We start from the raw sequence: 57025 nt of genomic DNA, 5'->3' as shown, positions 1-57025 counted from the left end.
TGCTACGGGTTCTACTCCCTTGGCTCTTTATGCTCGTATTCGCGATGCTCACGCAGCGGGGACGTTCTCTCTAACGGATTTCAAGGCGTTCGCGCTTGACGAGTATGTCGGCATCGCCGAGGACCATCCAGAGGGCTACCGTAAGGTACTGTCCCGCGAGCTCGTCGGTGATGACAAGACCGGCCTGACCGAAGAAAACCTCAATGTTCCCAACGGTTTCGCCGACGATCTTGAGGCTGCAGCGAAAGACTATGACGAGGCAATCAAGGCTGCTGGTGGCGTGACCCTGCAGATCCTCGGCATCGGTTCAGATGGTCATATCGGCTTCAATGAACCGGGTGGTTCGCTGGTGTCGCGCACGCACGTTGATGCGTTGACCAAGCAGACTCGCGAAGATAACTCTCGTTTCTTCGACGGCGACGTGAGCCAGGTTCCGACTCGTTGCATGACGCAGGGCCTGGGCACGATCATGGATGCGAAGCACCTGCTGATGATCGTCACCGGAGAAGGCAAAGCTGACGCGGTTGCAGCGATGATCGAGGGTGGCGTTTCGGCTCTCTGGCCGGCGTCCATCATCCAGAGGCACCCCAGCGTCACGGTTCTGCTCGACGAAGCGGCTGCCTCAAAGCTCGCCCACAAGGAGGTGTACACGAACGCGTGGGAGATCCTGCGATGAGCGCCGCGGGTGCACTCCCAGTCAACGGACTGGTCGACGAGGACTCTGTCGTCACTCTAACCGGGCAGGTACTGGACGCTGACGGTCACACGCGTGGTTCCGGCCTGGTTGTGAAGGATGGTCGCGTTGTCGAGGTTCTGCCGTATGACGAGTCCGTGAAGGGCTGGATTACTCCGGGTTTCATTGACATTCACTGCCACGGTGGCGGGGGATGCTCGTTCCCGGATGAGCCGACGTTTGAAAAGATCATGACGGTGATCAACGCTCACCGTCAGATGGGGACGACGGCAATGCTGGCGTCAACGGTGTCGTTGGTGGACCCATTGCCGGCGATCCGCGAACTCGTCGTAGCCTGCGAGTCCGGTGATCTGATTGGCATCCACATGGAGGGCCCGTACATTTCGCCTCACAAGTGTGGTGCGCAGAATCCGGAAGCGGTACGTAACCCCGACATTGATGAGCTACGCACGTGGCTTGAAGCGGGCAAGGGTTACATTCGTTCGATGACGATCGCTCCCGAAGTGGAAGGTGCTACCGAGGCTGCGAAGCTCCTGTTGGACTACGGCGCAATCCCGTCGTGGGGGCACACGGTGTCGTCGGGGTCTCGTACTCGCGAGGTCATCGCCGAGACGACCGCCTACGCGAAGCAGATCGGATTCAATACTCTGCCACAGACTGCGACGCATCTGTTCAACGCAATGCCTGGGATCACGCACCGTGCTCCCGGTCCTGTCCGGGAACTGCTCGCTGCTGCTCGTGCGGGTGAGGTCGCTGTTGAACTGGTTGCTGACACGATCCACGTGGACGCTGACTTGGTGTCTGACGTCGTCCGCTTCGTCGAGCCTGAAAACCCACACGGCGTTGTCTTCGTGACCGACGCGATGGCGGGCGCTGGTATGCCCGACGGTCATTACCAGCTAGGTGGCTTGGACGTGGACATCACTGACGGTGTTGCTGTTCTTGCAGGAACGGACACGATTGCCGGTGGCACGGCTCGTATCGCCGAGGAACTGCAACGCTTGGTGCGAGGCGGATTCTTGAGCATTGAACAGGTTGTTCGCGCAGGCGTTGGTGCGCCCGCCGCGGTGCTCGGAATCGAGGGACGCGCTGGCGTGACCCTTACTTTCGAGCCTGGTGTCGTCCTGAATGCCGTTGTCTTTACCGAGGGCTTTGAGGTTGCTGAGGTCTACAGGGAAGGCCAGCGTCTGAAGTAGGCCAATCTGGTTGCTGTTTTCACGCATTGAGCGCACGGTGTCCCCGCTGATGAGCAAGTCGGCGGGGACACCGTGGCGTATAGGGCATACGTGTGCTGTGTTGGAATGCCTCCGCGGGCTACGGCGCTTTTATGAGTCGTGACTTCTACGCGCCCTTCTAAGCCGTAGCTCCCTCAAGATACTCGCGTAGAAGAAGCGTCTAGAAAGACGTGCCCGCTGTCGGGGAAACCAGGTAGCGGGCACGCCCTATCAGGGGGTAGTGCTCTGATAGTCTCGTCAGATTGTGGGGGCGCGGCGAGCCCTCACTGTGGCTTTACGGCGCGTGCCGCTGCGCGCGCCGCTATGGGAGCCGCCGCGGCAATTGCTTCAAACTCCCGTTCGCCATGCGAGGCTGACACGAACCACGCTTCGAAGAGCGACGGTGGCAAGGAAACGCCGGCATCAAGGAAAGCGTGGAAGAACGCCGGGTGACGCCACGTGTCCTGAGCCTGCATTTGGGCGTAGTTGATCAGTGGAGCCTGCGCGGCCTCGTCCCCAAATGCGATGGAGAACAGTGAACCGGCGCGCTGAATGCCGAAGGGGACACCCTCGGCGACAAGGGCGGACGACACGATGTCGATGACCGTCTGCGCGGCTGAGTCAACATGGTCGTACACGCCCTGATTGGCAAGCTTCAGGGTGGCAATACCGGCTGCGGTCGCCAGCGGATTGCCGGACAGGGTTCCTGCCTGATAGACGGGACCGAGCGGAGCCAGCAGGTTCATCACATCTGCGCGTCCGCCGACCGCCGCCAGTGGCATACCGCCACCGACAACCTTCCCGAACGCGAAAAGATCGGGTGCCCAACCACCTTCGGATGCTGAACGCAAGCCCCACATTCCGCCGGCGGAAACGCGGAAGCCGGTCAATACCTCGTCCAAGATCATCAGCGCACCGTACTTTTCAGTGACGCGACGAATCGCTAGGTTGAACGATCCGGGATCAACGACGCCCATATTGGCCGGCGCACCTTCGCAGATGACGGCGGCAATTTCTTGACCGCGGGTGGCAAAGCATTCTTCGAGGGCCACCTCATCGTGGTAGGGCAACACGATCGTCTGAGCGGTGACCGCAGTCGGCACGCCCGCGGATCCGGGCAAACCTCCGGTAGCAACACCCGATCCGGCGGCCGCAAGCAAGGCGTCAGAATGCCCGTGGTAGCAGCCGGCAAACTTCACGATCAGGTCGCGACCGGTCGCTCCGCGTGCCAGACGCATGGCGGTCATGGTGGCTTCAGTGCCGGTGGAGACGAAACGGACGCGCTCGGCGGCGCTCACCCTGGAACGGATCAGTTCGGCGAGTTCAACTTCCGCCTCGGTCGGCGCACCAAACGACAAGCCTTTCGCTGCCGCCTTCTGAACGGCTTCGATGACTGCTGGGTGCGAGTGTCCCAGCAGGGCGGGTCCCCACGAACACACCAGGTCCACGTATGTGCGCCCAGTCGCGTCCTTCACATATGCGCCCTTCGCGGATGTGATGAACGGCGGGACGCCGCCGACGGATCCGTACGCGCGCACGGGAGAATCAACTCCGCCGGGAATCACGCCTAAAGCACGGGTGAATAGTTCTTCGTTGGTGGTCATCGGGTTCTCCGTATATTCATGAGTCTAACGTCGTATAGAAATTGACGAGGCTGGTCAGTTTCGCGCTGTTTTGCGCAGTTGCCGGGTGTCGCTGGGTGGTGCGCGGGTTTACTTTCGAAAGCGCTTGGCAACTTCAAGCGCCCAATAGGTGAGCACCATGTCAGCGCCTGCGCGCACGATCGCGGTGATGGATTCGTCGATGATGGCATCGCGGTTGATCCACCCGTTTGCGGCGGCTGCTTCGACCATGGCGTATTCGCCGGACACCTGGTAGGCGGCGACTGGGACGCTCGACAGTGAAGCGACTTCAGCCAAAACATCAAGGTAGGCAAGCGCGGGCTTGACCATGACGATGTCAGCCCCTTCCTCGATGTCGAGCAGAACCTCGCGCACGCCTTCGCGCTTGTTCGCGGGATCCTGCTGGTAGGTGCGACGGTCGCCTTTCAGGGTCGAGTCGACGGCTTCGCGGAATGGGCCGTAGAACGCGGACGCGTACTTTGCCGAGTAGGCAAGGATGGCAACGTCTGCGTGCCCATTATCGTCAAGCGCTTCGCGGATTGCGCGCACCTGGCCGTCCATCATCCCCGATGGGGACACCATGTGGGCGCCGGATTCAGCCTGAGACAGAGCCATCTTGACGTACAGGTCTAAGGTTGGATCGTTGTCAACGCGGCCCTGTTCGTCGAGGACACCGCAGTGCCCATGGTCAGTGAATTCGTCGAGGCAGGTGTCGGCACAGATGACGAGTGCGTCGCCCACTTCTTCGGCAATGGCAGTGATGCCACGGTTCAGAATCCCGTCTTCTGCCCACGCCTGCGAACCGGTCGGATCACGCATCTCGGGGACACCAAACAGGTCAATCCCGCCGATGCCAGCTTCGGCACACTCGGCTGCGTAGCGACGCAACGAATCAATGTCGAACTGGAACTGGCCGGGCATTGAAGTGATCGGCACGGGAGAGTCGATGCCTTCGCGGACGAACACGGGTGCGATCAGTTGCTGGGCGCTCACTCGAGTTTCGCGGACGAGGCCACGCATCGCAGCGGACTGTCGAACTCGGCGGGGGCGGAAGAATGGAGCGGGAGAAGTCATGGAAAGTCAGATCCCTTTCTGTGGTGAATGACCAGCATGTGTTTCAAGAATGTGCTTGATACAGTCGGCAACCGCGTCAGGAGTGGGATGGTCGGCGACAATGACCTGAGCTTCGGGAGCGATCTCTGCCATTGTTGTGGCGCTCGCCTGTCCCAACACAATGACGGGGATATGGGGGAATAAGTAGGGTGCAACGTCTTTCAAAGCTCGCGCTGATGAGGGGGCGGTGATGACCGTTGCGGTCACGTAGGTGGACGAGCACATTCTGGCAAGCTCGAGAGAATAACGTGGAGCGATCGTGACCGTTGTGTAGACCGGGTAATGACGGACAGGATAGCTGGCCTCGCTCAGTATCTGGCGAAGCTGAACCCTGGCGATTGCCGACTGTGGAAGTAGTACTTCGCGAGTCTGGACACTGCGCTCGCGATCGAAAGCGACAACAGCGTTCGCCAAGTCCTCCCCGGACCCTTCGGACTGCAGATCAACGTCGATGCCGAGCGCTTTCAATGCTTTCGCTGTGGCGGGGCCAACCACGCCGATGCGCGCGCCTCGTTCGTGCACGCACTTCATATAATCGACAAAATTCTCGATGCGATGTGCGCATACGCGAATTGTGCGCGCTGAAGTAAACAGAATCCATCCGCACGAACCCGTTGACGCGTACGTCATGAGATCATCTGCGAAACGCTTGCACTCTTCGTCACTCACTGTGGTGCGAGTGAGTTCCAAAGATTCAGCGTGAACGTGCACGTTCGGAGTCGAGAGGGCTTCGATCGCCTGCCCAAACGGGTCGGGGCGCTCCTTAGAATGTGGGCGCGTGATGAAGACGTGTGCGTCGGTGCTCATTTCGTCTGATTCTTCGTGGCGTGTATGTCAGCGATTTCTTCGGCTCCCGCCCCAAGCAGGGTCTGCGCAAGCGCGCGTCCCAGTAAGATTGCGGCCTCGTGCGTCTTGGTGGAGATCGCGGACGTGGAATCGTGGACCTGGGGAATGGGGCACGAGGCCACACGTTCAAGCACCTGGCTGCCGTCGGTCGCGATCACGCGTCCGTGCAGGGTCAATACTCCGTCGTCGATTGTGCCAAGCGCTCCAAGTGGTGCAGCGCATCCGGCACCCAATGCGTTCATGAGCGAGCGTTCTGCAGTTACGCCGATGTGTGTTGCCTGGTCATCCAACGACGCAACAAGAGCGATCAACGCGGGATCCCAGTCGGATCGCACTTCAATAGCCAGTGCCCCTTGGGCGGCGGCAGGAAGCATCTGATTGGTCGGAAGGTACTGTGCAATCGCCTCTGACATGCCTAAACGGTTGAGCCCTGCGGTTGCTAATATGACGGCGTCCAGATCTTCGTTGATGCGTGCGAGGCGCGTCGGAACATTGCCACGAATATCGACGATCTGAATGTCGGGGCGGGTAGCCAGAATCTGCGCACTACGCCTGGGAGAACCCGTGCCAACCTTTGCGCCTTCTGGAAGCTCTGCCAACGGCGTGCCACCTCGCGAACAGAGAGCGTCGCGAACATCCTCGCGCGGTGGCATCGCGACGAGGGTCAAACCGTCAATATCGTCGGTCGGCAGATCCTTACACGAATGCACGGCAATATCGCATTCGCCAGCCAGTAGAGATTCGCGCAGGTGGGCAACGAATACCCCGGCTCCCCCCAGCTTCGACAGAGGAGTTGGGTCAACGTCGCCGTGAGTCGTGATATGAACAAGCTCCACGCGGACGGGGGTGCCCGCATGTGTGCCAGCTTCTTCGATCGCGTTCGCCACCATCTGCGATTGGGTGAGGGCAAGCTTTGAAGCTCGCGTGCCCAGCTTGAGGACGGGGGTATCGGAAGCGGGGATGGGGGAGTTCATGGTCACCATTGCAGATTAGACGAGATGAGGGTAATTCGATAATTGATAGTGACAAAAGTCGGTTCTCTTCACGTAATTCTTCGGATTCAATTATTTTATGACAGAGTGAATTAAAAACTATCTGGTGAGTCGGAATTTATGTGACAGATATTCGGCAATAGGTAATGACGTAATTCGCATTTCGGGATTAAATGAATTCTTTTCACCTGCCGAAAAGGAATGAGCGCCTCTCACCCCGTACGCGCTGACGTGCATCTGCCACCACGCCGGCGATTCCGGAACCTGATACCCACGCCCCACAAATCAGCAAGCCGGGCAATGATTCCGCCTTCTGGCGCAGGGCACTGATTCGACGAGCCAAGTCGGGTGTCGCCTGCGCCAAAGTACCATTCCAGTGAATCACCCTGTGATTGATCACGTTCTCGGCTCCAAGATCCGTACCGGTCAGCACGCTAGCGTCATGCAGAAGCTCGCCCAGTGATGGCGTTCGATCTTCATCCCCTGGTCGACCGTGAGACAGGCGAAGAAGATGAACGTGCTCCCCGTGAGCCTCGCGCAATTCGTCGGCAATCCATGCCCACTTCACATCCAGCTGAGAAAGTGCTTTCGCGCCTACAGGGCACTCGACAACGCTAGAAATATCGGGCGAAACCAGCAATCCAGGACCAACCGGAGCGCTATCCAGTGCCTCTGCTCGAACAGCGAGGAAAGACCGCACAATCGGCGCGCCCGGCGCAAACGCGCATTCTTGGGCTTCCGGGAACAAAGGGGTGAGCACACGCAGAGCGGGTGCGTGCGAACACGCCAGAATGACGCGACTAGCTGTGAGCAGACGTCCGACCGACGTTCGACGAGGTTCTGCGGAAGGAGCTCCAGCCGGGGTCGTATCGCGAATATCCACCTGCCATTGGACGGTGCTCGAGTCGCTGGCGCTGACCGACGCGCAACAGATCGCTTCCGCGCCGCAACGCGTCGCAATCGCGGAACCCTTTGCCAGAATCTCAGCTGTAAGGGCGTCGATCAGAACCTGCATTCCACCCTCGATGCTGACGTCGCCACGTGACCCGCTCGACTTTTCCAGTCGTGTGCCAACAGCCTTCGCAAGACTCCCGTGATGGAGTAGGTCGGCGCGCATCCCGGGTAGTACGCGGTCGACATCCAGCTTCTCGGGATCCTGCGAGTGAATGCCAGCAACCAGCGGGCGGACCAAGCGATCAAGCACGACTCGCCCCATGCGGGCTTCAATAAACGAGGCCACGTCGGCGCATTCGGCGCCGACGTGGGGAGGCAAAGTCAGGTCTTCGCATGCGCGCATCGCCCCTTGATCCCCAAGAATTGCCCGGACTTCTGCCGATGCCGGATCAGAGGGGATACCCATCATCGAGTCCGATGGGAACCGGTGAAGACCCCATGTGGTGTGGAGAGAATGAGGAACGGGCGGCAGGAAATAATGCGAGCGCCCTCCACTGGGTGCTGTGATTTTCAGCCCCAGCTCTTCAGCCATGGAGGTCATCGCGGTGCCTCGTAGAGCAAAACTCTCCGCACCGATGTCGACGTGGGCACCACCCACCATCATTGATGCGACCTGCCCGCCCACATAGCCTCGCGACTCAACAAGCAGGGTCGTCTGGCCTGCTTTGACGGATTCCCAGGCGGAAACAAGTCCAGCAATTCCGCCACCGATCACGATCGTGTCCCAGTGATAGCGGGACAATTCGTTTGTCGATGAGATCGTGCGATTTTCGGCGTTCATAGCGAATGCACCAACTCGACCAGACGTGTCAGAACGCGTGGATCTGTGTCCTTTGGAACGCCGTGAGCAAGGTTGAAAATATGGGACGGTGCGGCCTTCCCCTGACGAATAATCTGACGCACCTTTGCTTCAAGAATGTCGAATGGAACGGTCAGGTAGGCGGGATCCAGATTGCCCTGCAGGGGAACAGTATTGTCAAAAAGCGCGGATGCTGAGTCCAAAGAAATGCGCTGGTCAACGCCGATGATATCGCCACCTGCATCATGCATCGCGGTCAGCAACTGCGGTGTGCCCGTGCCGAAATGGATCATCGGGGCGCGCGTTCCAGTTGTTGAACTCAGGGCGCGACCGGCAACCTCGATCGCACGCGCTGAATAGGGGGACACGTGGCGCCGATAATCGTCTTCGCCCAGCACGCCAACCCACGAATCGAACAGCTGAGTGGCTGATGCGCCAGCCGATACCTGCTCGGCGATAAAGGCTCCGGTGACATCTGCACACCACGTCATCAGCCGATCCCATGACTCCGGATCCGAATACATGAACGCTCGAGCTTCGCAATGGTCGCGCGAAGGTTGGCCGGCAACCAGGTAGCAGGCGAGGGTAAAAGGTGCGCCACCAAAACCGATCAGGGGAGTGGACCCAAGCTGGGCAACTGTCATGTGTACGGCTTGGCGGATCTGCTCAATTCCGGGCGCGATTGAAAGCGACGCTCCGCGCTCTGTCAGACGATTAACGTCATCCGCGCAACGAATCGGAGACGCGATGACAGGGCCAATGCCCCCCACTATCTCCACATCCACCCCCGCAAGTCGCAGGGGAACCATGATGTCCGAATAGAACACCGCTGCGTCAACCCCGTGGCGACGAACCGGCTGTAGTGTCGCCTCACTTGCCAATTCGGGAGTCAGGCACGCGTCCAACATTGATGCCTGCGAGCGTGCGCGCAGCTCGCGGTACTCGGGCAAAGAACGTCCAGCCTGGCGCATAAACCAGACGGGGGTCGTGGCTGGTCGACGGCCCGACACTGCTTGCATGAACGAAGACTCGGCCACGGGTGACGTGGTGGCCTTCGTCGCCACGGGCGCGTTGTCCGAAAGGGTCACGGTTTTCCTTACATGGTGGGGGCAGATCCAACAAATTGTTTTTATGTCAAAGTGTCATTTATTTTATCTGTCAAAGTGTCATTTATTTTATCTGTCAAATTGTCGTTAAATGATTTTCCAAAATGATTCACATAAATTGTGAATCATACGTTTAATTATGGTTTGATTGCGACGAAATGGGAATTCATATTTTATCCGTCAGCCATTCCGACCAGGGCCTTGATGCCGTGGCCGAGGCTAGTCGCACCACCCCGTCGATTGTCGATGAATTTCTCAAAGCCGGAGTGATCGACGGTGCGGTCACGATATCGACCTGTAACCGCGTCGATATTGTTGTCGACTCCGCTGAATTCCCGGTGGCGCTGAGTGAACGACTCGACGCGGTGACATCGCGCTCTGGTCGCGACGCTGTCGCCTACCTGTTTCGCGTTGCCTCGGGCTTGGACTCCATGGTCATCGGAGAACGCGAAATTGTCGGTCAAGTCCGTCGCGCAGCTGAAGTGGCCACGCAGCGGGGGACGATCACTCCCGCTCTTTCGCGCCTCTTCCAATCCTCGTCCGCGGTGTCACGCAAAGTAGCTGCGAAAACAAGTCTTGCTGGCCATGGACGCTCCATTGTTCACGTCGCCCTTGACCTAGCGGAGGAAATACGAGGCGACCTCGGCGACCAACGCGCCATCCTCTTTGGAACCGGGTCCTACGCGGGTGCAACTGTCAGTGCCCTGCGCGACCATGGCGTCCGCGAGATCGGAGTCCACTCAGCGTCGGGGCGCGCCGAAGCGTTTTGTGAAGGTCACGGTGCCCGCCCAATTGTCCCCGACACCATTGATGACGAGCTTGCCCACGTGGACCTCATTGTTTCGTGCAGAGGCAGTGGTCAGCCGGTCTTGACCGCAGATCAGATCCGCGCGGCCGTATCCACCCGAGGCGCCGACAGCCCACTGATCATTGTCGATCTTGCGTTGGTTCCCGATATTGAAATCGACGATTTCGAAGCAGACCAGGTGGTTCGCATCGGCTTGGACAACGTCTCTGATCGCCTGCCCGCGGTCCAACGTGAAGACATCGACATCGCCGAAGCCATCATCGCCGACGCTGTCACAACCTTCGTCAACGTCGCCCATGGGGCGGATGTTGACCGTGCGATTGTGAACCTCAGAAACGCAGTTGACGCGATCGTCGAAGAAGAATGTGCCACTCTTTCTCACCTTGATGAGGACGAGGCCGCGCGCACTGCTCGAGCCCTCCACCACTTGGCGGCGCGTTTGGTGAACGCGCCCTGCCGTACTGCCAGGGCAGCAGTAGCAGACGGAAATGCACATGAATACCTCGAAGCGCTTGAACGAGTCCTTGGAATTGGAGCAGAAAATGTCTGATCTGACCGCACCCTACGATGCGCTTCTCGTGGTTTCCTACGGTGGCCCGAACGGCCCCGACGATGTGCTCCCTTTCATGCGTAACGCCACGAAAGGCAAGGGGATCCCGGACGAGCGCCTGCTGGAAGTCTCTGGTCACTACGGACGTTTCGGGGGAGTCAGTCCCATCAACGCCTGCAACGAGGCCTTGCTAGAAGCTCTGCGCGAGGAATTGCACTCACGAGGCGCGGACATCACTATTGGCCTCGGAAACCGAAACTGGCACCCCTTCATGTCGGAAACAATCGCGGAACTTGTCCAGGGTGGTGCCCGCAGAATCCTGATGATGCAGACCTCTGCCTACGCCTCCTACTCCGGATGCCGGCAGTACCGCGAAGATGTCGCGGACGCACTCGCCCTGCTCCCCGATGGTGGTAAGGACATGACCGTCGATAAGGTTCGCTCGTACCACGATTCCCCCGGCTTTCTTACCGCCCAGATCGACGTTGTCAGCGAATCAGTGAAGACGCTACTCGATCGAGGAACTGTAATTGACGATTTGCACCTCGTCTTCGTCACCCACTCCATCCCCACCCCGATGCAGGGCGGATCCGGTAATTCCGACAAGACCGGCTCAGACTACGTGGCTCAGCATCTCGCGCTCATGGAACTGATCGTCCCCGCAGTCGAAGAAAAGCTTGGACTCAAAGTAGGAACGCTGAAAACCGACTTGGCTTTCTGCTCGCGTTCGGGCAACCCGAACGCATCTTGGCTGGAACCCGACATCAATGATCGGCTCGAAGAACTCAAAGCCGAAGGCGTCAAAGCCGTCTCATGCGCACCCATCGGCTTTATTTCCGACCACATGGAAGTCGTCTTTGACCTCGACACCGAAGCCAAGCAAACCGCTACCGACCTGGAACTCGACTACGACCGCGCGCGCACCGTCGACACACACCCCGCATTCATCGCATCCCTTGCCGACCTCATCCTTGAACGCGCAGCCCGCGCTCGCGGAGAAAACCCAGAACAACCCTCGACCCTTCCGCTGGGCGCGTGGCCGGACGAATGCGCAAGCCACTGCTGTCGCATGATCGAAGGTCTCGACACGGGAAAGACAGTCGTTGCAGGGCCAACCGCCGCGAAGAACGGCGAACTACCCACGCACACTCACCCGCGCGACGCACACCACCCGGCCGAACCCGCCCAGAAAAGTCACGCGAATAAGCGCGATGGGCGGCCTCGTCAATCGGAGAAAACTGCCCGCTGAACATTCGCGCCAACTGAAACAAACAAGCAAATAGCTTCACACAAAGCTCACATCAAAGGAGAACCAATGAGCCAAACCGGAAAGACCTACTCGCACAAGGATCCGCGCGACGCCACCGACGTCGATATCGACGCCATCAACAACGGCTTCCACTACGGCCTGACCTCGGTCTTCGCGACCGGTGCACCGCTACCGACTGATGAAGTAGAACGCAAGGTCCTGGTTGAGGAAACCCTGGCAGCCATCACCCCCGAGGGCGTGGAACTGCGTGGCACCTACGACCTTGCTGGTCTGCGCGCCGACGCTGACCTGCTGGTGTGGTGGCTCGCCGACGATCCGTTCGCGTTGCAGAAGGCCTACCGCGGTCTGCTCGCGTCGCCCCTGGGTGCCTACCTGATCCCCGTCTGGTCCGTCATGGGCCAGCACACTCCCGCAGAATTCAACACCCGCCACGTGCCCGCATGCTTCGCAGGCGTCGCACCGCGCGACTGGATCACCGTCTACCCGTTCGTCCGCTCTTACGACTGGTACCTGATGGAGCCCGAAGAGCGTAGCGCCATCATGGCCGAGCACGGCAAGAATGGCTTCAGCCAGTACCCGGATGTCAAGGGTTCGACCCTGTCCGCATTCGGTATGTCCGACTACGAGTGGATTCTCGCATTCGAGGCTGACACGCTCGATCGCCTGGAGGGCGTGCTTCACGCTCAGCGCTACACCCGGGCTCGCCTGCACGTGCGCGAGGATCGTCCGTTCTACACCGGTCACCGCGTCTCGCTTGGCGAATGGGCTGACGTTCAGCCACAGGCGTGATACTCGCGATGGGGTGAAGCCCCTGACTACATAAACTGACTACATAATCTTTCGGGCTCGTGCCACTACCGTGGTGCGAGCCCGATTGTTGTGACACGCGCGGCCAGGATTCGACGAGTTGGCGAGCTAGGGACTGGCGAACACACTCTGAAGGCGTGGAGCAGAGCTGTTTGGCTCGAATCTCGGCAAGCTTCCATAGTGCGTCGGGAACGTGAATCGTCCGAGGGGTCATTGCTTGGGTTGTGTATTCCCATGCCCGTGGAACCCTCGGTTCGAGGGAGCTGTGAGGGAATCCAGAGTCAATTTCGTCTTTCCAGCGTTCGATGTCTCCGTCGTGCGGTTGCGTTTATGGGCTAGTGGCGAGTCGGAAAAGCGAAGGGGGAGCACCGAAATCTGATTATTCTCACGTTCGTTGAATAAACGGGATCTGAACACCGACTTTTCCTTGCTATTGAGGCGATAATGACGGTGAATATGGGGGAGTGGTTCTTCCCATTTTTCTGCCATGCAAACGCATTTCTACATGGGTACACGTAGGGTTGGACTGTGACCACAGCTCTGTATCGTCGTTATCGTCCAGACACATTCGCTTCCGTCATCGGTCAAGACCATGTGACGGGGCCACTTCGTGCTGCTCTGCGTGCAAACAAAGTGACCCACGCATACCTGTTCTCGGGTCCGCGCGGGTGTGGAAAGACCACGTCAGCGCGTATTCTGGCCCGCTGTCTGAACTGTGAGCAAGGACCGACTGATACTCCGTGTGGAACCTGCCCGTCGTGCGTGGAACTGGCCACCGGTGGTTCGGGGTCGCTCGACGTTGTCGAAATCGACGCAGCCAGCCACGGTGGCGTTGATGATGCGCGTGACCTGCGTGAGCGCGCCACCTTCGCGCCCGTGCGTGATCGCTACAAGATCTTCATCATTGACGAAGCCCACATGGTCACAAATCAGGGCTTTAACGCGCTGCTGAAGCTGGTGGAAGAACCCCCAGAGCACGTGAAGTTTGTCTTCGCAACGACAGAACCAGAGCGCGTGATCGGAACGATTCGTTCTCGTACCCATCACTACCCGTTCCGTCTGGTTCCGCCAGATGTGTTGGAACCCTACCTGCAGCAGTTGGCGGACGAAGAACACGTCAACATTGGCTCCGGTGTTCTGCCACTGGTCATGCGCGCCGGTGGCGGTTCAGTGCGTGACACTCTTTCCGTTCTTGATCAGTTGATGGCAGGCTCCATCGACTCGGCTGTCACGTATGAAACCGCTGTTTCGCTGCTGGGATACACGGACTCTGCTCTTCTTGACGAGATCGTTGATGGCCTCGCTGGTGGCGACGGTGCGGCGGCTTACCGCGTTATTGAACGCATGGTGGATTCTGGTCATGATCCGCGTCGCTTCGTTGAAGACTTCCTTCAAACACTGCGTGACCTGCTGATTATCGCGGTCGCAGGTGACGGCGCAGGCGATGTCCTGACATCCATCCCTGCTGAGCGCCTCGATCGTATGCGCCATCAGGCAGTGAATTGGGGTCCGCGTCCGCTGTCTCGCGCAGCTGATCTGACCGATGAGGCACTTCGTTCCATGACCGGTGCAACATCACCGCGCCTCCAGCTTGAGCTTCTTATTGGGCGCATTCTTGTGCCGACACCTTCTGGCCAGGCCGTTGTAGATATGCCACTTCCCGGCACGGTTGGCATGCCCGGTGGGGGTGCTCCAAGGGAACATCACGGTGCTGATTATGCTGGAAATAAGCCGATTGGTGCCGCCCCTTCAGCTTCTGGCCCCCAGGCGGCTCGCGCTGCGTTGGCGCAGACAGCCCAACGCGCTTCGCGCCCTGATTCGAACCAGCAGAACCAGCCGGCGGATCTGACACCACGTGCCCAAGCTCCTTCGTCTCCACATCGTGATGGGGAATCGGTTCCCGATGCTCCTACCCCAATGCCTCAGCAGGGGTCCTCGTGGCCCGATGTGGCTGTGACCCCTTCATCCTCGTGGGATGACTCGCCGGTCGCCCAGTCCCAGAACAGTGCTCCCGCTGTTGAAACTGAAGAGCCCGCGCCTGCGCCAAAGGCGGAGCCCCGTTCGGTGGACGCGGCCTCGTCAACTGAAGCACCAGCTCGCCAGACACCACGTCAGAACGGCGGGAAGCAGGCGGACATCGTTCGAGCTCGATGGAATGAAGTGCTTGACCGTCTGGCCTCGATGAGCCGCGTCGCATGGTCGCTGATCAACACGAACGCGCAGTTGGGTGCGATCGATGGGTCGAACCTTGTGCTGGTGTTCCCCTCCGAAGGAATCATGGCGAACTTTGAACGCGGTGGCAGGCATCAGATCGTCTCCGACGCGATCTACGAGGTCACTGGTCTGCGCTATGAACTCAGCGCACAGGTGGGACAAGCATCGGGAGGGCCGGCAGTAACGGCACCTTCGGCACCTGCATCACACCATGCATATTCCGATCCGGCTCACGCCGATCACTCCTATTCAGGTCAGACACCGAACATCCCACTCAACAACAACGCGAACCGAGATGGACGGCCCGATGCTGGATGGGTTTCGGAGCCGCCCCCTTTTGAGCACCGCGTTGTCCAGGCTCCTGACGTCGGTTCACAGGCCCTGGGCGATCCAGCGCCACGTGTTGCCCCCGATTCAGCCCCACACGTCGGCTCTGATCCGGTAGCGTCGGATGACCCGTGGGGTGAAGTAGTTATTCGCACTCCGCACGAAGACGTTGAAGAGCCAGCCCAAGCGCGTGAACCTGAACCGCAGGACGGTCTGAGCGAATCACAACAGGTGCACAACGGCCCGCAACCTCGCCGTGATGACGCTTGGTCAGCTGGGGCTGACTCTGCTTCAACGTGCGTGGATGCGGATCCCGCTTGGCCGCTTGCGGATTCCAGCCCGGGTTTTAAGGTTCACTCGGATTCGTCGGCAGTATCCGATGATCGCCCCTCCGATAGCCACGGCGACGAGCAGGCAGATTCTGAGTCTTTAGCTCAGGCAGAACCGGTGCCTACCGGGGGGCCGGTACGCCGTGCCATGAGCGTCTTCACCTACGACGATTTTGACCCGCAAAATACGAGCGATAATCAGCAGACAACGCCCGGTGGCTGGGCGGATGCTCCCGTTGCTCAGACGAACTCGGTGAGCTTTGAAGACTCAGATGATACGGCTCAATCTGCAGGTGACGCCTGGGCTAACGGTGACAACAACGCTGGTAGCGATGCCCATAATGATGGGCCTATCGATGACGATCAGGATTCCGCTCCGCTCGACATGGGTGAAGACCTGCCCTCAATGGATGACGAAGATATTGAAACCACAACCATGGTTGGCCTCCCCGTTGTCCTCGACGTCCTCGGTGGCAAGATCATTGAAACAATCCCGAACGGAAGTGAACGTTGACCATGTACGAAGGTGCTCTTCAAGATTTGATTGATGAGTTCGGTCAGCTTCCCGGAATCGGACCGAAGTCTGCACAACGCATGGCCATGCACATATTGGATGCGGAACCAGATGACGTTGCTCGACTCGTCGATGCTATTCAGGCGGTGCGGAAAAAGGTTCACCACTGCTCGGTGTGCGCGAACCTGACAGAAGAAGAAACCTGTTCTATCTGCAGAGACGTCCGGCGTGACCCCACAATGATCTGCGTCGTCGAAGAACCGAAAGACATCCAAGCGATCGAAGCGTCACGGGTATTCCGCGGACGCTACCACGTGCTCGGCGGGGTCATCGACCCGATCCGTGGCATCGGCCCCGAGCAACTCCGCATCCGTCAACTGCTGTCGCGTCTTGAAGACGATCAGATTACCGAGGTCATTATCGCGACCAACCCGAATGTCGAAGGCGACGCAACCGCTGCGTTCATCGTCAGAATGTTGAAGAGCATCGGCGTTTCAACATCGCGTCTTGCCATGGGCTTGCCAATGGGTGGCGACCTTGAATACGCCGACTCGAAGACTCTGGGTCGGGCCCTTGAAGGACGAACCGCCCTGGGTTGACAGTGCCATCCCAGAGCGGTGCGGTGTGTTCGGACTGCAAGTCCGACACAGACGAAGAAACTTAGTCGGTGAGCTCAATGCCGTTGCCGTCGCGGTGCCACTCGCTACCCGGAGCGGACACCAGAATGAGGATGCCTTCAATGAAGCCCCACAGCGAAGCAACACCGAAGGTGAAGATCGTCAGAACCAGCTGAATGACAGCGCGGGTGGTGCGACCAAGGTAAAAGTTGTGGATGCCAAAACCTCCAAGGAAGATGCCCAGGATACCAGCGATAATCTTCGACTTCTGCTGGTAGCCCGCCGGGCCGGAGGGTGCGAATGTAGGCTGGCCGTAAGGCTGTCCCTGCTGGGCGTAAGCTTGCTCTTGGTTGGTGTACTGCGGGTCTGATTGGCCGTTGAACTGCGGAGTCGGCGTTGTCATCGTATGAACTCGTTTCATTGTGAGAACGTTTACGCCACTAAGGTACTGAATACTTACTACGGACACAAGGAAATGTCACGACCTAGACCATGTGTGCAGTGAATGATCACAGGGAACCCACAGCAGGCGAGCGGGACAGATAGTGAGCTAGCGAAACAATCTGGGCATGAGTCCAGCATCTGAATCGTCATGTGTTCGCTCTGATGGCACGCTCGCTCGCATCCTTGGCGTGGATGAAGAGTCTTCGCTTGCCGTCTGCCGTTGTCGCCTAGTGGTTTAACCGTGAAAAGCAGTGTTGGGGGAGTACATCATTGACGTGCTCCCCCAACACTGTTGGTAACGCTTCAGTGCGTCACCGGGTGCTAGGCCAAGAGAGTGCGGTCAGAGAGTCCCTCTCCATCTTTGCCTCGCAGCTTATCGAACTCCGCAAGAAGGGAATCGACAGTTGCATTCTTCTTTTCTTCACCCGCCAACTCGAACATGATGCGACCTTCGTGCATCATGATCAGGCGGTTGCCCATGGAGAGTGCCTGCTCCATGTTGTGCGTGACCATCAGCGTCGTCAGATTCTTCGACGCGACAGCATCTCGGGTCAGCTCGGTAATCAGAGCAGCACGCTTCGGGTCAAGAGCGGCGGTGTGTTCATCAAGAAGCAGGACGCGCGGGTTAGAGAAGGTCGCCATCGTCAGTGACAGAGCCTGACGTTGGCCACCGGACAGCAGACCAACCTTGGCAGTCAGACGATTCTCGAGGCCCTGTTCGAGAGGTGCCAGAATGTCTCGGAATATGGCGCGCTTCTTCGCTGTCAGAGCAGGCCCCAGGGTTCGGCGGTTGCCTCGTGACCATGCGAGCGCAAGATTCTCTTCGATCGAAAGGTGGGGCGCGGTGCCAGCCATCGGATCCTGGAAGACACGCGAAACGTAGCGCGCAACCGCATAATCCGGAAGCTTCGTGATGTCCGTATCATCGATTGTCACGCGTCCCACGTCAGCCTGGTAACGGCCAGAAATAACATTCAGCAGTGTCGACTTGCCGGCGCCGTTTGAGCCGATGATCGTGACGAAGTCACCCTCGTCAAGGTGGAGTGAAATATCGCGAAGTGCCACGCGCTCGTTGACGGTACCGCGGAAGAATGTCTTAGTGACGGCTTCGATATCAAGCATCAGAGCACCACCTTTTCGTTGTCGCGCTCTTCAGGCGTGTGCGTAATGTCAGGTTCGGGAACCAGTGTGTGGGCGCGACGGCGCTCGCGGATCTTCGAGAAGAAACCGACGCGAGGAATCATCAGGGCGAGGAACACGATGATTGCGCTGATCAGCTTCATGTCATTCGCTTCAAGGAACTCGATGCCGAGGGCAAGCTGGATGATGACGCGGTAGACGATCGAGCCGATCACGACGAACAGCGAGGTCATCCACATGCCACGCGACCCGATCAGTGCGGTACCGATAATGACCGATGCCAGGCCGGCAACAATCAAACCGATGCCCATCGAAATGTCGGCGTAGCCCTGGTACTGAGCGACAAGAGCGCCAGAGGCGGCAACGAGGCCATTTGAAAGGGCAAGGCCGATAATCTTCATCGTTCCTGTGGGAACACCCTGGGCGCGAGCCATACCTTCGTTGTCACCGGTCGAGCGCATGCCAAGACCGATCTGGGTGGACAAGAACCAGTTGAAGGCGGTGGTGACGACGCCGATCAAGACGGCGAAGATAACGACGGATGCCCACGATCCGTTCAGGCCCGCCTCGCGCAGGGGAGTGAGGACAGTTTCTACACCACGAAGAAGCGGAACATTTGCTTTGCCGAGAATACGCAGATTGATCGAGTACAGGCCGATCTGCGTCAAAATTCCGGCAAGCAGGGGGTGGATGCCTGCTTTGACGTGAAGGAAACCGGTAATTGAGCCCGCAATACAACCGGCAAAGAAGCCGGCGATCGAGGCAAGCCACGGGTTCTGGCCGGCGGTGATCATGATTGCTGCAACCGCTGCGCCCGTTGTAAAGGATGAGTCGACGGTGAGGTCAGCGATATCGAGTACTCGGAATGTCAGGTACACGCCGAGTGCCATGAGGCCGTAGATCAGGCCAAGGTCGAGAGCTGTAAGCACTGGTTTTCCTTTTCAGGGTTTGTTTTCACGCGCAGGTGCTCAGGAACATTGGTTGTTCACTGAGCACCTGCGCGTGGGTTGCGCGTCAGCGCGTTGAGTTATTCTCCGACCAGGACGGCGGTGTCCTTGAGAGCATCCGGAAGAGTCAAACCGATTGCTTCAAGTGTCGTCTTATTGACGGTCAGTTCGTATTCGGTCTGGGATTCGACAGGCATGGTGGCAGGATCGGCGCCTTCGGTGAGGATCTTGATTGCCATCTGGCCGGTCTGGTAGCCGAGTGCGTTGTAGTCGATGCCGTATGTGGCAAGCGCGCCCTTAGCAACGGAATCAGCTTCGCCTGCGATCAACGGAATCTTTGCGTCTTCAGCTGCCTGGAGGACAGAAGCGAATGCAGAGACGACGGTGTTATCGGTCGGGACGTAGATAGCGTCGACCGTGCCTGCCAGATCCTGGGCTGCCTGCTGAACTTCGGCGGAGTTCGTGATGGTCGTTTCCTTCACGGAAAGGCCTTCGGATTCGGCTATCGTCTTGGCAAGCTTCACCTGGACTTCGGAGTTCACTTCACCGGACGAGTAGATGATGCCGATGCTCTTCGCTCCGGGTGTGAACTGCTTGACCAGCTTGATCTGCTCTTCGACCGGGTTCATGTCGGTGGTGCCCGTTAGGTTCGAGCCAGGGGCGTCGAGCGAGTCTACGAGCTGAGCAGAAACCGGGTCGGTGACGGATGTGAACAGGACGGGAGTGTCAACGATGGATTGCGCAATTGCCTGAGCTGAAGGGGTTGCGATAGCCAGGATCAGGTCGTGATCTGCTTCTGCGAACTTCGCTGCGATCGAAGTTGCGGTTGCCTGATCACCCTGGGCGTTCTGTTCGTCGAACTTCACGTTCAAGCCAGCGTCGGTAAACGCCTGCTTAAAGCCTTCACGTGCAGCATCGAGCGAGGTGTGAGTGGTGATCTGGCTGATGCCGATTGAGTATTCCTCAGACGCACCGGCTGTTCCCGATTCGGATCTGGTCGATGCTGAGCCGGAGCATCCAGCAAGGACAAGGGCGAGCGCTGCGCCAGTGACGGCACTGATCTGCGCGGTGCGTTTCATGATGAACTCCACGTGTTGACGTTTACGGTTGGAGGGTCAGCCGGGCTGACCTTCTTCCATGACGCTAACGAGTGAAGTGGTTTTCAGGGAGTGGGTGTTCAGTGGGTGAACATAGAGCGGTCGAAAATATCTCAGAATATGAAACCGGCTGCTCTGTTTTCAGCATGCTGATTCTTAGTCGAAACAAAAACGGCTAAAAATCAGGCAAAAACGGTGCTCAATGAAAGAACTCACTCAATTCCAAGAGCTTGGCGCGCGCGATAGCGCCCATCGCCACCATCGAAGGCGCCGACAAGCGCATCGGCGGCTGCGCGACACTGCTCAAGAGAAACCTGACCAAGCTGGGCGCCCACACCGGAAATCGCACTTGATGCCATCGACAGCGATGTCACACCCATGCCCACAAGCACGCACGCAAGAAGCGGATCGGCGGCTGCTTCACCACACACGCCAACGGGCTTGCCCAACCGCAGGCCAGCTTTGACGACCTTACGGATCAGCGCAAGCGGTGCGGGCTGCCACGGATCGGAGTACTCCGCCAGGTTTGCTGACAGACGGTCAGCGGCCATCGTGTACTGGGTCAAGTCATTCGTACCGATAGAAACAAAGTCCACGTACTCCATGATCTGGTCGATCAGGATCGCGGTCGCGGGAACCTCGACCATCACGCCAGCCTTCAAAGACACGCCAAAAACGTCGTTGCGTTCATTAATCAACCCGGCAAACCAGCGTGCTTCAGCGGCAGTAGCGATCATCGGTGCCATCACCCACACGTCGGTGTCGGGGGCAGTCATGGCTGCGACGGCAATCGCGTCCAGCTGATTAGCCAGAACATTCGGGTGAATGCCGTTAATCCGGATACCGCGAACACCCAGCGCAGGGTTCGGCTCATCACGTAGCGTCGCGTAGGCAACGGGCTTGTCAGATCCTGCATCCAGAGTGCGAACCACAACCTTCGAGCCGCTCCATGCCAGCAGTGCCTGAGAATAGGAGCGCGCTTGCTCTTCGACGCTGGGCTCAGTCGGGTGGTCAAGGAATGCCAGCTCGGTGCGCATCAAACCGACGCCCTCAGCGAAGCCGGACTCGTGAGCCGAAGTAGCGCTGGGCCCGTCCTGAACGTTCGCCAACAGTTGGACATGCACCCCATCCGAGGTCTGCGCGGGACCCGTCCATGAACGAATCAGTTCCAGTCGCGCTGCATCAGCCCGGACCTTTTCGAGTGCCACGGCCTCGTCGATTCCGGTTGTGATCGCACCCGTCCCACCGTCGACCAAGACGGGCACCTCCGAAGCGATCTGGTCCACCTGGCGTGCTGCCACGATGCACGGAATCGCCAGCTGACGCGAAATGATCGACGTGTGCGAGGTCGGACCACCTAACTGAGTCACGATCGCGACGCACACATTCGTGTCCAAGCTTGCGGTGTCAGCGGGCGACAGATCATCCGCCAACAGGACAAACGGGCAATCGCAGTCCGGAATACCCGGTTCAGGCACGCCCTGAAGGTGCGCGATCACGCGGTCACGAACGTCGCGCAAGTCGGTCGTGCGCTCCGCCATCACACCGCCGGCAGTCTCGAACATGACGACGAACCGCTCGGTCGCCTTCATCACCGCCTGAATCGCGGGGATGCCGTCGCGGATGCGCTTCGACACGTCCTTCGTCCACGCGCGGTCAGTGGCCAGCGACGAGGTCACGATCAGAACGTCAGCCGCTTGTCCGGTGGTTTTCGAAGCACGATTCATGAGCGAGTCAGCCACGGCATTTGCACAATCAAGGAAGCGACTTACTTCGGCTTCGCGGACATCCTCCGGCAAAGCAGGAGCCGACTCAGGCGGAAGTTCAGGCCTGCGCACCCAGAGTGCCGGGGCGTAGGCAACACCTTGAACAACAGGAGTTCCATAGATTGTGATCGGGTCAGCCATGCGAGCCTCCTTGCTCAACGGGTCACGTGCTGTGACCAGCATAAAAGCTGACTTGGACTCAAGCGATTGTCAACCCTGAGCCTGCACAAGTGACCTAGAAGAGCCCTGATTGATGTTTCGTTTGTCCGCCTATTGTGTTTCCTTTGCCCGTATGGCGGTCGCACTCGAGCTAGATAGGGCGCATCTCTAGGATGAAAGGACGCACGAAGGTGCGTAGTAAAAGAAGAAATGGGGAATCGTGGCACTCATCGTGCAGAAGTACGGTGGCTCATCCGTCGCAGATGTTGAAGCGATGAAACGAGTCGCCCGCCGAGTCGTCGAAACTCACCAGGCAGGACACCAAGTCGTTGTCGTCGTATCCGCAATGGGCGACACTACCGACGACCTGCTCGACACAGCCGCGCAAATCACCCAGCACGCTCCCGAACGCGAGATGGACATTCTGCTGTCCGCCGGCGAGCGCATCTCCATGTCCCTGCTGTCCATGGCAGTCAACGAACTCGGCGTTCAAGCCCAGGCGTTCACCGGCGCTCAGGCCGGCATTAAAACGACTTCACACTATGGGCGTGCCCAGATCGTCGGTCTGGTAACCGAACGCATTGCCCGCACCGTCAAAGACGGCCACGTTGCCATCGTCGCAGGGTTCCAAGGAATCTCCGAAGATGACGACGTCACCACGCTGGGCCGTGGCGGATCGGATACGACCGCAGTCGCGCTCGCGGCAGCCCTGCACGCTGATGTCTGCGAAATTTACACCGACGTCGACGGCCTGTTCTCTGCAGATCCTCGTATTGTCCCCAAGGCGCACCGTCTGCGTCGCGTCACCCAGGAAGAAACCCTCGAACTCGCTGCGCACGGAGCAAAGATTCTGCACCTGCGCGCCGTCGAATTCGCGCGCCGCTACAAGGTGCCGCTCCACGTCCGCTCATCGTTCTCAGAAAAGAACGGCACCTGGATCTTCGACGGTCCAGCAAACCCAGAACTTAAGGGACTCGTTCCCTCAGCCGCACTTGTCGATCCGCAGGAGGACCCCATGGAACAGCCAATCATCTCCGGTATCGCCCACGACCGCTCCCAGGACAAGATCACCGTCACCAACCTGCCGAACACCCCCGGTATGGCAGCGCGCGTCTTCTCCATTTGCGCCGAGGTCGGCGCAAACGTCGACATGATCGTTCAGAACGTTCCAGTCTCTGACTCGACCCGCGCGAACGTGACCTTCACGCTTCCCGAAGGCGATGCGCAGCGCACGCTCAACGCTCTTGAAGCTGCGCGCGACGAAATCGGCTTCGACCAGTTGCGTTACAACCCGAACATCGGCAAGCTCTCGCTGGTCGGCGCGGGCATGCGCACCAACCCGGGCGTGTCCGCCAAGCTGTTCGAGGCCCTGTCTGATGCCGGCATCAACATCGAGATGATTTCGACTTCCGAAATTCGTATCTCCGTTGTCACCCGCCTCGACGATCTTGACCGCGCAGTCCAGGCCGTCCACACGGCATTCGGCCTTGACGCCACCGAATCTGAGGCAGTCGTCTACGGCGGCACCGGGCGCTGAAAGGCGCACCGATCGTCGCTTCGCCCCCCTATGGGGAATAGGAGAGAAACGCTAGGTGGCCTCGTCAGTTTAAAATCGCAGACTTCCGCGTGAAAACCACGCCGGATCCCTCGGTCGCCCCACCGTATGGGCGCCCACACCAAAGGAGAAAACAATGACCGGACTGAACGTCGCAGTCGTCGGAGCAACCGGACAGGTTGGCCGAGTCATGCGCACTCTGCTCGAAGAGCGCGACTTCCCCGTGAAGTCGATTCGCTTCTTCTCTTCTGCTCGCTCGGCGGGCACGACTCTGACTTTCAAGGGTGAAGAGATTACGGTCGAAGACGTCGCCACCGCGAACTACGACGGTATCGATATTGCTGTTTTCTCTGCGGGTGCCTCGGCCTCGCTTGAGTACGCGCCGAAGTTCGTTGCTGCCGGCGCGGTTGTTGTCGACAACTCTTCCGCATGGCGCAAGGACTCGGACGTGCCACTGGTCGTGTCTGAGGTCAACCCCGAAGACATCGAGAACCGTCCCAAGGGCATCATCGCGAACCCGAACTGCACGACCATGGCAGCTATGCCGGTCCTGCGCCCGTTGGTTGACAAGGCGGGTGGCCTGAAGCGCCTGTTCGTCTCGTCCTACCAGGCAGTCTCCGGTTCCGGCGTGAAGGGCGTCGAAGAACTCGTGCGCCAGAGTGAAGCCGGCGTCACTCAGAATCTTGCCGGTCTTGCACTGGATGGCCGCGCGGTCACTCTGCCCGATCCGCAGGTCTACGTCGCCCCGATCGCATTCGACGTTGTGGCTCTGGCCGGTTCGATCGTTGACGATGGATCGGAAGAGACCGATGAAGAGCAGAAACTCCGCAACGAGTCCCGCCGAATCCTACACATCCCGGACCTCAAGGTGTCGGGCACCTGCGTCCGCGTCCCCGTTTTCACCGGCCACACGCTTTCGATCCACGCCGAATTCTCCGGCGCTATCACCCCCGACGAGGCGCGTTCCGTTCTGGCAACCGCTGATGGTGTACGCATCGTCAACGTTCCGACTCCGCTTGAAGCTGCGGGGCGCGACGAGGTTCTGGTCGGTCGTATCCGCCAGGATCAGGCTGTCGATGACAACTGCGGTCTGGTTCTGGTCGTCGCCGGCGACAACCTGCGTAAGGGCGCTGCCCTCAACGCGATCCAGGTCGCCGAACTGGTGGCAGCTGAACTGCTTGCCTGACCAGGCGCATCAAGCCAAGCCTAGGGAAGGGGCGCTGGTGGGATGAAACCCCAGCGCCCCATTTCTTTACGCGACTTCGTTGTCCGCATCTGAGCTCGGAAGCACCCACCCCGACGTCACATCAAACTCAACCAGTGCACCGACTTCAAAGGGAATTGATGTGTCGGGCGTGCGGACAACCAACGTCCCGATCTCGGTTTCTACGTCATAGGACATATGGGATCTGACGAACGAAGCGGAAATGATTTGCCCGTGACGCCCGATCACCGAATACGGGGCACTGGGAGTCAAATGAATATTCTCGGGCGGAATGCTGATCTGAACGTCTCCCGGCTTCGTGTCGTGGGGAGCAGGAATCGAATAGGTCACAGTCCCACACGTCACCGTTGCCAGAAGAAGCGATGAATCGGGAGCCTCATCAACACTTTCGACCGTGCCCGACACGATGTTGGGGATGCCCATCAGGTGCGCAACTTCGATGGAACTCGGTTGCGCATACAGCATCCGCGCGGTGTCGATCTGCAGGCACCGCCCCGAATCCAACAGCATGATTCGATCGGCGACCAGACACGCTTCGGTCACATCGTGCGTCACGTAGAGAACTGCACTGCCCAAGCGTCGAACCTCGCGAATCAGGGAAGCTCGGATCGTTGACGCAACGGATGCGCCCACGTGCGCGAGGGGCTCATCCAACAGCAGGACGGAGGGTCGTCGCACAAGTGTCCGTGCCAGAGCGACGCGTTGAGCCTGACCGCCCGACAGCTGGTAGGGGTAGCGTGATGCTAGGCCGACGATACCCATGCGAACCATGATCGAATCGATCAAAGACTCGCGTTGAGCAGGGGGAACATTCGTACTATCCAGCGCGAAAGCAATGTTTTCGTGGACGTTCATATGATTGAACAACGAGGGCGTCTGAAAAAGTAGGCCGGTTGGGCGTTTTCCTGCGGGAAGAGTGGTGATGTCCGAGCCGTCAACGACGATGGAACCACTTCTGGCCGCTTCGATGCCCGCAAGGGTATGTAAGAGCGTTGTCTTGCCGCACCCCGATGGTCCAACGACAGCAAGGATCTCGGCCGGGGCAACGTCGAATGAAATGTCGCTCAGGATGCGTGAGCCACGGTGAACGTCCAGACCACAAACATGCAGTCCGGAGTTCATGTGAGTAGAGGTTGTCATAGGCCCTTCCTGACATATCCGGAGTGACGTGTCGTTGAGGTAATGAATGCGATGCCCAAACTAATCATGACGAGGGCAGATGATGCGGCGAGCGTGCCAAGAGCTAACACTGACCAGTGATCGCCGTGGATGCCAAGTGGAAGAAGCGCAACGGCTGGGAACGCGGAACCGACGGGGACAACGAACGCCGAGGGGGCGCTCATACACATGAGCAACCCGCTGAGTGCTGCAAACACACCGATCAGTCGACCTGCCAAGGCGGGAATCACCACTGTGAGAGTGGTGCGCGTAGTGCTTGCTCCCAGCTCTTCCGCGGTCCTCATCGCTTGGCGAACAGAGAGCAGTGAGAACGACATCAGGAAATATGAGGCCGGCAGGGCAAGAAGAAGATTGGTGAGAACCACCGTCAGCATGCCACCCGCAATCGAGCCGCCACCCAACAAACGTGGCAGGATCGTGTGGTCGCCGATTGATATCGGGTGTTGGAAAACTAAGTGAATCAGAATTCCGCCGGCAATGGGGGCGGACAACAAGGCAGTCAGGAACAGGGCGTTGATCGCGTGGGGGAATGCCCAGCGGTGCCTGGCAATCAAGAATCCTATTGCTGCGCTCAGCGGGACGATGCCCAGGATCAGCAGTGATTCTCTGACGGTCTGCCCCAAGAGTTCCGCAGATGCGGTGTGGATGAACCAATTGGACGCTCCGACGAGCATCACGATGATGATTCCTGCACTCATAATTACGAATATCAACGCGAAGGGGATGACGCTTGCGGATAGCGTCGGAAGGTATTCCTTCAGCGGGGTTGGGTACGTTGTCTGCCGGGCTGTGTAACGAGTCAGCGTCAAGCTACGCAAAACGATGAACGTGGTCGCGGACGCGACTCCAACGTAGATGAGTGCGATGTGAGTGGGGACGGAAGAATCGAGTCCTGAGTTCAACGCATTGAGCGCCAACACCGGTAGGTACGGTTCAGCCGACGCGTTCGTGCTTGTTGCTGACACGTCGGAAGCTGCCATGAATGTGGTGAACGCGAATGCGGGGATCAGGGCTGCTCGGATGCGTGGAGCAAGAAGCTTTTTAAAAATGTTTCGCTCGGGGCTCCCGAAAGTGACTGCTGTTTGGACTTCGCCGTGGTTGAAGGACGACAGGATGAAGCTCAGCATGAGGACAGCGAAGGGGCTTGCGTTGATGGCAAGCGCGACGACGATTGTTGCCTGCGAGTAGGGTGGGGCGCCCATCCAGATCAGTGCTTGAGCGATGACTGCCGGTGGGATCAGTGCAGGCAAGAGTGCTGGAAGAATCCAGATGAATGTTCGTCGGGAGCGCAGGTACAGGGGGAGTGCGATTGCGATTCCGAGGATTGTCGCGCCCAGTCCGGCTAACGTGCTGATTTTCAGCGTGCGAATGGCAGTGGGGACGAGGTCACTCCATGACAGTTCATCGGCTAGAGGTAAAGATTCAGTGTCTGACACGTGGTGGTTGGCGCGGGGCGCGCCAATGGGGGCGGGTGCGTCCTGGGTGGACGATGGAAGGTAGACGTCTTTCGTCCATCGCTTAATCAGGGTGGCGCGCTGAAGGGAGGCCGCGCTGGGATCATCGCCGAAGATTGATATTCCGAGTGTTTCAAGACGTCGTGAAATGTGTTCGGGGAGGCGCGTACTGACGGGGGATTGGTCTGCGACCTCGGCACCGAGCGCCTGTCCTTCGTCGCTGACAACCCACTGCAGGAACTTTTGTGCGTCCTCGGATTCGCGAGTGCGTCGGGGAAGAGATGCTGCTCCGATTTCGAAGCCGGTTCCGTCAAGTGGGTAGGTGACCATGACGTCGGCGCCATGGTGTGCTTCAAGGCGACAGTAGTTGTCGAAAGTGATGGATGCGGGTGAGCGTCCGATTGCGACAAGGTGTGCGGGGTCGGTTCCTGAGTTCACGTAGGTCAGGGTGTGAGCGTCGACTTGGCGCAGGAATTGGATTGCTTGCGAGGGACTGCCGAAGCGTTCTTTCTGCACGTTCAAGAATGTTGCTGCTGTTCCCGAGGTCAGGGGAGAAGGGACGATCAGGGGGAGGGAAGTTGATGACAGGTCCTGCCACCTTCGAAGACCTTCTGGGGAATGTGTGACCGTTCGTGACTGGCAGAAGGACAAGATGCCACCGTAAATCCCGAACCACGATCGAGAGTGGAAAGCATCGGGTAGCCCACTGGTGTCAACGTCCGGGGCAAGGCGAAGTAGTCCGAGGTTTTCGGCTTGGACGTGCGCTTCGGCTGGACCACCAACCCAGACGTCGAATTCTGAGTGGGCACGGGTTGATATCAGACGAGCAAGGGCTTCTGACGTTGGTACTCGTACGACGTCGACGCTTGTTTCTTCGCGTTGCTCGTAGCGCCTAGCTAGAGCTTCGCACACCGTTGACGTGTTGGAGCACAGGATTCTTAGGCCCGGCTTTGAGTCTGCGAAAAGAAGAAAGAGTGGCGAGATGCTGATGATCCCCACGACCGCCACCGCGATCAGTGAACTGAGGCGGCTTTGGCGTAGGGATTTCATAGGAACCAGACTAGTGCGAGGATGCAGTATCGCCGGCGACCAAGATTGGGAAGTCGCCGGCGATACACATCGGGGAAGAAGGTCACTTATTGGCTACGTGACGCTTCATGAGGGCTCGTTCCTCCTTGCCGACGATCATCATCAGGATGACGGCGACGACGGCAACGACAATAAGGAAGCCGTAGGCGATGTTCCAGCCGAAGTTGTGGATCAGCAGACCAACGCCGGACGATGCCAGGGTTGCGCCGAGCAGGTATCCGAAGAGGCCGGTGAAGCCAGCTGCGGTGCCCGCAACATTCGTGGGTGAAAGGTCGATTGCTTGAAGACCGATCAGCATGACCGGGCCGTAGATCAGGCCACCGATGACGGCGATGAGCAGGTAGAAGACCCAGATGGGGGCGCTGTGAGGCATGAGCCAGTAGGCGAGAAGAGAAATGCCAACGCCTGCCAGGAAGAGGATGCCTGCGCCTGAACGCCAGCCCTTGAAGATCTTGTCGGAAACCCAGCCGCAGAGCAGGGTGCCGGCGATGCCGGCGCCTTCGTAGATTGCGAAGCCAAGGATGCCTTCCTTGACGTTGACGCCGTGAACCTGTTCGGTCAGGTAGATCGGGATCCAGTTGAGGACGCCGTAGCGGAGCGTATAGACGAAGACGTTGGTGACAGCCAGGAGGACGACGACGCGGTTGGTCAGGACGTGCTTGAACAGCATTTCCTTCCACGGCATATCCGAGGTTTCCTTCACCTTTGCCGGGTCGTTGCGGTATTCCTCGATCGGCGGCAGGCCGAGGGCTTCGGGGCGGTCGCGGACAAGGATCAGTGCAATGAGGGCGACGATGAGCGCTGCGATTGCCGGTGCCCAGAAGGCGGGACGCCAGTCAGCATCGGAGGTTGCGAAGGTGTCGAGTGCCCAAGCGGAGAGCAGGCCGACGCCCGCGCCACCAACGTTGTGTGCACAGTTCCAGATCGAGGTCATCCAGCCACGTTCGGTGGTGGAGAACCAGTGGACCAGGACGCGACCTGAGGGAGGCCAGCCCATGCCCTGGAACCAGCCGTTGATGAACATCATGATCGCGAAGAGGCCGACTGATGCGGAAAGAACGGGCACGAATGCGATCAGCAGGTTCATGATTGCCGAGAGTGCCAGGCCGATCGGCATGAAGTAGCGTGCGTTTGCGCGGTCGGACAGCATGGCCATAAAGAACTTCGACAGGCCGTATGCGAAGAGCACTGCATTGGCAACGATGCCGATGCCGGCAGCGTTCATGATGTCGTGTTCCTTTAGGATTGCCGACACTAGTGACACATTGTTACGGATCAGGTAGAAGCCGGCGTATCCGAGGAAGATTCCCATGAACACCTTGAAGCGCCATGAGCGGTACATCGAGTCGACGCGTTCGGGGCTGACGGGCGGTGCTGCCGGTGGCGCCGAAAGGAAACCCAAAGAGTTTGACTGGGAAGACAACAGTGTCTCCTTTAGTTGAAGAGTTAAGACTCAACGATTGTGTCTTCTGGTTGGTGACAATTCGGGCGGGTTTTGGTGGCGTTTGGAAACAGTGCTGTTACCAAAGTGGGCGGGCTACGTTCCAGAGTGTGCGGGCTAGGTGCGTGCGCGCAGTCTGGCGGACACAGTGGGGGCACGAGGCCCCTTATCAAGCGCGAGTGCTCAAAGTCAGCGTTATGAGGCCTCGATGACGAAACGGTAACCTCGTCCCCTGACCGACTGGATACACGAAGAGTCGATGCCCGCACGTTCTAGCTGACGGCGAAGGCGATACATCGTTGTTTTGATCATGTCGTGTGCGCCGACTTGGTCGGTTGTGGACCAGCCTTCGCTGAGGAGGTCTCGCCAGGGGATGTCCTGGTTTGGTCGCGAGGCTAGGATTGTCAGGACACGCTGTTCGGTAGGGCTGAGCGGAATGACGACTCCGTCCCAGGTTATGCGTTGCATATCAGCATCGATGGTGATGGGCCCGAGGTGCACGGATTCTTGTTGTCGTACAGGCTGGGTTCGCCTGACGATTGCTTGGGCGCGCAGTGCGAGCTCGCGGGGACTGAAGGGTTTGGTCACGTAGTCGTCGGCGCCTGCCTCGAGGCCAACGATACGGTCTTCTTCATCACCAAGGGCAGTAAGCAAAATGATCGGAACCGCCATGCCGGCGCCACGAATTCGTCGGGTCAGGTCAACGCCTGATCCGGTCGGCGTCATGACGTCAAGGACAACCAGATCAACACTGCGATCTTGAAGGTATTGCCAGGCTTTTGTGGTGTTGGGTTTCGTTTCGCACGTGAAGCCTTGGGTTTCCAGCGCGAAGGCGATGATTGAGAGCATCTGGGGTTCGTCGTCGACGATAAGCGCGTGCTGTCCCATCACTTCCCCTTCGGCAGTACAACGTGGATGACCGTGCCACACTCAGGCAACGAGTCCACCATAATTCTGCCACCGTGCGCCTCGATTATTCGTTGGGAGACCATCAGTCCGATTCCGGATCCCTGGCCATCGGTGGTTTCCGACGTGAAAGCGTCGAACATTTTTTCTTGGGTTTCAGGGGTAATTCCCGGGCCGGAGTCCTCGACGGTGATTTGTGCTCCGCCATCTTCGGTTGAGGCGACGCTGATCGTGATCGGCGAGGTGCCGTCTCCGTGGCGGAGTGAGTTGTTGATCAGGTTCCACATGACTTGCCGGAGCATGGAAGCGTTCGCGTGGATGTTGAGGACTCCCCCGACCGCGTTCACATGGATGGGGATGTCGGTGATGCGTCGCATTTCTCGTGCGGTTGAGGCAACGATGTCTCTCACGTCGACGAGCTCGGTTGACAGTGTTCCGCCACGTGAGAGTTTGAGGTCGGTGATGATTGACTCGGTCAGGTCGATGACCTGCTGAGTGTTCGTTGTCATAGTGCGAACGAAGTGGTGTTGCTGTTCGTTCAGGTCGCCAGCAAGACCTTCTTCGAGCAGTTCGCCGGCTCCGCGGATGAGTGCCAGCGGAGTACGGATTTCGTGGGCGATGATGGCGGGCCGGTATCTCAGCAGATCGTCGCCTGTTTCGTCATCGTGATTCTTCTTTTTCAGCAGGATGGCACCCCGCGTTTTTTCACCGTTGTGCGCCCGTGAAATGACGTAAATCAGGGTGATTGCGGTTGCAATAAACAAAAGCCACCCGACGATTGTGAAGATCATCGTCGGGTGGCTCATGGTCCAAGTGTGTCGCTAATAGTGCGACTTGCCAAACCTAGAAGGTGGGTTTTCTGCCGGGTTACTTCTGGGATTCGGCAATGGATGCGCGAACCTGATCCATGTCGAGGTCGCGGATCTGCTGGATCAGATCGTCGAGTGCAGCACCCGGAAGGGCGCCGGACTGACGGAAGACGGCGATGCCGTCGCGGAACGCCATGATCGTCGGGATGGACGAGATCTGAGCTGCGCGAGCAAGGTTCTGCTCTGCGTCGGTATCGACCTTGCCGAAGATGATGTCGGTGTGCTTGTTGGAGGCTTCTTCGTAGACCGGACCGAACTGGCGGCACGGGCCGCACCAAGTTGCCCAGAAGTCAACCAAGACGATGGCGTTTTCGGCGACGGTGGTTTCAAAGTTGTCGTTGTGAAGCGTGACGGTGGCCAATGCGGTCTCCTTATGTGCGGGGTTCGAGTGAACCCGAGGTGCGATTGTATGAGCGTGGTCTTTTGCTGGGAATCGCTTTGATTATTTCGTTGCGGTTTCCCGTTTCGTAGAGTTCAACGGCCTGAGTAGTGAATCTATTCCCTGCGATTGTTTGAGAGGTATGGTGTGCGTCGCACGTCTGTGACGGTAAGGCTGTTTCAGGGGGCCTCGTATCTGCGCGTCAGTGCGCGACCGGGCACCGCATAAAAGAGGCCTGGGTATTGTGCTCTTCGGCTTCGGCGCGCTTTTTCGGCGAGGGGAGTGCGTGGATTTTCTCCGACGAGGCTCCAACTGCGCGCAAGACGAACGCTTCCGATGCTACGCAGAGTGCGCGTCGCTTGTCGGGATCCGAGGGCAGGCGTTGCCCGGACAAGCAGGCGTGGATCAGCGCGACCAGAATGTGCGGGTCCTGCATGGGGATCGCTTCGCACTTCATTGCATCGATGAGGATGTTGAGAAGGAGGTTGCCGATCACGCCTGCATGCTCGTGAAGATGTTCGGACTTTTCCGTCGACATCTGATCGCGCAGGTGAACGCGACTTGCTAGGTGGTAGCGACTGGTCATCTCCAAGTGTGCGTGCACGTAGATGCGGAGGCGCTCAATCGGGTCGGGTTCTGTGTCGATTGATTCGTGAAGAAGTGCTGAGAATTCTGCGGTTGCCTCGTTCATGTAGGCAAGGAGCAGAACTTCTTTATCTTCGAAGTGGTTGTACACAGCGGTGCGTCCGACGTTGGCGCGTGACGCGATCTGCGACATGGTGATCGTGTCGAAAGACTGTTCGGCGAGGAGCCCTCCGAGCGCGTCGAAAAGCTTGTGGCGAGTCAGAGCGCGGTGGTTTTCTAGGGAGTCTCCGATGATCTTAGGCATAGGACTATTCTGACAGATGTACCCCATATGTCGCCAAATTATCTAGGTATTTGGTCATATATTCAGGCTCTTAGCGGTCCGCTGGCTCGAAACCGGATGTGCGTGCAACGGCCATCGCAATCTCAAGATCGCAGCCAATCCAGTCAAGCGTGTCGACCTTGTCTAAAGGAGTCCAGCGGAACTCACTATGGGAACCATTCAAAGTGGGGGCGGGCGCGTCCGGCGCTAGTTCAGCTAACCAGACTCCCATCGTGCGCCCCTGCAGGATCGGCCACCACGTGCCCTCTTCCGTCATTACCTGAGCGCCCACGCGGATGGCGGTGTTCATTTCTTCGCGTATTTCGCGGTGAAGTGCCTGAAGTGGGGCCTCGTCGCGATCGATCTTTCCACCGGGAAGCTCAAATTTTCCTGACAGCTCGGGCGGGTATGAGCGTGCGGCGCAGAGCAACTGCGTTGGGTTGTCGAGCGAGTCGACGATGGCGGCGGCAACAACTAAGCGGGGCATGACTGCAGTGTAGGCAGTGTGTGGGACGAAGGTAATATAGTGGTCATACGAACTTGAAAAGATCTCCCTTCAATGAGCCGTTGAAGCTGCCGATTTTAAGCTTGGCCACACGCGTCCTGATGAATCTCGTTGGTCTGATCTGAATTCCAACGGAGTCGAAACCCACGCGGAGGTACTTGCGTGGGGTGGGCGCGCTGGCAGTGAGTCGCAAACGACACTGATCTGCGTGCGCCAGGCTGATGCTGTCAGCCTAGTCAAGCGTTGATCAAGAGGAGGGGCGCGATTCCTTGTGGGACAGCCTCCCTCCTCTCTTTGTCTGTCGCCTTGGCTGACCAGTATGTTTGACCTCTGGTATGATCAAACCTGTTGCCAATGGCGATGAATTGCGGGCGTAGTTCATCGGTAGAATGGAAGCTTCCCAAGCTTCAGAGGCGGGTTCGATTCCCGTCGCCCGCTCCAATAGAACGTCACTCTGGATACAAAGAGTCCCGGTCCCGCCGGGAAGTGTTCGGAGTGGCGTTTTCGCTGTTCTGGGGCGGTTTTCGGGGCGTTGAGGTCGGGTGCGTGGAGCTGTGGAGCAGCTCCCAGTTGGGGCGAATCAGGGCCTCGGAGGGGTACCTCAGGGGCCTGCTCGGTCCGTCGAGGCTGGAAGCGTCAAAAAGTACGGCCCCGCGTCAAAAAGTATGGGGCTTGCGTCAAAAAGTATCGAGCAAGCGTCCAAAGGTTCACCTTCGGCGATTAGTAGTACTCACGGATGTATTCGTGAGCCTTGTCGAAAACGTCGGTGGACTTGATCTTGAACTTGACGACCAATATCAGTCGCAGTTGGCGGCGAACCTCTCGGTCCCCCTCGCTCGTAGACTGCCAACCGTCGAAGCGTACCTGCCTAACGACATTGTCGATCTCCTCGACGACCTTCTCCACGATGATAGGCGTGGACTCGCTTCGCACGGTCTCGAACAGCTCCGTAAGTGCTGCCTTGCCGCGTTCCTCGCGTGGCACCTCGCCGGCTTCTTTCTCGGCCTGCAAGGTGTCGCGGCCTAGTTCGAGGAGTTCGCGCAGGAAGTCCAGGCTGTGCTGCTGCGCGTCGGCATAGCGTTTGCGCAGATCCTGTAGTCGCTTACCCAGGGCAATGAAGAGGGGATCGCCCGCGTGTTTGGCAATGCGCTTGGAGACGATCTTGGCGAGTTCATCTGGGTCCACGGTGCCGCGCCCACCGAGCATCAGGTCCTCGACCAAGTCTGCATCCAGGACGATAGTTTCCAGATCTCGGCGCGGCAGGTCTACCTGTACGTGCTCGTGGATGAGGGCAAGGGTCTTTCCGCCGAGCGCATGCCAAAGGAGCCTGTTTGAGGTCTCTGCTGGGCGGGTGGACTGGTAGACAGCAGTCAGCCAGGTGTAGTCGCGCTTGTATTCGGCCAGGAATGGTGCAGGGCTTAGTGCCTCCCACAGTTGGTGCACTATCGAGTAGGCCTTAGCGAAAGCATCGCGGCGGTCTTCGCCGAGCATTTCCTGTGCGGCTTGAAGTGCTTCCCATCCGTCTTGCGTGCGGTCCACGCCAGGGAAGAATGCGAGAGCAGCCTGCATTGCCGGCGGGAATTGGTCCACCAGGTCATCGAGATTCTTGATGACGTCTCGAACGGACTGGTCATCGAAGGACAGCGCGTTGGCGAGGTCATCGAACACTCCCAGGTAGTCCACCACCAGCCCGTAGGCCTTGTTTGGCGGGTAGACACGGTTGGTGCGGGTGATGGCTTGCAGCAGTGTGTGGTCGTGCAGGGGCTTGTCGAGGTACTGTGCCTGCAAGATGGGGGCATCGAAGCCGGTCAGCAGTTTGGCGGTGACGATGACGATCTTGAGCGGATCATTCGGGTTGTTGAATCGCTCGAGTAGGCGGTCCATTTGGCTGCGATCTGGTGTCCATTGATGCCACTCGGGCGGGTCGGTTTGTGCCGAGCTCATGACCACGGTGCTGGCCTCAGTGGGAAGGTATTTGTCCAGTTCGTGCTTGTAGGCCACGCACATTTCTTTGTCGTAGACCACCACCTGCGCTTTGAAGCCTTGCGGGGCGACATGCGACTGGAAGTGCTCTGCGATGTCGGCGGCCACCTTGGCCACGCGGTCAGGGGCCTTGATGAGCACCTCAATGCTGGATGCCTGTTTGGAGAGTTTCGTGCGATCCGCTTCGGTGAGCTCGTTTTCCCGTGTCAGCTCCTCAAACGCGATATCGATAGCGTGCTCATCGAGGTGCATTTCAGACAGGCGAGGCTCAAAGTTCAGCGGCAGCGTGGCTCCGTCGCGCTGGGAGTCTTGGAAACTGTATCGGGAGAGGTACCCGGATTCGTCGCTGGGGTCTCCAAACCACTTGAAGGTGTTGTGGTCGCGCTTGTTGATGGGCGTGCCGGTGAGGCCGAAGAGGAACGCGTTCGGCAGTGCGGTGCGCATGGCGCGGCCTAGGTCGCCCTCCTGGGTACGGTGGGCTTCGTCGACCATCACAATGATGTTGTCGCGCTCATCGAGCGCCTCGGTGATGTCACCAAACTTGTGGATCATGGTGATGATGACCTTGCGACTACCAGCATTCAGCAGGTCTTTCAGTTCTGCTTTGCTGCCCACCTGCACCATATTGGCCACGTCAGCGGCCAGGAACGTTGAAGTGATTTGCGCATCCAGGTCGGTGCGGTCGACCACCACCATGACTGTGGGCGACTTCAACTGTGGCTGGGCGCGCAGTTTGCGCGCGGTGAACACCATCAGCAGTGATTTACCAGAGCCTTGGAAATGCCAGATCAGCCCCTGCTTTTTCTTGCCTTCCAGCACACGGGCAACGATTTTGTTGGCGGCTTGGATCTGTTGAAAGCGGGCGATGAGCTTGATGCGCCGATGTTGACGGTCGGTGCCGAAGGTGGAGAAGAACCGCAGGAAGTCCAAAATCACCTCGGGCTGCAGGAGGCCGTCGATGGCATTGCCGACCTTGGTTAGGCCAGGTACTGCGTCGGAGGGTTCGTCTTCATCGCGCCACGGCCCCCATTTTTCTATCGGCATCCCTACTGAGCCGTAGCGGAGCTCTTTTCCGTCTGTGGCTACGCTAAACACATTGGGCACGAAGAACTGGGAGGCTTCCACCTCGTACTCGTCGTGAATCTGTTGGGCACCATCAAGCCAGGTCTTCGACGGCCCCACTGCAGTCTTGGTTTCTACCACCACGAGTGGTAGCCCGTTACACCAGATCACCACGTCAAAGCGATTGGTTTCTTTGCCTTGCCGGAAGGTAACTTCGCGCGAGACCATCCATTGGTTTGAGGAGTCGTCCTCCGGGTGGTCGAAATCAATGAGCCTCACGGGCACGTGCTCGCCACTTTCGCCAAAGGGCATGGATTTATCGCCGGTGAGCCAGGCAGTGAACTGCTCGTTAGCTACCACCGGATGCGGGGTGTGGGTCGCGTCGAGCAGGATGCGCCGCAGGGCGGTGATAACCTCATCAGCGCGTGACTCCTGGGCTGCGATCTCAGGGTTCAAGCGAATCAGCGCCGCACGCAGAGGACCTTCAAGCAGCACCTCGTGTGTGTCACGCGGCAGGTCGTGACCCTCAATACCCTGCACGTCGAGGCTGGCCACCCGGTCAAACACAAAATCTCGCACAGTCGGATTCTCAGCGAACATCAGAGCCTCCAAATATCGAAAATTGAATCTCCATTGCAAAGCTAGCGAGATTCTGAGACTCAAACTCGATAGCAGACTGCGTTGCCTGGATAAAGTTCAAAACTTCTTGAATGTGAAACTGCTCTTCTATCGCCACGAGCGGAACCCGACATTCGGCTAGAGTTTTACCCGACAAAGAAGGCTGTGCAGTTTGTGAAGCATAAGCATTTAGACCTAGTAGCTTCAACAACAGTGCAATGTAGTCCAATGAGACAAAAAGCTCTGGATTTTTTATTTTGACTATCAGCGCATTGTCTGTAATCCAGGCTGGAGCCTCCACCTTATGTACGTTACCGCAGTAAGCGCCAACACGACCAATAATGATGGCATCGGCTTCAGTGTTTGAACTGCCGTGGTAACCAGCAATACCATTTCCGCCATAAACGGGAATCTGACCCTCGATAAAGTTCTTGGCGGGAAGAAAACTACCACTCGACACTTGAAATAACTCGGAAAATTTTGCAGTCTCAGCATTCCGAAATCGCTCAGCTAGCCATTTTCCAAACCCATTCCGAGTGTCCGTGGCTTCAAGAATCAGTGCTTGAGACTTGAGTGTCGCCAGGTGACTCTTAACAGCCCATAGGAGGTCGGCGATGCGGTGTTGTTCTTCGATAGGTGGGAGCAGGAACTCGTAGGCCGCGAGGGCTTTCCAACTGGTGCGAGGAGACATCGAGCCCGCCGAGGTTTGCAGCGCGGTATCGAAGAACTCGTCTGAGCTCACAAGGAAAGGTAGAAAACGCGCATCGAGTCGATCGTCCTTCGGCTCGAAGACCAGGATGTCGCCAGAGCACACTGCATCGAAGGAGGCAACAGCGACCTTACGCAGGTATGCGCGTCGCTTCCCGAACAGCACCTGACCAGGGCGTACCCGTCGGGTGAAGCTCACGCCTTCGTCCAAGGTGCCATAGCCTTGCACCTCAAAGTTTCCTGATTCGATATGTTCCAGCCCGATAGTACGGTCGATTCCAATCGACGCGGGGTCTTTCACGCTTTCGTTGACGTTGCGCACCACATCACCGAGCTTGACTCCGGTCCAGGTGCCTTTATCGATGTGCAGGCTCACTTGTTCACCTCCTCGGTGAGAGAATCGAGTAGTTCGGCGAAGGCGGCATCGGTCTGGGCGGCTGCGCGCCGCCACGCGGTGAGCGCCTCGGCAAAGCCAGGACCTGCATCCCCGTTGCCTGCATCGCTGGCTGCGGCTGGGCTGACGTAGCGTGGGATGGCCAGGGTGTAGTCGAGAGCGGCAATGTCATCCACGGTGGCCACGCGGGTAAACCCCGGCTGATCCTGAAATGCCTGGTAGGCGCGCAGGATCTTTTGCTGGTGCTCGCCGAGCAGGAAACTCTGGGCGCTGATGCGGGCGTATTCATCTACCGCATTGATGAACAGGATCTTGTTCTTGCGTTCGGCGGGTTTGTTAGCGCGCAGAATGATCACCACGGCTTCCATGGGGCTGTTGTAGAACAGCCCCGGCCCCAGGCCGATGACCGCCTCGATCAGGTCAGACTCAACAGCAGCCTGGCGCATCGTGGATTCTTCCTGACGGAAGAGCACCCCGTGGGGGAAGAGGATCGCCGCCCGGCCAGTGCGGGGCTCGAGGGATGCGGCGATGTGTTGGAAGAAGGCGTAGTCGGCGCGCCCTTGCGGTGGGGTGCCCCACATGTTGCGCCCATAAGGGTCGTTGCTGAAGAGATCGCGGTCCCAGTTCTTGATCGAGTACGGTGGGTTTGCCAGCACGATATCGAAGGTTTGCAGGTGGCCGTCAGCATTGGTGAACGCCGGATTTTTCAGCGTGTCCCCGTGGGCGATGTGGGCATCTTCGATGCCATGGAGGAACATATTCATCTTGCCGATAGCGCTGGTCCCGTAGTTGAGCTCCTGCCCGTACAGGCTCAGGTTGCGCCATTCCTTGCCCTGGCGTTTCAGCTCTGCCACGGTGGAAATCAACATGCCAGCCGTGCCGCAGGTGGGGTCGTAGCAGGATTCTCCCGGCTGTGGCGCAAGCATCTGCGCCATGAGGTGTACGAGGGTGCGGTTGGTGTAGAACTCCTGGGCGGTATGCCCCGAATCATCGGCGAACTTCTTAATCAGGAACTCGTAGCCCTGGCCGAGCTCGTCCTCGGGGAGGTTTTCCAGGCTCAGGGTGCGTTTGGAGAAGTGCTCGATGAGGTCCGCCAAGGTGGCATCCGGCAGCAGTTCTTTGTTGGACCAGTCGCCGTCTCCGAACACGCCAGCGAGGGTGGTGGGGTTGGCTGCTTCGATGGCGCGCATGATAGTGCGCGCGGTCTCGCCAATGTTGGTGGTGGTTTCGCGCAAGTTCTGCCAGTGGGCACCCTCGGGGATGGCGAAGCGGTGGTTCTCTGGCAGGTCGGCTAGGTCCTCATCGCCATACAGGGCGAGCGCCTGGGCGCGTTCTTCGTCGTAGACGTCGCTGATGCGCTTCAAAAACACCAACGGGAAGATGTACTGCTTGTAGTCACCGGCATCGATCAGGCCGCGCAGAAGTTCAGCCGCGCCCCACAGGTAGGACTCAAGCTGTTCTTGGGTGATTCGCTTACTCATCTCGCCTCCTCCGCGACCTCATCCACTGCCGCTGCAGCATCAAACACCAGGCCCCACTTCGCGAGTTCTTCCTCAAGGCGTGCACGTGAGGCTTGCACTTGCTGCCACGTTTCCGTCAGCTGTTCGATGGCGTCTTCCAGGCTGGTGCCGGTTTCACTCTGTGGTTTGGCGACGTAGCGGGCGACGGTGAGGTTGTATTCCTGGGCGCGCACCTCGTCCAGGCTGGCCACGTGCGCAAAATGCTCCTGCACGCTGAACTCCTGGTAAGCCTGTACGATGCGGACGGCGTGCTCACGCTCCAAGGTGTTCTGGTTACGCCCCTTAGTGAACAGCTCCGAGCCGTCCACAAAAAGGATCTTGCCTGCTCGCTCAGGCTGTTTGCTGGTACGCAGCACCACAATCGCGGGAGCCAGCCCCGTGCCGTAGAACAGGTTGGGGGCCAGCTCGATCACTGCCGCGATGAGGTCACGCTCGATGAACTCGCGGCGAATCGTTGCCTCGTTATCCCCAGACTTACTATTCACATCACCACGGAACAGTGCGCCCTGTGGCACGACCACGGCTACCTTGCCCGAGCCGGGTTTGGCGGATGCCACCATGTGTTCGATCCATGCCCAGTCCGCATAGCCCGCAGGTGGGGTACCTCCGAGCAGGTTTCGGCCCCACGGGTCCGTCTCCCACGCATCGCGCCCCCAGTTTTTCAGCGAAAACGGTGGATTCGCGATCACGTTGTCGAACTGTTGCAGGCGCTCACCGGCGTGGAAAGCGGGAGCTCGCAGGGTGTCCTCACGCACGATGTTGAATTCCGGAACCCCGTGCAGTAGCAGGTTCATGCGAGCAATCGAAGCCGTCGTGAGTGTCTTTTCCTGCCCATACAGTTTGCCCCAGAGCAGGCGCGGATCATGCCCCTGTTCCTTGGCATGGGCGATGACCTCGATGAGCATGCCAGCCGTGCCGCAGGCAGGATCATAAGTGGTCTGGCCCGGCTGAGGATCCAGGATTTCCACCATCATGCGCACCACTGAGCGCGGGGTGTAATACTCGCCCGCTTTCTTGCGGGAGAGGTCCGCAAACCGCTTGATCAGGTACTCGTAGGCCTGCCCGAACACGTCCGGTGCCACATTCGCATTTGACAGAGTCTTGGTGGAGAAGTGCTCGAGCAGATCCAGCAGGCGCTCATCGGGCAGTTTGGCTTTGTTAGTCCAGGCAGCGCTGCCGAAAATCCCACCGAGTTGGTGAGGATTATTCGCTTCGATCAAGCGGAACGCGGTCACGAGAGCTTGCCCCACGTCCTTCGTTGTCGAGCGAACGTTCTCCCACGAAGCCTGCTCAGGGATGACAAAGGAGTAGTTCTCTGGCAGTGCAGCGAAATCTTCGTCGCCGCCTGACTGCGAGAGCGCCAGTTCGTATTCTTCCTGGTGCACGTCATTGAGACGCTTGAAGAACATCAGCGGAAAGATGTAGGCCTTAAAGTCGGCCTGGTCGATCCCGCCGCGCAGCAAATCGGCAGCAGCAGCGAGGTACTGCTCCAATTCACTGAGGGTTAGTTGCTTGTTGGTCACTAAATGTTCCTTGGATTGTTTCTAAGTTCTATTGGCTAATGTTCTCTTGGCTTGGACGTCGTTCTAAAACAGCCACGTCGCCTAGCCCGCATTCGAGTGCTTCGCATATGCGCACGAGTACTGCGGTTGTGACGTTCTCGTCCCGGCCGAGTTTGGCGATCGTGGATGCCGAGATTTTCGCCTTTTCGCGGAGGTCCTGTTTGCGCATTCCTTTGTCGATCAGTGTTTTCCACAGGGGTTTGTAGCTGATCTTGAGCTTGGTGGATTGGCTACTCATGTGGGTGTTCTCCCGGCTCGTAGACCCCGTTGAGGTAGCCGTAGCGGCCCTGGTACGGGTCTTTGCTGAATCGGATGGCTGTCGTGTTGGGAAGTGCGTCGAGGTCCACCCCGCTGAGGAGATTGAGGTTCTCGCACAGGATGACCTGACGGTTTGTGGTTGTGCAGGCGATGTAGTCCAGTAGTTTCTGTCGCATGGAGTCCGGCGCTGTGAGCTGGCTGTCGTCGAAGTTTTTCAGCGGTGAATCAATGATGAGGAACTGCGGTGCGTGGGGTGAGCGTTGATCGAGGTACTCATGGAAGGCGACCATCACCACGGTGTTGAGCAAGGCGGCGAAGCCTTTACCCTCCTTGGTGTCCTTTCGGTATCCGTCGATCGTCACGTCGAGGGTGGCCTCGTCGAATACCGCCGTGTCAGCAGAGGGAAAGCCGATTTCATGGAGGATCCGACGAATCGTGGTGTTCATTGAGTAGATGAAGTCCGCGTTGAAAAACTCCATAGGCTTGTATGGTTCCCGCTTCTCAGCCGCTTGCGGCCCCAGATCAGTCAGGGCCAGGATTGTTTCCTGGAGCTGCTCGAGACGCGCTTGTATACCCGCTACCTCCTTGAGCGTGCGAACCTCACGCGTCAGCTGTTCTTGGCGCGGCGTGATCGTGTGAGCGATTCTATCTTGAAGTTCGGCATGCTTGAGCACCAGGTCAGCTCGCTGTTGGGTCAGTTCCGACATCATGTAGTCCAGCTCGGCCAGGTTGGACCGTGCACCCGAGAGTTGCTCTTCTAGGCGAGTGCGCTGGACGTCGATTTGTTCCTGACTGGGATGGTTCATGCTCGCGTCTACTGGTTGCTTACAGTAACCGCACATGTTGATGTTCAACGTGTCGGGATCAACGCTTGCCCCGGCGAGGAACTCGAGCCGGTGCAGGTCTGCTTCCAGGTGGCTGATGAGTTCTTGACGCTGGTATTTGTCTACTGCAAACGCAGCGACGTTCTCATCGATCTCTTTGATCTTGGTGGTGATCGTTCGCCCGGTGGCGTTGAGCTCGATCTGGTCTCGACGGAGCTGGTCGAACTCGGCGTTGAGGGTAGCGAGTTCCGCTTCGATATCGCGGCCCCGGTACTGCTCCTCTACTTTCCTGAGCTCCGTCTCCTTCTCTCGAGCTGCCTCAACTTGCCTGGTGATGAACTGCTTGACTGATCGCTGGCGGATACGGCGATCTTTGTCGGATTCTTGAGGCTCAATGTCATCGAAGTTTTCGTCTTGCGCGAGCACAAGCAGAGTCGACAGTTCCGCAGTACGAGTGACGTAATCGTTGGCTCCACCCCTGCGCAAGATTGTTGAGTCGAGCCGATCAATGTAGCTCTCAGGCACGTACAGCAGGTGGTAAAGGCTGCGCCATGTCAGCGCCTGGCTCTCCCAGCTGGAATTCTTGATGACCTTGCGGCTGGGCTTGAAATCGAGTAGCGACACTAGGAACGAGTTCAGATCCGTCTTGGGATCCTTCTCGTCTCGCTTCACGCTGTAGACCTTGCTGTCAGCGCCAGGCTGTGGACTGACAACGTAGTCTCCTCCGATGCTGCGTCGCAGGGTGATGATTTCTCCCTCGGCGGTGACGAGGTCGATTTCTGCGGTGCAGTAGTCCGAGTCATCGGTGAAAGGGACGAGGTCCCCGCCCATGACGAAGTCGATAGTGCGGGCGACGCGGGTTTTCCCAGTGTTCGATGGTCCGGCAATGACGTTCAGGCCCTGTGTGAGCGTGATCGTGGAGGGGGCGCCGTGGTTTGGGTATGCGCGAATCTCGCTAATCCAAAGTCCGCTCATGCTTCCTCCTTCACACCGATCAGGTGCAGCGTGTCGTTGCGTAGGGCCGCCAATGCTGCTGCGACATAGCGTTGGTAGTGCTGGGCGTAGCTAGAAGACACGTGGCTCACCAGGTGGGCACCAGACTCGGATATGGTGAAGCGCGGCACGTCACCAGCATGGTCTGCATAGGCGTAACCGTGTGCCACGAGCAGCTGGATTGCCTCGTGAGCTTTGCTTCGGCGCTGCGTGTAAATCGCATTAACGAAGGCCGTGGACCCGTGCAGGTCGGTTCTGCCGAGACCGAAGTGTCTAGCGTAGGTTGCTGCAAAATCGGCGTCAGCAAGCTCGGTCGCTGTCACCGCGGTTTCAAGCTTGTCTAGGGCGACAAGTAAGCGCATGCAGTTTTCGAACTGGGAGTTGAAGATTGTGCTGCTCATGATGACCACTCGATTCGGTCCTCGTTGACCAGCATGTGCGTCATACCTTGCTTGTGGCTCGCAGCAAACAAGTCAGGGATGCTCGTTAGAACAGACCCCCCTACCTGATAATGGCTAGCCTGCCCAAGCGTCTTCAGCATCCGCTCGTAACCGTCAGGGAAAACATCTGACATCCACGTGGTTTCGAGGAAGTCGTCAAGATCATCCTTGATCCGTTCAAACTGTTCATCCCCATCATCTGGGCGAATCTCCTGCAGGTTACGGTGACGTCCGACAGCGGACCAGTAATGGGTGCGCTGACGGACCAAGAACTTCGCGTACTTACCCGGAAGAGCCTTCAGCTGCTCGAAGGAGACGGGCTCCTTCCCAAGTTTTTCGGCGATCGCGTCAAGCGCGCGTTGCACGTAGACCTCTTCAGGCGCTAACTCCTCAGGGACGGGCGGAGCTGGAGAAATTGCGATGCTCGAGGTCCCGATCTGGAGCGAATTGCCGGAAATACGGCCGGTAGATAACGGGTAGGTCTGTACGCCGGGGATGACGATTTTCTCGTCGCCGCCTTGGTCCCGCAGGAGGTCATTTCCCTCAGCGTTTGATTTGACGACTTCTTTGATGAGCACATACACGGCCTTCGGAACATCAATCGGTTTGTTGATCTGTAGGCCGTCCTTACGAAGCTTGAGTGCAAGATCCCTGATTGCATCGCCGGTAGAGGTATCTCCCCACAGTGCGATGATTCTCTGCTCGCTGATGGCGGGCAAGATGCGTCTTGCGGTGTCCTCTGGTAGAGGCCGTTTTCCATTCCAGATCTTGTTGAGGTCTCGTCGATCGATACCTCTCAGCCATCCAGCAGGGATGGTGTTCTTGCTGCACTCGTTTTCAGGTAGCCGACCTGGGAGGAGCTTTTCGTCGCAAGCCCGGTCAAAGAAGTCAAGAACGAATCCACGGTCGCCTTTGACGTCGAGAGATAAGGACGGCCGGATAGTCCGCAATAGCAGACCTAGAGCAAACTCTGGCTGAGGAAGGCGAGCCATCTTGCCTCCTTTCGCCTTCTTTCGCCTCCTGTCAAAACAGGGGGCTTTCTTAGTGTTGAAAACAAGCCATCCACCGGCGTAGGCGCATCGACCACTGTGGCCCATGTTACCAGCCGGTGTAGGCGGACCGAGAGAAAAACTCGGCAAAAAGGACGAATCAGGCTGATTGGGAGGAGGTGAACCGAGATGACGAGTCAACGTCGAACTAGCAAGGCTGCTGCTTCTGCCGCATCGAAGGTCATGCGTGACCAGCGGTATTCCAAGGCGGCTAAGACCGCCGCAGCTTCTGCTCTGTCCCAACGGGCTCCCAAGTCCAAGGGTGGCAAGAAGTAACCGGTTGGGGGTGTCTGGCCTGGTACCGGCCGGGCACCCTCCCACCTTCACCGAGATCTTTCGATGACACGCGGGACAGCTGCCCGCACCCAACTTATTTCAACAATCCGCGCGGAGATTCGCCCTTCTGGACGTCCAGGGCAGGTCAGTCACTCAGGCACGCATGCCTGGGTGGTTGGCCTGCCCTGTTTTCGTCCCCGTGGTTGATCTTCGCGCACCACCAACGTCCAGGTGGAGTCGGGCCTCCGTCGCAGTAAGCGACAGGAGTCCACCATGGCAGGCAACGCCACCACACCAAAGCCCTACACAATCCGGTTCACAAAGGACTTTCGGGGTAAGGAACACGTCCATTTCCGTATGCCCACGACGCGCGGCGGCGCGTGGGTTGAGCTTTATGATTTGCCGGCTGATGCGCAGTTTCGTCGGATGATCTTCGACGAGGAGTATCTGCCTGAGTGGAAGCTCGAGTACCTAGGTGAACAGTATGCCGTGTTCAGGGAACGGGAGAACGCGCGCAAGCATGCCACTAAGGATGGTGGCCGCGAACATGACTTGGATGACCCGTCGACATTTAGACCAAGTGCACGGCGCAGGCTTGCCCAGCAGCTCGACCCGGCGGACAACGCATCACCCGAGACTCTCCTGATGAGGGGCGAGGAGTTCGACCTGGCACGCGAGCAGGTTGAGATCGTGCTCTCCGTGGTCTCGCCCCGACATCGGGGCTGGGTGCGCCTGAATTTGGGCGAAAACCTGAGCTATGCCGACATTGCGAGGACGGAGCATCCCGATGCGAGTAAGGCGGAGATTGACCGGCACGCCAACACAATCGGCACCGCAGTCAAACGCGCCATCAAGAAGATCCATGACCAATTCCCCGACGGCTGTCCGGTTCAACAGCCACGGGAAGACGTATAGGCGACCAACAACCTCAACTGAAAGGACATGAATCATGAGTGGTCGTCATATTCGAGTCGGTATCGACGAGGCGCCGGACCCGGCCGCCGATGTCAACCTCGCACGAGTGAATATCAGGGAGCGCATCCTGCGCTGGCTGTTTGGCCCGATCAACGAGCTGATGTTGATTGTGCCAGGGCGGTGGGTTCATGACGTGACCCTGACTCGACGTTCAACAAAGCCCGAGGTCGATGAGACAGCTCTCAACGCGTCCATCGAGCGTCACCCGGCAGGCAGCAAGCTCACCTACGACAACGGTGGTGCTGCGGCATGAACCCGCAGCACCGCAATGCCCTGGTCGCGGGCATCAACCACACCATGGAGGGCCTTTCCCAGATTGCGCAGGCGCTCGAAGCTGACGGCTGGGAGCAGATTGAGGACGAGTACGCGCTGGCTGGCCACAGGCCTGTTTCCGCCGCGCGCCTCGAGGAACCCTCCTTCCACGCCGAACTTGAGGAACAGATCGAGACACAGCAGGCTGAGGCGGCTTCGATGCGCGAGTACACGCTTGAAGAGGTGCGCGCTTTCCTGGCGGAGCTGTCCCAGCAGGGCTACACCGCCAAGGTGCGCCAGCTCATCCTGGACGCTGGCGCGAAGGCCCTCTCAGAGGTAGACCCGGCCAAGTTCGGCCAGATCATGGCTGGGGCTAAGGAGATCGCCCATGCCTGAAAGCCACGCACTTTTGAGTGCTTCGAGTGCTCACCGGTGGGTGCATTGCCCGCCCTCCGCACTCGCCACAGATGGCGTGGCTGACGCCCCGTCGGACGCAGCGTTGCAGGGTACGGCCGCGCACGCTCTGGCTGAGTACAAGCTCAAGCGGTTCCTCAAGCGCCGCGCCAAGCGGCCTACCTCAGAGTGGATTGATGAGGAGATGGAGGGCCACACCGACGACTACGTCGCCTTCGTGGCCCAGCACCCCGAGTCTGCTCGGGAGCACTGCCCGGACCCGCAGGTGTATGTCGAGCAGCGCCTGGACTACTCCCACCTCGCCCCGGGCGGCTTCGGGACCGGTGACTGCGTGATCGTTGCCGAGCCCACCTTGCAGGTCATTGACCTGAAGTACGGCATGGGCGTTGAGGTGTCCCCGGTAGAGAACCCACAGCTCATGCTCTACGGGCTCGGAGCCCTGGCCGCGTTCGACGCCCTCTACAACATCGAGGAAGTCGCGCTAAGCATCTTCCAGCCTCGTCGCACCAACGTCGAAACCTGGACGATCAGCACCCAGGACCTAATCACATGGGGCGAGAACACGGTCAAGCCGATCGCTGCCCTGGCTGCCCGCGGCGAAGGCGACTACCAGGCCGGCTCGTGGTGTCAGTTCTGCCGCATCGCGCCGACCTGCCGGGTACGAGCCGAAGCCAACCTGGCGCTCGCCAAGCGGGAGTTCACCCCACCAGCCGAGCTGACGGATGCGGAGATCGCGGATGTCCTTGCGAGGATTCCACAGCTCAAAACGTGGGCTGCGGACGTGGAGGCCTACGCCCTCTCCCTCGCGGTGAACCAGGGCAAGACGTGGGACGGGTTCAAGCTCGTCGCAGGCCGGTCTGTCCGCAAATACACCGACGAAACCGCCGTCTCCGAGGCGGCTGAGGCGGCCGGGTACCACGACATCTACGACAAGCGCCTCATCACGCTCACGGCGATGGAAAAGCTGATGGGCAAGAAGACCTTCAACGAGGTTCTCGGCGGCCTGGTGGTCAAGCCGGTGGGTAAGCCGACGCTCGTACCCGAGAGCGACAAACGACCCGCGCTCGACATTCGCAGCGCTGAATCCGAATTCACGAAAACCAGTAACTAACAGAAAGAAGGACAATCATGTCTACTCAGAATCCGACTCGTATCGTCACCGGTGAAGTCCGGCTCTCCTATGCCCACGTGTTCGAGCCGAACTCGATCCAGGGCGGTAAGCCCAAGTACTCGGTGTCGCTGATCATCCCGAAGACCGACACCGCCACCATCACCGCCATCGAGAAGGCCATCGATGCGGCGATCGATGCCGGTACGGCCAAGTTCGGGGGCAAGCGGCCAAACAAGGCCGCGTTGAAACTGCCGCTGCGTGACGGGGATACCGAGCGCGACGACGAAGCCTACGCCAACGCCTACTTCGTCAACGCGAACTCGCTGACCCCGCCGCAGGTGGTCGACGAGAACGTCGCCCCGATCCTCGACCGCTCCGAAGTCTATTCGGGTTGCTACGCCCGCGTGAGCCTGTCGTTCTATGCGTTCAACACGAACGGGAACCGTGGTATCGCCTGCGGGCTGGGCAACATCCAGAAGCTCCGCGACGGTGAACCCCTCGGCGCAGGGCGCATCTCCGCTGAGTCCGACTTCGGCACCCCCGCCGCCAGCGACGACTTCCTCAACTAAGGAGCTCACCGTGATGAAGGACTGCTTCATGGCGATCACCCTCGCTGTGTGGGTCTATGTCCTGATCCCCGTTGGCGTCACGCTACTGCTGTCGTGGATCTCCGACAAGCGTGAAGAACGACGCTTCGCCAAGCTTCTCGAAGAAGAACGAGCACGCGTGACGGCCAACGATATCGCCCGCACTGAAACTGCACCCGAGTAACACCATCACCTTGTGGAGGGGACTGCCGATCACGGTGGTTCCCTCCACATCTGTCCATGAAAGGACTGATCCATGCGCTCATTGGCCTGTGACCTCGAAACGTACAGCCCCGTCAACCTCACCAAGTCCGGCGTGTACCCGTATGCCACTGATCCTGAGTTCGAGCTGCTTCTGTTCGGCTACAGCATCGACAGCGGCGACGTCCACGTCATCGACCTCGCCAGCGGCCAGCAGCTGCCCGACGAGCTGCTTGCCGCACTCGTCGATCCTGGCGTGGTCAAGTGGGCGCATAACGCCGCCTTCGAGCGGGTCGCATTCTCGGCGTGGCTGCGCCGCCACCACCCAGACCTCCTCGCTGAGGAGTTTCTTGATCCGGCGCAGTGGCGTTGCACGATGGTGTGGGCGGCCTACCTCGGTCTGCCGATGAGCTTGGATGCGGTCGGTACGGCTCTTGATCTCGACGTCAAGAAAGACAGCGCGGGCAAGAAGCTGATCAAGCAGTTCTGCACGCCGGCAACACCGAGCGTGTTGAACGGTGGAGGCACCAGGAACCTACCTGCATCTGACCCAACCGGCTGGGCGCAGTTTGTCGACTATAACCGGCGCGACGTCGAGGTTGAGCTCGCAATCCACGACCGGCTCTCGCCATTTCCGATGCCCGAGGCCGAGTGGGACGCCTATGCCCTGGACCAGACCATCAACGACACCGGAATCCTGCTTGACCGCACCCTTGCAGATGCTGCCGTCGCTCTCGACGGCCAACACAGCACGGCGACATTGGTGAGGGCGCGGGAGTTGACCGGCCTGGAGAACCCGAACTCACCGATCCAGTTGAAGGACTGGCTCACCACCAACGGCTGCAAGATGTCGTCCTTGGCGAAGGCAGAAGTCGCAGCTGCGCTAGAGACTGCCACCGGCGTGGTGCGGGAAGTGTTGGAGCTGCGTGGCGACCTCGCGAAAAGCTCGGTGAAGAAGTACCAGGCGATGCACAACGTGGCAGGCAGCGATGGACGGGCTCGTGGGCTCATCCAGTTCTACGGCGCGGGACGCACCGGCAGGTTCGCCGGACGCCTCGTCCAAGTCCAAAATCTGCCTCGAAACTACCTGCCCGACCTCGATGCTGCCCGCACCCTCACCCGACAAGGCAACCTCGACGCGCTCGAACTGCTCTACGACTCCGTCCCAGACACGCTCTCCCAATTGATCCGGACAGCGTTCATCCCTAGCGAGGGTTGCCGGCTCATCGTCGCCGACTACTCCGCGATCGAAGCCCGCGTGATCGCTTGGCTGGCCCGAGAAACATCCACCCTCCGAGCCTTCCGTGACGGCAAAGACCTCTACTGCGAAACCGCGTCGCGCATGTTCGGCGTGCCCGTCGAGAAACATGGCGTCAACGCCGAGCTTCGCCAGAAGGGGAAGATCGCCACGCTGGCCTGCGGTTACAACGGCTCCGTCGGAGCGCTCAAGGCGATGGGTGCGCTGCGGATGGGATTGGCCGAGCACGAACTCAAACCGACCGTCGACGCCTGGCGGGCAGCCAACCCCAACATCGTGCAACTCTGGGCAGACGTCGAGCAGGCCGCCCTCGACGCGATCACTACCCGCAGTACCCTCCGGCTGCGCAACCTGTGTTTCTCGGTCGAGTCGGGCATCTTGTTCATCACCCTGCCCTCGGGCAGACGGCTGGCGTATGTGCAGCCGAGGCTTGGTGAGAACCGGTGGGGCGGCACCTCCATCACCTACAGCGGCGTCACCACGGGCAGGAAGTGGGGTCGACTGGAAACCTACGGCGGGAAACTCGTGGAGAACATCGTCCAAGCAGTCGCCCGTGACCTCCTCGTCCACGCCATGCAGCTCGTCGCCGAGGCTGGGCACAGGATTGTCATGCACGTCCACGACGAAATCGTCATCGACGAACCCCAAGACTCGGTCTTCACCGTCGCTGACGCCTGTGCTCTCATGGCGACGCTCCCTGCCTGGGCAGACGGGCTACCGCTCAACGCGGATGGCTACGAATGTGACTACTACCAGAAAGACTGACCAGGTTTGGAAGTTATCCACAGGGTTCGTTTCGAGAGCGCACGGAAATCACATCAGTGTAATTAGGCAGGTAAAATCTATCCCATGAACACCGAAGCCCCGAATCTCGGGGTTGCGAGGCGTTCGGGGCTGGTACCTAGTTTGGTCTCTAGGATTCCAACTCTACATGCTCTCGTGCGTAGTGTTCACCATTTGGCGAAAGCCAGAAAGAAGGTGTCTCATGGCACGAACTGTTCACCGAAGTGCGTCTACAGGGCGATTCGTCAAAGCTTCGACGGCTCGCCGAAGCCCACGTACAACGACTGCAGAAACGGTGGGTAACGGCGGAAACCGTCCAGTGCACCGCTCATCCATTACCGGCCGTTTTGTTACGGAAGCCACGGCTAAACGGCATCCAGACACTACTATCCGGCAGGGAGTTTGAGCGTGAAGATCAATTTTGACGAGAAAGCTCTTCAGAAGCTCGTTCAGCCTGCTATGGATGAAATGGCTAAAGGGTACAACCGAGATTTCGAGTCACTGGCTCGTCAGTATCGCGGTAAGCCTGTAGAACAGATCAAGCCCGCGCTGCAACGCATATTCAAGAAACGCGGAGGAAAGATCAGCGATCCCGAACTGAGTGACTACGCTCAGCAAATCAGCGACGGAGTGAAGATTATTTTCCGATCATGACCTCCTGAACCGTCGATGTGAGAGGCGTCCTAACTAGCACAACTAGTTGGGGCGCCTCTTTGCGTGGATTGATGTAGACCGTAATAACTTGCTGGGCGGCCTACTGGTAGTCGAGGACGATTGCCGGGTCAGCGTCGAGAAGCTCATGCAAGTACTGGCGGATCTGCTCATCACTCCGGCTCCGCACCAGTGCTTGGTCGAGGTCACGCAGGTACTCCAAGAGGCAGAACAGGCGCATGTTCTGGAACACCGCCCATACGGTCGCTTTATCCATCTCGCTCATAGCTCTCATGATCACCTGACCCGTAGTGGAAGGTCTACCGGATATACCCGGTATCGACCTGGGGTTGACCCGTCCGGATTCGTCGGTCCTCAGGGGCGTATGGGCGAGAGCCTCAAAGCTCAGTGACCAGAAACTCTGCCGAGGGGGTTAACTCCCTGCTGGTTTCTGGCCTCCTACTGAGAGCCATGTGCGTAACCGCGCCACCTACTTGTCTATCAGGCTCTCAGAAATGGAGCCGACTCATGATATGCCCCAATGATCCACGCGTCGCCACGTTCCTACGCGACCTCGACACTGACCCACTACAGACAGCTATCGCGTTACTGGATGCCCTGCGCGTGGCTCATGCCCGCATCGACAACCTGGAGCAACAGGTCGCCTGCCAGGCGCGAATGATCGACGCCTACCACGCTCTCGCCTTCGGGCAGACGGGAGACCAGTCATGACCGCCGCTGCCCTCGACATCGGTATCCCGAAGAAGAACATCGAAGGATACCCCGACCCCACCTGCTACAAGGCGCTGAAAGAAATCCAGCGCGCCGAGTACGGGTATCGGCCCTTGGTGTACATCTGCTCCCCGTACTCCGGAGACATCGACGCCAACGTGAAACTTGCCCGCCGGTTCTGCGCGTTCGCGGTGTCGGCACGCCGGATCCCACTCGCCCCGCATCTGCACTATCCGCAGTTCATGGACGACACCGACCCGGATGCCCGTGAGCTGGTCATGTTCTTCAACCGCATCCTGCTGTCGAAATGCGAACAGCTATGGGCCTACATCGGACATGTGTCGGCAGGGATGCGCGCCGAAATCGACTGGGCCCACCAGATGAACATCCCCGTCCGCTTCTTCAACGCCGACTTCCAGGAGGTGCACCCCGCATGACCCCGTTTACCTTGTGCGCCGCGACCAACAGCGGCAACCCGCACAACAACCACTATCCGAACCACCACCACGTCACCGACCAGGCTGACCTGCAGCTGGTGGCCAGGTGGGATCACGTCGCCGCCACCTACACTGGCGATCGGCGCTCGTCGGCGAGTTTCGTGTCCTCGGATTGTGTGGTGATGGACATCGACAACGACCACACCGAAGAATCGTCCGACTGGGTCACACCGGAGAAGCTCGCCGAGTTGATGGCTGGAGTCGAGTTCATGACCGCCACTTCCCGGAACCACCAGAAGGCGAAGGGCGTGCTGTCGGCGAGGCCTCGTTTCCACGTCTACTTCCCGATCACCGAAGTCACGGACGCAGATACCTATGCGGGGTTGAAGCGCCGCCTGGCAGCCCGGTTCAGGTTCTTCGACCCGCAGGCGTTGGATGCCGGACGGTTCATCTACGGCACCACCAACCCCGAGGTCACCGTCCACGACGGCACGAAGCTACTGGATGCTTGGCTGGACGAAGCCGATGAGATCGACGTGTTCGCAGCGTTCGATGCCTCGACCCAGGTGATCGGGGAAGGCTCCCGCAACGCCACCCTGTCCCGCTTCGCCGGGCGTGTCCTGATCCGTTACGGGCAGACCGCACAGGCCCGTGACCTGTTCGATCGGAAAGCATTGCTGTGCGAGCCGCCCCTGTCGGATCACGAGTTGGAGTCGATCTGGGGCTCGGCGTGCCGGTTCGCCGCCAAAGTCGCTGCCGATCCGGACTACCTCTCGCCGGAAGTGTACGCGGAGCTGACGAGCCTGCGGCCGGATGATTTCACCGATGTGGGGCAAGCTTCGATGCTCACCGCAGAATACTCGTCACGTCTGGCATTTACGGAAGCCACAGACTGGCTCGTCTACGACGGGGGCGTGTGGTCTGAGTCTGCGCCTGCTGCGCAAGGCATCGCCCAGGAACTGACCGACCGGCAACTAGCCGAGGCCGGCCATCTGTTGGAGAAAGCCCGCGACCAGCTCGCGGTGACGGGCGCGGATGCGGTGCTTGCAGCCGCTTCATCGAAAGCGAAAGCACTCGCCGGTTTCACGTCAGCTCAGCGGGCCGCCTACCGGGCGTTCGAGGATGCGAAGGCCTACGAGGCGTTCGTGTTGAAACGCCGTGAGTCCCGGGCAATCACCTCCTGCCTGCGGGAAGCGCACCCGATGCTGCTCACCACGCCCGATCAACTGGACGCTGACCCGTATCTCCTCAACACGCCGTCTGGGACATGGGATGTGCGTGACGGCACCCGACGTGACCATAACCCGCTGGATCTGATCACGAAACAAACTGCGCTCGACCCCACCGACACGGGCACAGACATCTGGAAACAGGCGCTCGACGTGTTCTTCGAATCCGACCGGAAGCTGATCGGATATGTGCAGCGGATCGTCGGGCTGGCAGCGGTCGGGAAGGTCATGGTCGAAGCGCTTGTAATCGCCTACGGGGACGGCCGCAACGGCAAGTCCACGTTCTGGAACACGATCGCGAGAGTGCTCGGCACGTATGCGGGCAACATGTCCGCCGACGTGCTCACCATTGGCGGGAACCGGAACGTCAAACCTGAACTTGCCGAGGCGAAAGGCAAACGGCTCATCATCGCCGCCGAGTCCGAAGAAGGCGTAAGACTGTCGACCTCGACGGTTAAACAGCTCGCCTCCACCGACCAGATCTACGCGGAGAAGAAGTACAAGGCGCCGTTCGCGTTCACCCCGTCCCACACGCTCATCCTCTACACAAACCACCTACCGAGGGTGGGCGCGATGGATGCGGGCATCTGGCGCAGGCTCATCGTGATCCCGTTCAACGCGGTCATCGAGGGTAGCTCCGATGTGAAGAACTACGCCGACTACCTCTACGAGACCGCCGGCGGAGCGGTACTTGCATGGATCATGGAAGGCGCGCGGCTCATCCACGCCGAGGAGTACCAGCTCACCCCGCCCGCCCAAGTGGTCGCTGCCTCAAGCGCATATCGGGAAGAGAACAACTGGTTCGCCCAATTCCTTGACGCCCGCTGCGAGGTGGACCCGGCCCTATCCGAACGCGCCGGTGACCTGTATCAGGAGTATCGGGCGTGGGCGCAATCCACCAGCGGGTGGGCGCGGCCGATGGTCGACTTCAACGCCACTCTCGAACAATCCGGGTTTGAACGACGCAAGTCCAAGCACGGCATGTACGTCTACGGACTAGCTCTGACCAGCGAATTCAACAGCTAAACCCGATGAGGGTGACGACCGGTGACGACCGGTATTGAACTATTACTAAGGCCATAAAAATATCGCCTTTAGAAAAGTTCAAATCCAACCGTCACCAGTCGTCACCCCGTGGAAAACCACTCAAGGAGTGACCATGAACGAACACCACATCGAAGCCCAGCTCAAAAAGGCCGTTGAAGCCTCCGGGGGCTTGTGCTGGAAGCTTGTCTGCCCTGGAACCAGTGGCGTACCTGACCGGCTATGCCTGATGGGAGGCCAGGTCGTCTTCGTCGAAGTGAAAGCCCCCGGCAAAAAGCCTCGGCCGATCCAACGCCGACGGATGAACCAGCTACGCCAGCAAGGCTTCACCGCGTTGGTTGTTGATTCGATGGACGGCATACAGGAGGTGCTTGATGCACTACACGCCGCATAACTACCAACGTCAAGCGACCGATTTCATCATCGACCATGACGAGGCCGCGATCTTCCTTGGGATGGGTTTGGGCAAATCGGTGATCACGTTGACGGCGATCTGGCAGCTCATGCTCGACTACTTCACCATCCACCGCGTCCTCGTCATCGCACCACTGCGGGTAGCCCGCGATACGTGGCCAACCGAAATAGCGAAGTGGGATCACCTGCGAGGTTTGACCGTATCGGTCGCTGTCGGCACCAAACAAGACCGGCTGAACGCTCTCGCGGCGTCTGCGATGGTGACCGTCATCAACCGGGAGAACATCCCCTGGCTCGTGGGTCAGTACGGCGATGGCTGGCCGTTCGACATGGTCGTCATCGACGAACTGTCCTCCTTCAAAAACCACCGGGCGAAACGATTCACGGCATTGGTGAAGGTTCGTCCGCACGTGAAGCGTTGGGTAGGCCTGACCGGAACACCAGCATCCAACGGGTTGATGGATATCTGGGCACAGTTCCGGCTCCTCGACGGCGGCGAGCGTTTGGGCCGTTTCATTACCCGCTACCGCGAGCGCTGGTTCACCCCCGATAAGCGCAATGGGATGCAGGTGTTCACCTATAAACCCCGCGAGGGGGCGGAGGACGAGATCTACGACGCCATCGCAGACATGACGTTGTCGATGCGCACCACCGACCACCTGCAGCTACCGGAATTGACGGTCACGACGATGCCCGTGAAGTTGGAGCCGAAAGAACGCAAGGTCTACGAGCAACTCAAAGCCGACCTCGTCCTCCAACTTGGTGAGGCGACGATTGATGCTGCGAATGCTGCTGCGTTGTCGGGCAAGCTCCTGCAGTTGGCATCGGGCGCGATCTACACGGGCGATGGCGAATGGACGGCGGTTCATGATCGGAAGCTTGACGCCCTCGAAGACCTCGTCGAGGCAGCCAACGGCAACCCACTGCTCGTGGCCTACTGGTTTACTCACGACCGCGAACGCATCATCGCGCGATTCCCGCAGGCTCGCGAACTGAAAACAAGCGCGGATATCGAGGCATGGAACAAAGGTGCGATCACCCTCGCACTGATCCACCCAGCATCTGCCGGTCACGGATTGAACCTGCAGGCAGGTGGGCATCTGCTGGTGTGGTTTTCGCTTACCTGGTCTTTGGAGCTTTACCAGCAGACGAACGCTCGCTTGTATCGGCAAGGGCAATTAGAGCCGGTCACGATCACGCATCTGGTTGCTGAGGGGACGCTCGATGAAGCCGTCCTTAAAGCCCTTGATGCGAAAGACGCTACGCAGGCTGCGTTGATTGACGCGGTCGCCACCGAACTCACAACCACAAGCAGGAAGGAGTCGTCATGCATGTGATGACGAAGTACCTCGACACAAGGAAAGCTGCGATCGCTGCGTTACAGGATTATGCGGTGATGGAACAGATCATCG

52 protein-coding genes and 1 tRNA gene (2 of these 53 cut by a window edge) are annotated in these 57025 nt (G+C 58.9%); 25 read left to right on the top strand and 28 right to left on the bottom strand.

Features of this window, described 5'->3' with window-relative positions; translation table 11 throughout:
- Together nagB and HMPREF9241_RS01005 are read left to right on the top strand one after the other, a co-directional pair.
- On the top strand, window positions 1-676 hold the 3' portion of the coding sequence (gene nagB, locus HMPREF9241_RS01010; protein ID WP_006680410.1) for a glucosamine-6-phosphate deaminase. Its footprint begins 101 nt before the window's first position; the window shows 676 of its 777 coding nt (coding positions 102-777); its start codon lies off the left edge, out of view; the stop codon is at window positions 674-676.
- Complete coding sequence (locus HMPREF9241_RS01005) at window positions 658-1890, top strand: N-acetylglucosamine-6-phosphate deacetylase (protein ID WP_243440750.1); 1233 nt, start codon at window positions 658-660, stop codon at window positions 1888-1890. The genes nagB and HMPREF9241_RS01005 overlap by 19 nt, the downstream gene beginning before the upstream one ends.
- Before the next feature lie 302 nt (window positions 1891-2192).
- On the opposite strand, the gene hemL is transcribed toward HMPREF9241_RS01005, so the two are convergent.
- The 6 genes from hemL to hemE all read right to left on the bottom strand — a co-directional run bounded on the left by hemL (window position 2193) and on the right by hemE (window position 9322).
- The gene (gene hemL / locus HMPREF9241_RS01000) at window positions 2193-3512 is read right to left on the bottom strand and encodes a glutamate-1-semialdehyde 2,1-aminomutase (RefSeq protein ID WP_006680408.1); all 1320 of its coding nucleotides are present in this window, start codon (window positions 3510-3512) and stop codon (window positions 2193-2195) included.
- Window positions 3513-3620: 108 nt separating this feature from the next.
- A complete protein-coding gene (gene hemB / locus HMPREF9241_RS00995; RefSeq protein ID WP_006680407.1) occupies window positions 3621-4604 on the bottom strand; it encodes a porphobilinogen synthase in 984 nt (327 codons plus the stop codon).
- Between the two features lie 6 nt (window positions 4605-4610).
- Window positions 4611-5450 carry a uroporphyrinogen-III synthase gene (locus HMPREF9241_RS00990; protein ID WP_006680406.1) on the bottom strand — a complete coding sequence of 280 codons (840 nt, stop codon included), beginning with the start codon at window positions 5448-5450 and terminating at the stop codon, window positions 4611-4613.
- Window positions 5447-6463 carry a hydroxymethylbilane synthase gene (gene hemC / locus HMPREF9241_RS00985; RefSeq protein ID WP_040318409.1) on the bottom strand — a complete coding sequence of 339 codons (1017 nt, stop codon included), beginning with the start codon at window positions 6461-6463 and terminating at the stop codon, window positions 5447-5449. The genes HMPREF9241_RS00990 and hemC overlap by 4 nt, the downstream gene beginning before the upstream one ends.
- Window positions 6464-6665: 202 nt before the next feature.
- Window positions 6666-8216, bottom strand: coding sequence for a protoporphyrinogen/coproporphyrinogen oxidase (locus HMPREF9241_RS00980; protein ID WP_006680404.1), 1551 nt, complete (start codon window positions 8214-8216; stop codon window positions 6666-6668).
- Window positions 8213-9322 (bottom strand): uroporphyrinogen decarboxylase, encoded by a 1110-nt coding sequence (hemE, locus tag HMPREF9241_RS00975; RefSeq protein ID WP_006680403.1) that lies wholly within the window; start codon window positions 9320-9322, stop codon window positions 8213-8215. The genes HMPREF9241_RS00980 and hemE overlap by 4 nt, the downstream gene beginning before the upstream one ends.
- Window positions 9323-9498: 176 nt before the next feature.
- Here hemE and HMPREF9241_RS00970 point away from each other — a divergent pair, with 176 nt between their 5' ends.
- From HMPREF9241_RS00970 to recR, 5 genes are all read left to right on the top strand, one after another.
- A complete protein-coding gene (locus tag HMPREF9241_RS00970) occupies window positions 9499-10698 on the top strand; it encodes a glutamyl-tRNA reductase (protein ID WP_006680402.1) in 1200 nt (399 codons plus the stop codon).
- A complete protein-coding gene (locus HMPREF9241_RS09560; RefSeq protein WP_243440749.1) occupies window positions 10643-11947 on the top strand; it encodes a ferrochelatase in 1305 nt (434 codons plus the stop codon). Before HMPREF9241_RS00970 ends, HMPREF9241_RS09560 begins: the two co-directional genes overlap by 56 nt.
- A gap of 66 nt (window positions 11948-12013) precedes the next feature.
- Entirely contained in the window at window positions 12014-12757 is a 744-nt protein-coding gene (hemQ, locus tag HMPREF9241_RS09555; protein WP_006680400.1) for a hydrogen peroxide-dependent heme synthase, read from the top strand.
- Window positions 12758-13303: 546 nt separating this feature from the next.
- The gene (locus tag HMPREF9241_RS00955) at window positions 13304-16159 is read left to right on the top strand and encodes a DNA polymerase III subunit gamma and tau (RefSeq protein ID WP_006680399.1); all 2856 of its coding nucleotides are present in this window, start codon (window positions 13304-13306) and stop codon (window positions 16157-16159) included.
- 2 nt (window positions 16160-16161) lie between these two features.
- Window positions 16162-16758, top strand: coding sequence for a recombination mediator RecR (gene recR, locus HMPREF9241_RS00950; protein WP_006680398.1), 597 nt, complete (start codon window positions 16162-16164; stop codon window positions 16756-16758).
- A 61-nt stretch (window positions 16759-16819) separates the two neighbouring features.
- Here the strand turns inward: recR and HMPREF9241_RS00945 are convergent, their stop codons facing one another.
- The 5 genes from HMPREF9241_RS00945 to ptsP form a co-directional block, all read right to left on the bottom strand.
- Window positions 16820-17197: a TM2 domain-containing protein gene (locus HMPREF9241_RS00945; RefSeq protein WP_083856915.1), complete on the bottom strand. Its 378-nt coding sequence runs from the start codon at window positions 17195-17197 to the stop codon at window positions 16820-16822.
- Window positions 17198-17541: 344 nt separating this feature from the next.
- Entirely contained in the window at window positions 17542-18342 is an 801-nt protein-coding gene (locus HMPREF9241_RS00940) for an ABC transporter ATP-binding protein (protein ID WP_006680396.1), read from the bottom strand.
- A complete protein-coding gene (locus tag HMPREF9241_RS00935) occupies window positions 18342-19289 on the bottom strand; it encodes an ABC transporter permease (protein WP_006680395.1) in 948 nt (315 codons plus the stop codon). Before HMPREF9241_RS00935 ends, HMPREF9241_RS00940 begins: the two co-directional genes overlap by 1 nt.
- Before the next feature lie 98 nt (window positions 19290-19387).
- Window positions 19388-20386: an ABC transporter substrate-binding protein gene (locus HMPREF9241_RS00930; RefSeq protein ID WP_006680394.1), complete on the bottom strand. Its 999-nt coding sequence runs from the start codon at window positions 20384-20386 to the stop codon at window positions 19388-19390.
- 230 nt (window positions 20387-20616) lie between these two features.
- Complete coding sequence (gene ptsP / locus HMPREF9241_RS00925; RefSeq protein ID WP_006680393.1) at window positions 20617-22311, bottom strand: phosphoenolpyruvate--protein phosphotransferase; 1695 nt, start codon at window positions 22309-22311, stop codon at window positions 20617-20619.
- 238 nt (window positions 22312-22549) lie between these two features.
- On the opposite strand from ptsP, the gene HMPREF9241_RS00920 reads away from it, so the two are divergent.
- The gene (locus HMPREF9241_RS00920; RefSeq protein ID WP_006680392.1) at window positions 22550-23866 is read left to right on the top strand and encodes an aspartate kinase; all 1317 of its coding nucleotides are present in this window, start codon (window positions 22550-22552) and stop codon (window positions 23864-23866) included.
- 154 nt (window positions 23867-24020) lie between these two features.
- Entirely contained in the window at window positions 24021-25070 is a 1050-nt protein-coding gene (locus HMPREF9241_RS00915; RefSeq protein WP_006680391.1) for an aspartate-semialdehyde dehydrogenase, read from the top strand.
- A 66-nt stretch (window positions 25071-25136) separates the two neighbouring features.
- On the opposite strand, the gene HMPREF9241_RS00910 is transcribed toward HMPREF9241_RS00915, so the two are convergent.
- From HMPREF9241_RS00910 to HMPREF9241_RS00875, 8 genes are all read right to left on the bottom strand, one after another.
- On the bottom strand, window positions 25137-26249 hold the full coding sequence (locus tag HMPREF9241_RS00910; RefSeq protein WP_006680390.1) for an ABC transporter ATP-binding protein: 1113 nt from the start codon (window positions 26247-26249) through the stop codon (window positions 25137-25139).
- Complete coding sequence (locus HMPREF9241_RS00905; RefSeq protein WP_207326457.1) at window positions 26246-28741, bottom strand: substrate-binding domain-containing protein; 2496 nt, start codon at window positions 28739-28741, stop codon at window positions 26246-26248. The genes HMPREF9241_RS00910 and HMPREF9241_RS00905 overlap by 4 nt, the downstream gene beginning before the upstream one ends.
- A 133-nt stretch (window positions 28742-28874) precedes the next feature.
- On the bottom strand, window positions 28875-30254 hold the full coding sequence (locus HMPREF9241_RS00900; protein ID WP_006680388.1) for an MFS transporter: 1380 nt from the start codon (window positions 30252-30254) through the stop codon (window positions 28875-28877).
- A gap of 213 nt (window positions 30255-30467) precedes the next feature.
- Window positions 30468-31160 carry a response regulator transcription factor gene (locus HMPREF9241_RS00895; RefSeq protein WP_006680387.1) on the bottom strand — a complete coding sequence of 231 codons (693 nt, stop codon included), beginning with the start codon at window positions 31158-31160 and terminating at the stop codon, window positions 30468-30470.
- Window positions 31160-31984, bottom strand: a complete 825-nt coding sequence (locus tag HMPREF9241_RS00890) for a sensor histidine kinase (RefSeq protein WP_131367588.1) — start codon at window positions 31982-31984, stop codon at window positions 31160-31162. The genes HMPREF9241_RS00895 and HMPREF9241_RS00890 overlap by 1 nt, the downstream gene beginning before the upstream one ends.
- 61 nt (window positions 31985-32045) lie before the next feature.
- Complete coding sequence (gene trxA / locus HMPREF9241_RS00885) at window positions 32046-32408, bottom strand: thioredoxin (protein WP_006680385.1); 363 nt, start codon at window positions 32406-32408, stop codon at window positions 32046-32048.
- A 220-nt stretch (window positions 32409-32628) separates the two neighbouring features.
- On the bottom strand, window positions 32629-33315 hold the full coding sequence (locus HMPREF9241_RS00880; RefSeq protein WP_040318330.1) for a TetR/AcrR family transcriptional regulator: 687 nt from the start codon (window positions 33313-33315) through the stop codon (window positions 32629-32631).
- A 70-nt stretch (window positions 33316-33385) separates the two neighbouring features.
- A complete protein-coding gene (locus HMPREF9241_RS00875) occupies window positions 33386-33820 on the bottom strand; it encodes a (deoxy)nucleoside triphosphate pyrophosphohydrolase (protein WP_006680383.1) in 435 nt (144 codons plus the stop codon).
- A gap of 385 nt (window positions 33821-34205) precedes the next feature.
- On the opposite strand from HMPREF9241_RS00875, the gene HMPREF9241_RS00870 reads away from it, so the two are divergent.
- Window positions 34206-34279, top strand: a tRNA-Gly gene (locus HMPREF9241_RS00870).
- 279 nt (window positions 34280-34558) lie between these two features.
- On the opposite strand, the gene HMPREF9241_RS00865 is transcribed toward HMPREF9241_RS00870, so the two are convergent.
- From HMPREF9241_RS00865 to HMPREF9241_RS00830, 8 genes are read right to left on the bottom strand one after another with little or no spacing between them, the layout of a single operon-like run.
- Window positions 34559-37483: a type I restriction endonuclease subunit R gene (locus HMPREF9241_RS00865; RefSeq protein ID WP_006680382.1), complete on the bottom strand. Its 2925-nt coding sequence runs from the start codon at window positions 37481-37483 to the stop codon at window positions 34559-34561.
- Complete coding sequence (locus tag HMPREF9241_RS09190) at window positions 37473-38585, bottom strand: restriction endonuclease subunit S (RefSeq protein ID WP_006680381.1); 1113 nt, start codon at window positions 38583-38585, stop codon at window positions 37473-37475. Before HMPREF9241_RS09190 ends, HMPREF9241_RS00865 begins: the two co-directional genes overlap by 11 nt.
- The gene (locus tag HMPREF9241_RS00855; protein WP_006680380.1) at window positions 38582-40084 is read right to left on the bottom strand and encodes a type I restriction-modification system subunit M; all 1503 of its coding nucleotides are present in this window, start codon (window positions 40082-40084) and stop codon (window positions 38582-38584) included. The genes HMPREF9241_RS09190 and HMPREF9241_RS00855 overlap by 4 nt, the downstream gene beginning before the upstream one ends.
- Window positions 40081-41646: a type I restriction-modification system subunit M gene (locus HMPREF9241_RS00850; RefSeq protein WP_006680379.1), complete on the bottom strand. Its 1566-nt coding sequence runs from the start codon at window positions 41644-41646 to the stop codon at window positions 40081-40083. The genes HMPREF9241_RS00855 and HMPREF9241_RS00850 overlap by 4 nt, the downstream gene beginning before the upstream one ends.
- Before the next feature lie 28 nt (window positions 41647-41674).
- A complete protein-coding gene (locus HMPREF9241_RS00845; protein ID WP_006680378.1) occupies window positions 41675-41923 on the bottom strand; it encodes a helix-turn-helix domain-containing protein in 249 nt (82 codons plus the stop codon).
- Window positions 41916-43742 carry an AAA family ATPase gene (locus HMPREF9241_RS00840; protein ID WP_006680377.1) on the bottom strand — a complete coding sequence of 609 codons (1827 nt, stop codon included), beginning with the start codon at window positions 43740-43742 and terminating at the stop codon, window positions 41916-41918. The genes HMPREF9241_RS00845 and HMPREF9241_RS00840 overlap by 8 nt, the downstream gene beginning before the upstream one ends.
- Window positions 43739-44161 (bottom strand): ABC-three component system middle component 2, encoded by a 423-nt coding sequence (locus HMPREF9241_RS00835; protein ID WP_131367587.1) that lies wholly within the window; start codon window positions 44159-44161, stop codon window positions 43739-43741. Before HMPREF9241_RS00835 ends, HMPREF9241_RS00840 begins: the two co-directional genes overlap by 4 nt.
- The gene (locus HMPREF9241_RS00830) at window positions 44158-45192 is read right to left on the bottom strand and encodes an ABC-three component system protein (RefSeq protein WP_006680375.1); all 1035 of its coding nucleotides are present in this window, start codon (window positions 45190-45192) and stop codon (window positions 44158-44160) included. Before HMPREF9241_RS00830 ends, HMPREF9241_RS00835 begins: the two co-directional genes overlap by 4 nt.
- A 186-nt stretch (window positions 45193-45378) precedes the next feature.
- Between HMPREF9241_RS00830 and HMPREF9241_RS09340 the strand changes: the two genes are divergently transcribed.
- From HMPREF9241_RS09340 to HMPREF9241_RS00790, 9 genes are all read left to right on the top strand, one after another.
- On the top strand, window positions 45379-45525 hold the full coding sequence (locus HMPREF9241_RS09340) for a hypothetical protein (protein ID WP_006680374.1): 147 nt from the start codon (window positions 45379-45381) through the stop codon (window positions 45523-45525).
- Between the two features lie 273 nt (window positions 45526-45798).
- Entirely contained in the window at window positions 45799-46440 is a 642-nt protein-coding gene (locus HMPREF9241_RS00825; protein WP_006680373.1) for a hypothetical protein, read from the top strand.
- A 34-nt stretch (window positions 46441-46474) separates the two neighbouring features.
- A complete protein-coding gene (locus HMPREF9241_RS00820; RefSeq protein WP_006680372.1) occupies window positions 46475-46753 on the top strand; it encodes a hypothetical protein in 279 nt (92 codons plus the stop codon).
- Entirely contained in the window at window positions 46750-47148 is a 399-nt protein-coding gene (locus HMPREF9241_RS00815; RefSeq protein ID WP_006680371.1) for a hypothetical protein, read from the top strand. The genes HMPREF9241_RS00820 and HMPREF9241_RS00815 overlap by 4 nt, the downstream gene beginning before the upstream one ends.
- Window positions 47141-48277: a DUF2800 domain-containing protein gene (locus tag HMPREF9241_RS00810; protein ID WP_006680370.1), complete on the top strand. Its 1137-nt coding sequence runs from the start codon at window positions 47141-47143 to the stop codon at window positions 48275-48277. The genes HMPREF9241_RS00815 and HMPREF9241_RS00810 overlap by 8 nt, the downstream gene beginning before the upstream one ends.
- A gap of 17 nt (window positions 48278-48294) precedes the next feature.
- On the top strand, window positions 48295-48846 hold the full coding sequence (locus HMPREF9241_RS00805; protein ID WP_006680369.1) for a DUF2815 family protein: 552 nt from the start codon (window positions 48295-48297) through the stop codon (window positions 48844-48846).
- A gap of 13 nt (window positions 48847-48859) precedes the next feature.
- Window positions 48860-49048 carry a hypothetical protein gene (locus HMPREF9241_RS00800; RefSeq protein ID WP_006680368.1) on the top strand — a complete coding sequence of 63 codons (189 nt, stop codon included), beginning with the start codon at window positions 48860-48862 and terminating at the stop codon, window positions 49046-49048.
- Between the two features lie 72 nt (window positions 49049-49120).
- Complete coding sequence (locus HMPREF9241_RS00795; RefSeq protein ID WP_006680367.1) at window positions 49121-51088, top strand: DNA polymerase; 1968 nt, start codon at window positions 49121-49123, stop codon at window positions 51086-51088.
- 426 nt (window positions 51089-51514) lie between these two features.
- Window positions 51515-51760 carry a hypothetical protein gene (locus HMPREF9241_RS00790; protein WP_006680366.1) on the top strand — a complete coding sequence of 82 codons (246 nt, stop codon included), beginning with the start codon at window positions 51515-51517 and terminating at the stop codon, window positions 51758-51760.
- Between the two features lie 100 nt (window positions 51761-51860).
- Here the strand turns inward: HMPREF9241_RS00790 and HMPREF9241_RS00785 are convergent, their stop codons facing one another.
- Window positions 51861-52043 (bottom strand): hypothetical protein, encoded by a 183-nt coding sequence (locus tag HMPREF9241_RS00785; protein ID WP_131367586.1) that lies wholly within the window; start codon window positions 52041-52043, stop codon window positions 51861-51863.
- Between the two features lie 242 nt (window positions 52044-52285).
- Here HMPREF9241_RS00785 and HMPREF9241_RS00780 point away from each other — a divergent pair, with 242 nt between their 5' ends.
- The 6 genes from HMPREF9241_RS00780 to HMPREF9241_RS00755 all read left to right on the top strand — a co-directional run.
- Window positions 52286-52489, top strand: coding sequence for a hypothetical protein (locus HMPREF9241_RS00780; protein WP_006680364.1), 204 nt, complete (start codon window positions 52286-52288; stop codon window positions 52487-52489).
- Entirely contained in the window at window positions 52486-52926 is a 441-nt protein-coding gene (locus tag HMPREF9241_RS00775; RefSeq protein WP_006680363.1) for a DUF7768 domain-containing protein, read from the top strand. The genes HMPREF9241_RS00780 and HMPREF9241_RS00775 overlap by 4 nt, the downstream gene beginning before the upstream one ends.
- Window positions 52923-55181 (top strand): phage/plasmid primase, P4 family, encoded by a 2259-nt coding sequence (locus tag HMPREF9241_RS00770; RefSeq protein WP_006680362.1) that lies wholly within the window; start codon window positions 52923-52925, stop codon window positions 55179-55181. Before HMPREF9241_RS00775 ends, HMPREF9241_RS00770 begins: the two co-directional genes overlap by 4 nt.
- Before the next feature lie 133 nt (window positions 55182-55314).
- Window positions 55315-55593 carry a PDDEXK family nuclease gene (locus HMPREF9241_RS00765; protein ID WP_006680361.1) on the top strand — a complete coding sequence of 93 codons (279 nt, stop codon included), beginning with the start codon at window positions 55315-55317 and terminating at the stop codon, window positions 55591-55593.
- Entirely contained in the window at window positions 55574-56950 is a 1377-nt protein-coding gene (locus HMPREF9241_RS00760) for a DEAD/DEAH box helicase (protein ID WP_006680360.1), read from the top strand. The genes HMPREF9241_RS00765 and HMPREF9241_RS00760 overlap by 20 nt, the downstream gene beginning before the upstream one ends.
- Window positions 56941-57025 carry the start of an ArpU family phage packaging/lysis transcriptional regulator gene (locus tag HMPREF9241_RS00755; protein ID WP_006680359.1) on the top strand. Its footprint extends 374 nt past the window's final position, so only the first 85 of its 459 coding nucleotides appear in the window; the start codon lies at window positions 56941-56943; its stop codon lies off the right edge, out of view. The genes HMPREF9241_RS00760 and HMPREF9241_RS00755 overlap by 10 nt, the downstream gene beginning before the upstream one ends.

This window comes from Schaalia turicensis ACS-279-V-Col4 (assembly GCF_000296505.1).
In the GTDB taxonomy this organism is placed as follows: domain Bacteria; phylum Actinomycetota; class Actinomycetes; order Actinomycetales; family Actinomycetaceae; genus Pauljensenia; species Pauljensenia turicensis_A.
The sequence above is the reverse complement of the archived record's forward strand: the minus strand, read 5'-3'. Positions and strand labels throughout refer to the sequence as shown.

Excerpts from the sequence above, each read along its gene's own strand:
- hemL (WP_006680408.1), bottom strand. The coding sequence starts at position 3,512 with ATGACCACCAACGAAGAACTATTCACCCGTGCTTTAGGCGTGATTCCC.
- hemB (WP_006680407.1), bottom strand. The coding sequence starts at position 4,604 with ATGACTTCTCCCGCTCCATTCTTCCGCCCCCGCCGAGTTCGACAGTCC.
- HMPREF9241_RS00990 (WP_006680406.1), bottom strand. The coding sequence starts at position 5,450 with ATGAGCACCGACGCACACGTCTTCATCACGCGCCCACATTCTAAGGAG.
- hemC (WP_040318409.1), bottom strand. The coding sequence starts at position 6,463 with ATGAACTCCCCCATCCCCGCTTCCGATACCCCCGTCCTCAAGCTGGGC.
- HMPREF9241_RS00980 (WP_006680404.1), bottom strand. The coding sequence starts at position 8,216 with ATGAACGCCGAAAATCGCACGATCTCATCGACAAACGAATTGTCCCGC.
- HMPREF9241_RS00970 (WP_006680402.1), top strand. The coding sequence starts at position 9,499 with ATGGGAATTCATATTTTATCCGTCAGCCATTCCGACCAGGGCCTTGAT.
- HMPREF9241_RS09560 (WP_243440749.1), top strand. The coding sequence starts at position 10,643 with ATGAATACCTCGAAGCGCTTGAACGAGTCCTTGGAATTGGAGCAGAAA.
- hemQ (WP_006680400.1), top strand. The coding sequence starts at position 12,014 with ATGAGCCAAACCGGAAAGACCTACTCGCACAAGGATCCGCGCGACGCC.
- recR (WP_006680398.1), top strand. The coding sequence starts at position 16,162 with ATGTACGAAGGTGCTCTTCAAGATTTGATTGATGAGTTCGGTCAGCTT.
- HMPREF9241_RS00945 (WP_083856915.1), bottom strand. The coding sequence starts at position 17,197 with ATGAAACGAGTTCATACGATGACAACGCCGACTCCGCAGTTCAACGGC.
- HMPREF9241_RS00940 (WP_006680396.1), bottom strand. The coding sequence starts at position 18,342 with ATGCTTGATATCGAAGCCGTCACTAAGACATTCTTCCGCGGTACCGTC.
- HMPREF9241_RS00930 (WP_006680394.1), bottom strand. The coding sequence starts at position 20,386 with ATGAAACGCACCGCGCAGATCAGTGCCGTCACTGGCGCAGCGCTCGCC.
- ptsP (WP_006680393.1), bottom strand. The coding sequence starts at position 22,311 with ATGGCTGACCCGATCACAATCTATGGAACTCCTGTTGTTCAAGGTGTT.
- HMPREF9241_RS00915 (WP_006680391.1), top strand. The coding sequence starts at position 24,021 with ATGACCGGACTGAACGTCGCAGTCGTCGGAGCAACCGGACAGGTTGGC.
- HMPREF9241_RS00910 (WP_006680390.1), bottom strand. The coding sequence starts at position 26,249 with ATGACAACCTCTACTCACATGAACTCCGGACTGCATGTTTGTGGTCTG.
- HMPREF9241_RS00895 (WP_006680387.1), bottom strand. The coding sequence starts at position 31,160 with ATGGGACAGCACGCGCTTATCGTCGACGACGAACCCCAGATGCTCTCA.
- HMPREF9241_RS00890 (WP_131367588.1), bottom strand. The coding sequence starts at position 31,984 with ATGAGCCACCCGACGATGATCTTCACAATCGTCGGGTGGCTTTTGTTT.
- HMPREF9241_RS00880 (WP_040318330.1), bottom strand. The coding sequence starts at position 33,315 with ATGCCTAAGATCATCGGAGACTCCCTAGAAAACCACCGCGCTCTGACT.
- HMPREF9241_RS00875 (WP_006680383.1), bottom strand. The coding sequence starts at position 33,820 with ATGCCCCGCTTAGTTGTTGCCGCCGCCATCGTCGACTCGCTCGACAAC.
- HMPREF9241_RS00865 (WP_006680382.1), bottom strand. The coding sequence starts at position 37,483 with ATGTTCGCTGAGAATCCGACTGTGCGAGATTTTGTGTTTGACCGGGTG.
- HMPREF9241_RS00855 (WP_006680380.1), bottom strand. The coding sequence starts at position 40,084 with ATGAGTAAGCGAATCACCCAAGAACAGCTTGAGTCCTACCTGTGGGGC.
- HMPREF9241_RS00845 (WP_006680378.1), bottom strand. The coding sequence starts at position 41,923 with ATGAGTAGCCAATCCACCAAGCTCAAGATCAGCTACAAACCCCTGTGG.
- HMPREF9241_RS00840 (WP_006680377.1), bottom strand. The coding sequence starts at position 43,742 with ATGAGCGGACTTTGGATTAGCGAGATTCGCGCATACCCAAACCACGGC.
- HMPREF9241_RS00835 (WP_131367587.1), bottom strand. The coding sequence starts at position 44,161 with ATGAGCAGCACAATCTTCAACTCCCAGTTCGAAAACTGCATGCGCTTA.
- HMPREF9241_RS00830 (WP_006680375.1), bottom strand. The coding sequence starts at position 45,192 with ATGGCTCGCCTTCCTCAGCCAGAGTTTGCTCTAGGTCTGCTATTGCGG.
- HMPREF9241_RS09340 (WP_006680374.1), top strand. The coding sequence starts at position 45,379 with ATGACGAGTCAACGTCGAACTAGCAAGGCTGCTGCTTCTGCCGCATCG.
- HMPREF9241_RS00825 (WP_006680373.1), top strand. The coding sequence starts at position 45,799 with ATGGCAGGCAACGCCACCACACCAAAGCCCTACACAATCCGGTTCACA.
- HMPREF9241_RS00820 (WP_006680372.1), top strand. The coding sequence starts at position 46,475 with ATGAGTGGTCGTCATATTCGAGTCGGTATCGACGAGGCGCCGGACCCG.
- HMPREF9241_RS00815 (WP_006680371.1), top strand. The coding sequence starts at position 46,750 with ATGAACCCGCAGCACCGCAATGCCCTGGTCGCGGGCATCAACCACACC.
- HMPREF9241_RS00810 (WP_006680370.1), top strand. The coding sequence starts at position 47,141 with ATGCCTGAAAGCCACGCACTTTTGAGTGCTTCGAGTGCTCACCGGTGG.
- HMPREF9241_RS00805 (WP_006680369.1), top strand. The coding sequence starts at position 48,295 with ATGTCTACTCAGAATCCGACTCGTATCGTCACCGGTGAAGTCCGGCTC.
- HMPREF9241_RS00800 (WP_006680368.1), top strand. The coding sequence starts at position 48,860 with ATGAAGGACTGCTTCATGGCGATCACCCTCGCTGTGTGGGTCTATGTC.
- HMPREF9241_RS00795 (WP_006680367.1), top strand. The coding sequence starts at position 49,121 with ATGCGCTCATTGGCCTGTGACCTCGAAACGTACAGCCCCGTCAACCTC.
- HMPREF9241_RS00785 (WP_131367586.1), bottom strand. The coding sequence starts at position 52,043 with ATGAGCGAGATGGATAAAGCGACCGTATGGGCGGTGTTCCAGAACATG.
- HMPREF9241_RS00780 (WP_006680364.1), top strand. The coding sequence starts at position 52,286 with ATGATATGCCCCAATGATCCACGCGTCGCCACGTTCCTACGCGACCTC.
- HMPREF9241_RS00775 (WP_006680363.1), top strand. The coding sequence starts at position 52,486 with ATGACCGCCGCTGCCCTCGACATCGGTATCCCGAAGAAGAACATCGAA.
- HMPREF9241_RS00770 (WP_006680362.1), top strand. The coding sequence starts at position 52,923 with ATGACCCCGTTTACCTTGTGCGCCGCGACCAACAGCGGCAACCCGCAC.
- HMPREF9241_RS00765 (WP_006680361.1), top strand. The coding sequence starts at position 55,315 with ATGAACGAACACCACATCGAAGCCCAGCTCAAAAAGGCCGTTGAAGCC.
- HMPREF9241_RS00760 (WP_006680360.1), top strand. The coding sequence starts at position 55,574 with ATGCACTACACGCCGCATAACTACCAACGTCAAGCGACCGATTTCATC.